This window comes from Bulleidia sp. zg-1006 (assembly GCF_016812035.1).
GTDB lineage: Bacteria > Bacillota_I > Bacilli_A > Erysipelotrichales > Erysipelotrichaceae > Bulleidia.
This window is the reverse complement of the sequence record NZ_CP069178.1, coordinates 1,209,198-1,266,868: the sequence shown is the minus strand read 5'-3', so window position 1 is coordinate 1,266,868 and position 57,671 is coordinate 1,209,198. Positions and strand designations below refer to the sequence as shown.

General features: G+C 37.1%; 52 protein-coding genes and 2 tRNA genes (2 of these 54 cut by a window edge). 43 read left to right on the top strand and 11 right to left on the bottom strand.

Going from position 1 to position 57,671, the window contains the following annotated elements:
- Positions 1–1,677, bottom strand: partial view of an ABC transporter ATP-binding protein gene (locus JOS54_RS06420; RefSeq protein WP_203244775.1) — the 5' portion only. It extends 33 nt beyond the left edge of the window; 1,677 of the gene's 1,710 nt are visible here — the first part of the coding sequence; the start codon lies at positions 1,675–1,677; its stop codon lies off the left edge, out of view.
- Positions 1,678–1,764: 87 nt separating this feature from the next.
- On the opposite strand from JOS54_RS06420, the gene JOS54_RS06415 reads away from it, so the two are divergent.
- From JOS54_RS06415 to JOS54_RS06400, 4 genes are all read left to right on the top strand, one after another.
- Positions 1,765–2,616: a LysR family transcriptional regulator gene (locus tag JOS54_RS06415; RefSeq protein ID WP_203244774.1), complete on the top strand. Its 852-nt coding sequence runs from the start codon at positions 1,765–1,767 to the stop codon at positions 2,614–2,616.
- Between the two features lie 29 nt (positions 2,617–2,645).
- The gene (locus tag JOS54_RS06410) at positions 2,646–3,836 is read left to right on the top strand and encodes a coenzyme F420-0:L-glutamate ligase (RefSeq protein WP_203244773.1); all 1,191 of its coding nucleotides are present in this window, start codon (positions 2,646–2,648) and stop codon (positions 3,834–3,836) included.
- Positions 3,829–5,022, top strand: a complete 1,194-nt coding sequence (locus JOS54_RS06405; protein ID WP_203244772.1) for an MFS transporter — start codon at positions 3,829–3,831, stop codon at positions 5,020–5,022. The genes JOS54_RS06410 and JOS54_RS06405 overlap by 8 nt, the downstream gene beginning before the upstream one ends.
- Before the next feature lie 246 nt (positions 5,023–5,268).
- Positions 5,269–5,502 carry a hypothetical protein gene (locus JOS54_RS06400; protein WP_203244771.1) on the top strand — a complete coding sequence of 78 codons (234 nt, stop codon included), beginning with the start codon at positions 5,269–5,271 and terminating at the stop codon, positions 5,500–5,502.
- Between the two features lie 30 nt (positions 5,503–5,532).
- On the opposite strand, the gene alr is transcribed toward JOS54_RS06400, so the two are convergent.
- A complete protein-coding gene (alr, locus tag JOS54_RS06395) occupies positions 5,533–6,621 on the bottom strand; it encodes an alanine racemase (protein ID WP_203244770.1) in 1,089 nt (362 codons plus the stop codon).
- 11 nt (positions 6,622–6,632) lie between these two features.
- Entirely contained in the window at positions 6,633–7,064 is a 432-nt protein-coding gene (locus JOS54_RS06390; RefSeq protein ID WP_203244769.1) for a hypothetical protein, read from the bottom strand.
- A 626-nt stretch (positions 7,065–7,690) separates the two neighbouring features.
- On the opposite strand from JOS54_RS06390, the gene JOS54_RS06385 reads away from it, so the two are divergent.
- A complete protein-coding gene (locus JOS54_RS06385; RefSeq protein ID WP_203244768.1) occupies positions 7,691–8,086 on the top strand; it encodes a hypothetical protein in 396 nt (131 codons plus the stop codon).
- A 208-nt stretch (positions 8,087–8,294) separates the two neighbouring features.
- Here JOS54_RS06385 and JOS54_RS06380 read toward each other — a convergent pair.
- Positions 8,295–8,368 (bottom strand) — tRNA-Arg (locus tag JOS54_RS06380).
- A 243-nt stretch (positions 8,369–8,611) separates the two neighbouring features.
- Between JOS54_RS06380 and JOS54_RS06375 the strand changes: the two genes are divergently transcribed.
- Positions 8,612–9,901 (top strand): carboxylesterase/lipase family protein, encoded by a 1,290-nt coding sequence (locus JOS54_RS06375; protein ID WP_203244767.1) that lies wholly within the window; start codon positions 8,612–8,614, stop codon positions 9,899–9,901.
- A 54-nt stretch (positions 9,902–9,955) separates the two neighbouring features.
- Here JOS54_RS06375 and JOS54_RS06370 read toward each other — a convergent pair whose 3' ends face one another.
- From JOS54_RS06370 to JOS54_RS06360, 3 genes are all read right to left on the bottom strand, one after another.
- Positions 9,956–10,894 carry a GTP-binding protein gene (locus tag JOS54_RS06370; RefSeq protein ID WP_203244766.1) on the bottom strand — a complete coding sequence of 313 codons (939 nt, stop codon included), beginning with the start codon at positions 10,892–10,894 and terminating at the stop codon, positions 9,956–9,958.
- Positions 10,894–11,988, bottom strand: a complete 1,095-nt coding sequence (locus JOS54_RS06365) for a GTP-binding protein (protein ID WP_203244765.1) — start codon at positions 11,986–11,988, stop codon at positions 10,894–10,896. Before JOS54_RS06365 ends, JOS54_RS06370 begins: the two co-directional genes overlap by 1 nt.
- A gap of 217 nt (positions 11,989–12,205) precedes the next feature.
- Positions 12,206–12,286: transfer RNA gene (locus JOS54_RS06360), tRNA-Leu, on the bottom strand.
- Positions 12,287–12,407: 121 nt separating this feature from the next.
- On the opposite strand from JOS54_RS06360, the gene typA reads away from it, so the two are divergent.
- The 8 genes from typA (at position 12,408) to JOS54_RS06320 (ending at position 20,714) form a co-directional block, all read left to right on the top strand.
- Positions 12,408–14,243 (top strand): translational GTPase TypA, encoded by a 1,836-nt coding sequence (typA, locus tag JOS54_RS06355; RefSeq protein WP_203244764.1) that lies wholly within the window; start codon positions 12,408–12,410, stop codon positions 14,241–14,243.
- A gap of 81 nt (positions 14,244–14,324) precedes the next feature.
- Positions 14,325–15,545: a peptidase T gene (gene pepT, locus JOS54_RS06350; protein ID WP_203244763.1), complete on the top strand. Its 1,221-nt coding sequence runs from the start codon at positions 14,325–14,327 to the stop codon at positions 15,543–15,545.
- Complete coding sequence (locus tag JOS54_RS06345) at positions 15,542–16,474, top strand: 1-phosphofructokinase family hexose kinase (RefSeq protein WP_203244762.1); 933 nt, start codon at positions 15,542–15,544, stop codon at positions 16,472–16,474. The genes pepT and JOS54_RS06345 overlap by 4 nt, the downstream gene beginning before the upstream one ends.
- Positions 16,461–17,054: a hypothetical protein gene (locus tag JOS54_RS06340; protein WP_203244761.1), complete on the top strand. Its 594-nt coding sequence runs from the start codon at positions 16,461–16,463 to the stop codon at positions 17,052–17,054. The genes JOS54_RS06345 and JOS54_RS06340 overlap by 14 nt, the downstream gene beginning before the upstream one ends.
- Positions 17,055–17,072: 18 nt before the next feature.
- Positions 17,073–17,660 (top strand): hypothetical protein, encoded by a 588-nt coding sequence (locus tag JOS54_RS06335; RefSeq protein WP_203244760.1) that lies wholly within the window; start codon positions 17,073–17,075, stop codon positions 17,658–17,660.
- Positions 17,661–17,875: 215 nt separating this feature from the next.
- Positions 17,876–18,316, top strand: a complete 441-nt coding sequence (locus tag JOS54_RS06330; protein WP_203244759.1) for a GNAT family N-acetyltransferase — start codon at positions 17,876–17,878, stop codon at positions 18,314–18,316.
- A 12-nt stretch (positions 18,317–18,328) separates the two neighbouring features.
- Complete coding sequence (gene cls / locus JOS54_RS06325) at positions 18,329–19,852, top strand: cardiolipin synthase (RefSeq protein ID WP_238928339.1); 1,524 nt, start codon at positions 18,329–18,331, stop codon at positions 19,850–19,852.
- Positions 19,853–19,862: 10 nt separating this feature from the next.
- Complete coding sequence (locus JOS54_RS06320; RefSeq protein WP_203244758.1) at positions 19,863–20,714, top strand: patatin family protein; 852 nt, start codon at positions 19,863–19,865, stop codon at positions 20,712–20,714.
- Positions 20,715–20,727: 13 nt separating this feature from the next.
- On the opposite strand, the gene JOS54_RS06315 is transcribed toward JOS54_RS06320, so the two are convergent.
- The 3 genes from JOS54_RS06315 to JOS54_RS06305 are packed head-to-tail and all read right to left on the bottom strand — an operon-like array spanning position 20,728 to position 23,356.
- Entirely contained in the window at positions 20,728–21,831 is a 1,104-nt protein-coding gene (locus JOS54_RS06315; RefSeq protein ID WP_203244757.1) for a M15 family metallopeptidase, read from the bottom strand.
- The gene (locus JOS54_RS06310; protein WP_203244756.1) at positions 21,828–22,505 is read right to left on the bottom strand and encodes an RluA family pseudouridine synthase; all 678 of its coding nucleotides are present in this window, start codon (positions 22,503–22,505) and stop codon (positions 21,828–21,830) included. Before JOS54_RS06310 ends, JOS54_RS06315 begins: the two co-directional genes overlap by 4 nt.
- Positions 22,490–23,356 (bottom strand): class I SAM-dependent methyltransferase, encoded by an 867-nt coding sequence (locus JOS54_RS06305; RefSeq protein WP_203244755.1) that lies wholly within the window; start codon positions 23,354–23,356, stop codon positions 22,490–22,492. The genes JOS54_RS06310 and JOS54_RS06305 overlap by 16 nt, the downstream gene beginning before the upstream one ends.
- Positions 23,357–23,461: 105 nt before the next feature.
- Here JOS54_RS06305 and JOS54_RS06300 point away from each other — a divergent pair, with 105 nt between their 5' ends.
- The 24 genes from JOS54_RS06300 to JOS54_RS06185 all read left to right on the top strand — a co-directional run bounded on the left by JOS54_RS06300 (position 23,462) and on the right by JOS54_RS06185 (position 46,990).
- Positions 23,462–25,603 (top strand): ATP-dependent helicase, encoded by a 2,142-nt coding sequence (locus JOS54_RS06300; RefSeq protein ID WP_238928338.1) that lies wholly within the window; start codon positions 23,462–23,464, stop codon positions 25,601–25,603.
- Between the two features lies 1 nt (position 25,604).
- Positions 25,605–27,575, top strand: coding sequence for an NAD-dependent DNA ligase LigA (gene ligA / locus JOS54_RS06295; protein WP_203244753.1), 1,971 nt, complete (start codon positions 25,605–25,607; stop codon positions 27,573–27,575).
- Between the two features lie 41 nt (positions 27,576–27,616).
- Entirely contained in the window at positions 27,617–27,913 is a 297-nt protein-coding gene (locus JOS54_RS06290) for an aspartyl/glutamyl-tRNA amidotransferase subunit C (RefSeq protein ID WP_203244752.1), read from the top strand.
- A complete protein-coding gene (locus JOS54_RS06285; RefSeq protein ID WP_203244751.1) occupies positions 27,913–29,304 on the top strand; it encodes an amidase family protein in 1,392 nt (463 codons plus the stop codon). The genes JOS54_RS06290 and JOS54_RS06285 overlap by 1 nt, the downstream gene beginning before the upstream one ends.
- Positions 29,304–30,734, top strand: coding sequence for an Asp-tRNA(Asn)/Glu-tRNA(Gln) amidotransferase subunit GatB (gene gatB / locus JOS54_RS06280; RefSeq protein ID WP_203244750.1), 1,431 nt, complete (start codon positions 29,304–29,306; stop codon positions 30,732–30,734). Before JOS54_RS06285 ends, gatB begins: the two co-directional genes overlap by 1 nt.
- Before the next feature lie 48 nt (positions 30,735–30,782).
- A complete protein-coding gene (locus JOS54_RS06275) occupies positions 30,783–31,457 on the top strand; it encodes a hypothetical protein (RefSeq protein ID WP_203244749.1) in 675 nt (224 codons plus the stop codon).
- Positions 31,458–31,492: 35 nt separating this feature from the next.
- Positions 31,493–32,512, top strand: coding sequence for a 23S rRNA (uracil(1939)-C(5))-methyltransferase RlmD (rlmD, locus tag JOS54_RS06270; protein ID WP_203244748.1), 1,020 nt, complete (start codon positions 31,493–31,495; stop codon positions 32,510–32,512).
- A gap of 65 nt (positions 32,513–32,577) precedes the next feature.
- Positions 32,578–32,859 carry a CD1845 family protein gene (locus JOS54_RS06265; RefSeq protein ID WP_203244747.1) on the top strand — a complete coding sequence of 94 codons (282 nt, stop codon included), beginning with the start codon at positions 32,578–32,580 and terminating at the stop codon, positions 32,857–32,859.
- A gap of 29 nt (positions 32,860–32,888) precedes the next feature.
- Positions 32,889–33,209 (top strand): TfoX/Sxy family protein, encoded by a 321-nt coding sequence (locus JOS54_RS06260; protein WP_009221403.1) that lies wholly within the window; start codon positions 32,889–32,891, stop codon positions 33,207–33,209.
- Between the two features lie 34 nt (positions 33,210–33,243).
- A complete protein-coding gene (locus JOS54_RS06255; RefSeq protein ID WP_203245796.1) occupies positions 33,244–33,783 on the top strand; it encodes a GNAT family N-acetyltransferase in 540 nt (179 codons plus the stop codon).
- 116 nt (positions 33,784–33,899) lie between these two features.
- On the top strand, positions 33,900–34,664 hold the full coding sequence (locus JOS54_RS06250; protein WP_203244746.1) for a replication initiator protein A: 765 nt from the start codon (positions 33,900–33,902) through the stop codon (positions 34,662–34,664).
- Complete coding sequence (locus JOS54_RS06245; protein WP_009530008.1) at positions 34,661–35,512, top strand: ATP-binding protein; 852 nt, start codon at positions 34,661–34,663, stop codon at positions 35,510–35,512. Before JOS54_RS06250 ends, JOS54_RS06245 begins: the two co-directional genes overlap by 4 nt.
- Positions 35,509–35,994: a PcfB family protein gene (locus JOS54_RS06240; RefSeq protein ID WP_009530007.1), complete on the top strand. Its 486-nt coding sequence runs from the start codon at positions 35,509–35,511 to the stop codon at positions 35,992–35,994. Before JOS54_RS06245 ends, JOS54_RS06240 begins: the two co-directional genes overlap by 4 nt.
- Positions 35,991–36,725, top strand: coding sequence for a phage antirepressor Ant (locus JOS54_RS06235; RefSeq protein ID WP_009530006.1), 735 nt, complete (start codon positions 35,991–35,993; stop codon positions 36,723–36,725). The genes JOS54_RS06240 and JOS54_RS06235 overlap by 4 nt, the downstream gene beginning before the upstream one ends.
- Positions 36,715–38,499, top strand: a complete 1,785-nt coding sequence (locus tag JOS54_RS06230) for a VirD4-like conjugal transfer protein, CD1115 family (RefSeq protein ID WP_203244745.1) — start codon at positions 36,715–36,717, stop codon at positions 38,497–38,499. Before JOS54_RS06235 ends, JOS54_RS06230 begins: the two co-directional genes overlap by 11 nt.
- Before the next feature lie 154 nt (positions 38,500–38,653).
- Positions 38,654–38,965 (top strand): single-stranded DNA-binding protein, encoded by a 312-nt coding sequence (locus JOS54_RS06225; RefSeq protein WP_203244744.1) that lies wholly within the window; start codon positions 38,654–38,656, stop codon positions 38,963–38,965.
- A gap of 3 nt (positions 38,966–38,968) precedes the next feature.
- Positions 38,969–39,184: a Maff2 family mobile element protein gene (locus tag JOS54_RS06220; protein ID WP_000394022.1), complete on the top strand. Its 216-nt coding sequence runs from the start codon at positions 38,969–38,971 to the stop codon at positions 39,182–39,184.
- An 11-nt stretch (positions 39,185–39,195) separates the two neighbouring features.
- Positions 39,196–40,059, top strand: coding sequence for a VirB6/TrbL-like conjugal transfer protein, CD1112 family (locus tag JOS54_RS06215; protein WP_203244743.1), 864 nt, complete (start codon positions 39,196–39,198; stop codon positions 40,057–40,059).
- A 14-nt stretch (positions 40,060–40,073) separates the two neighbouring features.
- Positions 40,074–40,334 (top strand): hypothetical protein, encoded by a 261-nt coding sequence (locus JOS54_RS06210; protein WP_203244742.1) that lies wholly within the window; start codon positions 40,074–40,076, stop codon positions 40,332–40,334.
- Between the two features lie 3 nt (positions 40,335–40,337).
- Positions 40,338–40,742, top strand: coding sequence for a PrgI family protein (locus JOS54_RS06205; RefSeq protein WP_203244741.1), 405 nt, complete (start codon positions 40,338–40,340; stop codon positions 40,740–40,742).
- Positions 40,639–43,071, top strand: a complete 2,433-nt coding sequence (locus JOS54_RS06200) for a VirB4-like conjugal transfer ATPase, CD1110 family (RefSeq protein ID WP_203244740.1) — start codon at positions 40,639–40,641, stop codon at positions 43,069–43,071. The genes JOS54_RS06205 and JOS54_RS06200 overlap by 104 nt, the downstream gene beginning before the upstream one ends.
- A 5-nt stretch (positions 43,072–43,076) precedes the next feature.
- On the top strand, positions 43,077–45,227 hold the full coding sequence (locus JOS54_RS06195; RefSeq protein ID WP_203244739.1) for a CHAP domain-containing protein: 2,151 nt from the start codon (positions 43,077–43,079) through the stop codon (positions 45,225–45,227).
- 16 nt (positions 45,228–45,243) lie between these two features.
- Positions 45,244–45,483, top strand: coding sequence for a hypothetical protein (locus tag JOS54_RS06190; RefSeq protein ID WP_009529529.1), 240 nt, complete (start codon positions 45,244–45,246; stop codon positions 45,481–45,483).
- Complete coding sequence (locus tag JOS54_RS06185) at positions 45,458–46,990, top strand: CD1107 family mobile element protein (RefSeq protein ID WP_203244738.1); 1,533 nt, start codon at positions 45,458–45,460, stop codon at positions 46,988–46,990. The genes JOS54_RS06190 and JOS54_RS06185 overlap by 26 nt, the downstream gene beginning before the upstream one ends.
- 117 nt (positions 46,991–47,107) lie before the next feature.
- On the opposite strand, the gene JOS54_RS06180 is transcribed toward JOS54_RS06185, so the two are convergent.
- Entirely contained in the window at positions 47,108–48,511 is a 1,404-nt protein-coding gene (locus JOS54_RS06180; RefSeq protein WP_203244737.1) for an ISNCY family transposase, read from the bottom strand.
- A 214-nt stretch (positions 48,512–48,725) separates the two neighbouring features.
- Between JOS54_RS06180 and JOS54_RS06175 the strand changes: the two genes are divergently transcribed.
- The 5 genes from JOS54_RS06175 to JOS54_RS06155 form a co-directional block, all read left to right on the top strand.
- Positions 48,726–49,325 (top strand): DUF6088 family protein, encoded by a 600-nt coding sequence (locus tag JOS54_RS06175; RefSeq protein ID WP_203244736.1) that lies wholly within the window; start codon positions 48,726–48,728, stop codon positions 49,323–49,325.
- Positions 49,326–49,327: 2 nt separating this feature from the next.
- Positions 49,328–50,329 carry a nucleotidyl transferase AbiEii/AbiGii toxin family protein gene (locus JOS54_RS06170; protein ID WP_203244735.1) on the top strand — a complete coding sequence of 334 codons (1,002 nt, stop codon included), beginning with the start codon at positions 49,328–49,330 and terminating at the stop codon, positions 50,327–50,329.
- Between the two features lie 92 nt (positions 50,330–50,421).
- On the top strand, positions 50,422–52,134 hold the full coding sequence (locus JOS54_RS06165; RefSeq protein WP_203244734.1) for a DNA topoisomerase 3: 1,713 nt from the start codon (positions 50,422–50,424) through the stop codon (positions 52,132–52,134).
- Positions 52,135–52,192: 58 nt separating this feature from the next.
- Positions 52,193–53,140 (top strand): DNA cytosine methyltransferase, encoded by a 948-nt coding sequence (locus tag JOS54_RS06160; protein WP_203245795.1) that lies wholly within the window; start codon positions 52,193–52,195, stop codon positions 53,138–53,140.
- Between the two features lie 2 nt (positions 53,141–53,142).
- On the top strand, positions 53,143–57,671 hold the 5' portion of the coding sequence (locus JOS54_RS06155) for a helicase-related protein (protein ID WP_238928336.1). It continues 3,793 nt past the right edge of the window; the window shows 4,529 of its 8,322 coding nt (coding positions 1–4,529); it begins with the start codon at positions 53,143–53,145; the stop codon falls past the right edge of the window.

Genomic DNA, 57,671 nt, shown 5'->3' with positions numbered 1-57,671 from the left:
GTAAACGGCACATTCTTTTAATAGATCAGCATGCTTGCCTTGTCCAACGAGTTGACCATTATCCAAAACAAGGATGGTATCGCAATGTTTCAGGGATGAAATTCTTTGGCTGACGATAAAAATGGTTGTATTTTGAATGGAATCTAAGGCTTTTCGTAAAGAAGCATCGGTTGCTAAATCCAAGGCACTGGCGGAATCATCTAAGATTAGTATCTCCGGTTTACGCACTAAAGCTCTAGCGATGGTTAACCGTTGTTTCTGTCCGCCGGAAAGATTTTTACCACCTTGTTCTAATTGGAAATTCAATTGATCTTCTTTTTGTTCAACCACTTCTTTGGCTTGAGCTATGGTTAAGGCTTGCCACAATTCTTCATCACCAGCCTGTTGGTTGCCATACAGGAGATTTTCACGAATGCTTCCTTTGAATAAAACGGTTTTTTGAGGAACAATACCTATTTTTTGAATGAGCTGTTCTTGCGGATAATCTTTTACGGGGTAATTGTCTACAAGAATTTCACCTTGTTGGGCATCATAAAAACGAGGAATGAGTTGAACAAGAGTGGATTTACCGGAACCGGTGCCACCAATAATACCGATGGTTTCTTTTGGATGAGCGATAAAACTAACATGGTTTAAAGAAGGTTTGGCACCTTCTTCATAATAAAAACTAACATCTTTAAATTCCACTTTACCATGCGTTTGGCTAGCCAAATTCTTTTGTGCATATTGAATGGTAGATGGGATGTCTAAAATATCAGCCACACGCTCAGAACAAGCTAAAGCACGATTGATGGTCATAATCAAGGAAGCGAGTTTGATGAGTTCAATAATCATTTGGGTTGTGTAATTGTATAAAGCCACTAAATCACCTTGAGCCATAGTTCCGGATTGAATTTGAAGATAACCTGTGTAGATTAAGAAAACCGTTGCTAGATGGATGAGTAGATAAGTGACAGGATTTAAGAGAGCAGAAATGCGACCAACTTTTTCGGATAATTTTGTTAAAAGATTATTTTTATTTTGGAAGTTTTGATTGAAGGCTTCTTCTTTACAAAAAGCACGGATGACACGAACACCAGTTAGATTTTCTCTTGTGGCTTTCATCACTTCATCCAATTGAGCTTGAACTTTTTTGAAAAGAGGAATGCTAACGAACATGATCGCAAAGACGACGAAGAATAGGATGGGGATGGCAACCACAAATATCAAAGCGGCTTGGATATGGATGGTAAAAGCCATTATCATGGAACCGAACACCACAAAAGGACTTCTTAGCATCAAACGTAAAGCTAGATTCAAACCATTCTGTATAGTATTGATGTCAGAGGTTAAACGGGTGATTAAAGTGCTTTTGCCAACGTGATCTAATTCTTTATACGATAAATCTTGAATATGATTAAAAAGGGCTTGGCGGATTTGACTACAAATGCCGGCAGAAGCTTTTGCGGCAAAGTACTGAGCTAAGGTGGAAAAACCAAAGCCAATTATCGCTAAAGCAATCATTAGGAAAAAGCGGGAATAAAGGTAAGTGGATAAACCATTTTGAATACCATGATTGATCATATCCGCCACAAGGATAGGAATGAATAAGTCCATCAAGGCTTCCAGCATTTTAAATAAGGGAGCTAAAAGGATTTCTTTTTTGTATCCATGGGTATAACTGAATAATCGTTTCATAATTTTTAATTCTTTTCGTATTTAGGATATACTGAAGATACTATCCTGTAAAATATTGTTTTTATTCGTTAAGTATAGGGAAAAAATATGGAAATTAAGCAATTAGAATACTTTCGTTCAGTTGTCGAAAGTGGAACTATTTCAGCGGCCGCTAGGAAGTTAAATCTTTCTCAACCGCCTTTATCCTTTCAAATGAAGAAATTAGAGGAAGAATTGGGTTTACTCTTATTTGAAAGGGGTAGAAAAGAGATTCATTTAACTGAAGCAGGTCGTCTTTTGTATCAGAAATCCGGGGATTTACTACGAAGATTAGAGGCTTTAGAGTTTGAAGTAAAAGCAACTGGTCAGCATCCGATTTTAAGAATTGGTGCTACACCAACCACCATTTCACTTTTAATCCCCATGTTAAAGAAATTTCAGAAGGAACATCCACATATTCATTATGAGTTGTGGGATGAAAATAGTTATCGTTTGAATAGTCTTTTGAAAGAAGAAATGATTGATGTGGCTTTATTGAGAAGTCCGGTTTTCTTAGAAACGTTAGAGAGTCGTTTGGTTCAAAAGGAAAATATGGTTGCTGTATTTCATAAGCAATCATATTTACTTGAAAAGGCTAGTTTAAAGGAGGTTAGTCAATATCCTTTAATAGTGTATCGTCGCTATCAAAATTTAATTGTGTCGGCTTTAGAAAAACGTCATTTGAAATATCAAATTATTTGCTTGTGTGATGATGGAAGAGATGCGATTGAATTTGCCAAACCGGGAAATGGAATAGCAATTGTACCGGCTTCTTTGCAGGTATCGGATAAAGAGTTACAGTTGTTACCACTGCAAGAAAAGGACTTAGAAACGGAAATATTATTAGCTTGGAACGCCAAAAATTTATCCTTAGAAACAAATTTATTTTTAAGCTATTGCGTTAGAAAAATATATGGATAAACTGGATATGTGTTACAGGAGGAAAAGGTATGGGAAGAAGAGTTGGAACGGTTTCGAGGGGTATTCGTTGTCCAATCATTCGTGAAGGGGATGACTTAGCGCAGATTGTGGTTAATTCAGTTTTAGAAGCGGCGAAAAGTGAGCCTTTCTTCGTTCGTGATTGTGATGTCATCGCAGTAACGGAATCAGTGGTCGCAAGAAGTCAGGGCAACTACGCAAGTGTTGAAGCCATTGGTCAAGATATTCGCAACAAATTGGGTTCAGAAACGATTGGGGTTATTTTCCCGATTTTGTCACGAAATCGTTTTGCGACTTGTTTGAAAGGTATCTCCTTAGCAGCGAAAAAGATTGTATTGATGTTGTCATTTCCAAGAGATGAGGTTGGTAATCAATTGTTAACCGAAGAACAATTGGATGAACATCATATTGACCCTTATCAAACGGTATTGACTTTGGAAGAATATCGTAGCTTATTTGGGGAAAATAGACATCCATTTACGGATATTGATTATGTGGCTTATTATACCGAGGTGGTTCGCTCATCTGGAGCGGAAGTGGAATTTGTGTTCGCTAATCATGCGATTGAAATTTTGAACTACACAGATAAGGTTATTAATTGTGATATTCATACTCGCAAGAGAACGAAGCGTATTTTACAAGAGGCAGGTGCAACGGTTTGTTCGCTGGATGATATTTTAACTTCTTCTGTGAATGGTAGTGGTTATAATGCAAAATATGGTTTATTAGGTTCAAATAAGAGTAGGGAAGATAGGGTGAAGTTATTTCCAAATAAATGCCAAGATTTAGTAGAAGATATTCAAAAGAGTATATTAGAAAAAACAGGTAAGCATGTGGAAGTTATGGTCTATGGTGATGGGGCTTTTAAAGATCCGGTTGGTCAAATTTGGGAATTAGCCGATCCGGTGGTTTCCCCTGCTTATACAGAAGGCTTAAAAGGAACTCCTAATGAATTGAAATTGAAGTACTTAGCGGATAATGATTTCAAGGAATTGAGTGGTGAAGCTTTACGAAATGCGATTTCCGCTCGCATCCAAGAAAAAGATGACAACTTAGTTGGTCGAATGGAAACAGAGGGAACAACGCCAAGAAGATTGACAGATTTGATTGGTTCTTTATGTGACTTGACATCCGGTTCAGGCGATAAGGGAACGCCAATCGTATATATCCAAGGTTATTTCGATAATTACACCAATGAGTAATCGGAAACATAAAATAACACTTGCGTATGCCGGCATTCAGGGAAGCTATTCTATGAGTTATGCAGGCATTGGTTCTTTTGTGTCGGTGTATTTGTTGGCACAAGGCTTTTCAAATTCGGAAATTGGCTTATGTGTTAGTTTGGCGAATTTGTTGGCGGTATTTGTGCAACCGGTTTTAGCGGATTGGGCAGATCAGTCTAAGAAAGTGGAATTAACCGATATTATTTCTGGCATTGGCTTCTTTATGTTAGCTATGATTAGTGCCTTGTTTTGGACAAAAGGGCATACGCTTTTGGTGTTTGGATTATTTGTGTTAGCTTTAGCTGCTCATGGTTTATTACAACCGTTTATTAACGCCTTAAATCAGCGTTTTTCAAAGAAGGGGTATGCAATCAATTTTGGCTTATGTCGTTCAGCTGGTTCTGTTGGCTTTGCGATGGTAACGGGTTTGTTAGGACCGATTGTAATAATTTATGGGAATACTTCTATTCTTATCGCTTCCTTTGTGTGTTTGGCTTTATTATTGGTATCAAACTTTATGTGTCATAAGCTCATACGACAAGATACGAATGTTTCTTCTAATGAGGAAGCAGTAGAAGAGATTTCTTTAGGCACTTTTATTAGAAAGAATGTGTCTTTCATAATATTGAATTTAGGTGTGATGCTCGTTTTTTATCATGTGAATGCTTTAGGAGCTTTCTTGTTCCAAATGATAGAACCAATTGGTGCTGCGAAAACGGATATGGGTTTCTTATTTGCATTGATGGCAATGGTTGAGGTACCATCCATGGTCTTTTATAGTCATCTTCAAAGACGCTTTGGCTCGAAAAGGATGTTGATGGTTTCAATGCTTGGTTTTGTGGTCAAGTTTGGAATTTTCTGCTATGCAAAGGAAGTATGGATGTTGTATGTGTCACAAGCAATGCAGATGGTTGGCTATGCGATTTTCTATCCGGCAATGGTGAATTATACAGCGGAAATCATGAGTGAGAAAGAAGCGGTTAAGGGACAGGCTTTGTTTACCATTATGATGCTGGTGGCTGGTGTGATTAGTAATATCACAGGTGGTTATTTCCTAGATTATTTTGGTGTTCCTTTCTTTAACGCTGTTTGTTTCATAACTTGTGTTGTAGGTGCTGTTTTAGTTTGTATGATGGTACAAAAAATTGAAATTCCAAGTGAATAGTTGCTTGGAATTTTTTCTATTATGGCTTTAGCTTGTTGAGGACGCAAAGCGTACGAAATGATTTGTTTGTTTGCTCTAGTGCTACCAAAGTTATTGGGAATGGATAGGGGGTTGACTATCCTTCTTATTTGCGGAACTAGAAACTTGCTTGATTAGTTATATTTGGATTCGTAAATCTTATCGGAGTAAACTATTTGACACAATCAATTAGTTAGAAGTAGGATAATCACCGGAAAAGAGGTAATTATGGACTTAAAAGATAAATTGATTGCTTTAATGCCGGAAGAAGAGATTAAGAAAATTCCTTTCTTTGTGCGTGAACATGCGACAGGAGCTACCGCAGATAAAATTATGGATGAACATCCTGACTTAATGGAGAAGTTCAATGTTGAAAATCCAAGTGAAGAAGTTATCGTTGAAATTAAGAAGATAATTTCTACTATCTTTGATAAGAAGATGAAGAAACATGGTTTCAAATGAAAGGTTCACTTCCCGAGAGGTGAACCTTTTTTAATGATGACGCCAATTGATTTCCCAGGACATATCTCCATCTTTGTATACACGCGTTACTCTTGGTGTGATTAGAGAAATAATTTCATAAGAAATGGTATGTGTTTCTAAAGCCATTTGATTTAAAGAAATATGAGGGCCAAAGATTTCAACCGTATCTTCCAACGAAATCTTTTTTTCTAGTTTTACCATACATTGATCCATACAAATACGCCCAACAAGAGTACCATATTGACCATCCACATATACCTTTCTTCCTTGATTGATACGCAATAGACCATCCGCATAACCGATTGGTAAAGTCGCAATAACCTCATCTTTTTCAGTGGTATAAGTAGCACCATAACCAATGGTCTCACCAGCTCGAACGATTTTAACCATAATAGGTTTGGTGTACAAGGAAAGAGCTTCTTGTAAGCCATTATGATAAGCACTGTACCCATAAAGACCAATACCAACTCGTACCATATTTGTTAAATCATCTTTAAAGTACAACGAAGCATCTGAATTATCAGCATGAATGTAGCTGAAAGGATGCTCTAACTTAGTCACAATTTCTTTGAAATCATGGAATTGACGAGCGGTATTTTCTTTATCGCTATCCGATAGGTAATAATGGGTAAAGATACCATCGATTTGAGCCTTCTTATTTTGTAAGCTTAGTAAGGCAGCTTTGGTTTCAAAAAAGCTGGAAAAACCGATGCGGTTCATACCGGTATTCAGTTTAAGATGGATCCTTAAACCGGTTAAATCATGTTGTGAGAATTCTTTGACCCATTCATTTGAATAGGCTGTGACAGTAATGTGATTTTGGATAAGAACCTCTAAGTCTTCAACGTTGCTTCCTCCAAGGACTAAGATTTTTCCTTGAAAACCATGCTTTCGTAGAACAAGGGCTTCATCCACGGAAGAAACACCGATGAAACGAATACCAATATCAGCTAGTGTTTCCGCTAATTGAACATCACCACATCCATAAGCATTGGCTTTTAAAATAGCCATAACTTCTTTTTGTTGAAAAGATTGAACTTGTTGAATGTTGTGTTTGATTTTTCCTAAATCAATTTCAAACCAGGTTTGACGGTGCATCTTTTTTCTCCTTAGAATAATACGGAATAGTAATAAGCTTCATAAATAGCACTAACGCGTATTAAAAGACCAATTAAAGCATTTAAATTGGCGGTTAGCGAGAAAACTTCTAAACGAATAAACCGGGAAAGAAGAGTTAAGCTTGTCAGGATATGAAGGGCGTAGTTTCCATATAGAAGAAGTGCGTCACCAACTAAGATTGTGATTAGCATTAAAACGGCTCCTAAAATGGAGAATTTTTTTGTAACTCCACGACCAACTTTCTTTAGCAATAAAGCAATTGTATACGCAATCACAACATAAAATATATCCAAGCGGAAAGCAAACCACTTAGACACAAGATAGAATAAGTATCCAAATAAAACGGATGCAGGCAAACCAACAAGGATAGAAAGAAAGAAACGCTTGTTTTCGTCTTGGGTATTTAAGTTATAGATACGCATACGTACCTCCTTATTTTTTATATATGCCTATATGGTATCACAATCCCTTTGTCTAAAAAATGAAATCATTTCAAGGAAATTGTAAAATCCTGTACCTTATTTATAAACTTAAGAAATATTTGAGTATTCTTCCAGATTTATTAACGAATGAATAGATTGATATTATTTTAGGTAAATTTCAATAATTAACCATAAAGCCCTTTGAAATACAAGATTTTCAGAGAGTGGTTTTGACAAAGTAAAGGGAATACAGCTTTTCTTTCAAGACATGGTAAATGATGGTGTAATTTTTATGAAACAGCTAAGAACACTCTTGATTTTAGTCATGAGATGAATCGACTTCAGTTGTTGCCTAACTTTTGTTAGGTAAACAACGTTACTATTGGATTATGCTAATGCACATGTCACATAGATAACGAGGTGTTATCCATGTCAGAAATTTATCACGGTAGAGGCTATGTTTATTCCATTCAGGATTCTATTGTCCGGTGTGTTTAAGTATAGGCATAAGCTTGTTGTACGCTCAGATAGGACCAAGACCTATAAAGGTTGCAAGAAAAATTGCTAGGTGATAGTATGTTGTTACAATACTAGATGTGAAGAAATTTTATCGGAGGACAATAAAAATGCTAAAAGAACAAGATATTCAACAATACCTCAATGAGAAAGAGAGTACATTTAAGGAGAATGCCTCTATTATTGGTATTATCCTTCCTAGTAAATTTACATATGCTCTCGGTCCGGTTGCAACTGCTCTTTCAGTGCAATATTACGCAATGAATTTTAACGATAGCGGTATTGCTATTATCGGTTTAAATAATGTAACGGGCAAATTGGAAAATGAAGCATTCCTTTTCGTACCAAAGGAAGAAGTAACGAGTGTTAAATTCAACAAAAAATTAATGTCTTATGAATTAGAAATTAGTACATCAAAAGGAACATTGGCTTTTAAAGTGAATAAAATAATGGTTGGTGCTTCATGGCATAAAGAAAATCTAGCAACAATTTTAAAGAGTTTATAAGTTTTTCAAAAAATCATATCTATGCGTACGAAGCTGTTAGTTTTAGAGTTGACTGCTTAATAAGACATTATTTAGTTGTGAATGATGTCTTTTTAATGTTATTTATAGTTACACCAAGGCTCATCAAGTACGACTTTCAAAGAAAAAGTATTCACTCACAGAGTATTCCAAAATCATAAAAAAACCGTTTCAAGAAACGGTAAAGTAGCGTCCTCGATGAGATTCGAACTCACGACCTACCGCTTAGGAGGCGATTGCTCTATCCAACTGAGCTACGAGGACATCCCTCAAGATTATACCATTATAAAAAAAGAAAGTTAGATAATATTTCACAATTCTTTCACAATATTACCATTGTATCTTCACATTGCTTGCGTATATTATAGCTGTCTTAGCAAGAAGACAAAAAGAAATAGAATGATTTCTTTTCCCTCCCAGAAATAGATAAAAGGAAAAGTGCTTGTTTCAGCAAGCTCTTTTTCTTTGTTCTTTTTTGGTATAATGAAATACGAGGAGGGGTGATGGATGAAAACAATTGATATAAAAGTTGAACAAGGTATTTTGCGTGGTGAACAAAAGGGAAGCCAAATGATTTTTAAGGGCATTCCTTATGCGAAACCGCCAATTCAAGATAACCGTTTCAAGTCACCTCAAGCGATGTCCCATTGGATTGGTGTGCGCGATGCATTGGAATTTGGACCGATTTGCCCGCAAATGGATTTAAAGAAATTGGAAATCTATGGGAAAGAATTTTATGCTGGCGAACAACCAAAACAATCAGAAGATTGTTTGTATTTAAATATCTGGGCACCAACGGATTATCAAGGTAAAAAATACCCGGTTGTTTTGTGGATTCATGGTGGTTCTTTTGACCACGGTTATGGTTTTGAGTTGCCGATGGATGGTAAAAATTATGCCATTCGAGAAGTTATTTTAGTAACCATGAACTATCGAGTCGGTGCTTTTGGTTTTATGGCTAGTCCTGAGCTAACAAGAGATGATCCATTGCATTCAATTTCCAACTTAGGCTTGTTGGATATGATTTCAGCATTGCGTTGGGTAAGAAGAAACATTGATGCCTTTGGTGGGGATTCAGATCGAATTACATTAATGGGACAAAGTGCTGGTGCAATTGCTTGTCAGATATTATTAGCTTCGCCTTTAACAAGAGGCATGGTTTCATCTGTGATTTTACAATCAGGAGCCGGCATTAATGATGGTATGAAACGTCTTCAAACCAAGCAGGAAGCTTATAAGACCGGCAAGAAAATGATGGATCTTTTAAAAGTTCATAATTTAAAGGAACTCCGTAAAGTATCAACACAAAAAATCTTAGCCACTTATGAAAAATTGTATGGGGAAGATAATGAACTTGTTTTTTTACCAACCTTGGATCATTTAGTGATTGAAAAAGAGTTGGATGAGGCATTCACAAAACAAGAAATTATGAATGTGCCAATTTTAATCGGTATGACCGATGATGATTTAGGGGTGAAAGAAGGAAAAGGAGCGAAATCTTCTTTCTTATACGAAGGTATTTTGAACCTTGTAGAAACAAGAAAAGATCAAGAACCTGTATATATGTATATCTTTAAGAAGAAGTTACCGGGAGATGAAGTTGGTGCTTTCCATTCGAGTGAATTATGGTTTACTTTTGGAACATTAGAAAAATGTTGGCGTCCTTTTGATCGAAGAGATTATCGTTTACGGGATGTGATTTTGGATCAATGGACCAACTTTATTAAGAAAGGTAATCCGGAAGGAGGTTGGAAGGCTTATCGACAGGATGAACCATTTATCCGCGTGATTGTTTAGGACCAAAGAGTCCTTTTTATGTTGGTGAACTAAAAGAAAAGCTAACCCATAGGATTAGCTAAAATACACAAATTCATCTCTAGGCGGATTGTAGAATTGAACGCGTTCTGCTTTTAAAATCAATGTCTTTTGACCTTGATCTAATTCTAAACCGGTTAGTTGCCCTTCAACTTCAATCCAATCGCCTAAATTCATTTCATCAATGCGAACACCAGTTACAGTTAAACCACATAAATTCGTATCATTTTCACAACAGACCATAGCTTGTCGACCAAAGATAAAGGATTGTTTATAACCAGGTAATTCTTGAGCAAACTTGCCACGAAGAATAATGGATTTTCCCTCATAGTCATCCGGATGTTCCGAAGCATCCATATACCATAAACCATAATCATCGTCTTTGATGTCTAATAAGGGTGCCTTCTTATCAAAAGGAAGAGTTCCTTCTTTTAAAGTGGCTGGTTGACCAAACTCAGCTTCATAATAAATAGTCGCTCTTGGATTGATAGCTTTGATATTACCTCGTAACACAGCGGCTTTCGTGTCTTCTCGACATCGATTGCAAATCACCACATCAGAGAAACGAAGTTGTTCAAATAAGACGGAACGCATTGCATTGATGTATAACTCAAAAGTTTGTGCATCCACAGTTGTCAATAATTGAACAATTAACCATTCATTTGGAAGATGAGCAATCAAAGGTTCTAGTGATTGCATGCCATTACACTCAATGAACACTTGGTTTGGTTGATAATCCTGTTGAAGAAAAGCGGCTAACTCGGCACTCATCTCATCATGTTTTTCTAAGGTAACCAAATCAATTCCGCGTTCTTTGAGGAAGTCTTCTTCATAGTCAACCTCACCTTGTTCAAAGCGAATGAGCAAAGTATGAGCCACCCCCTCCATAAAATTACTATCTTGAAACGTATCCTTGATTAAAGTAGTTTTCCCGGAATCTAGGAAACCGGAGAACAAATAAACCGGAACAGACATTAGTGAACCTTAAAGATTTCTTTCATCTTTTCCACGTCAACATTGGTACCAATCACTGTAACTAAACCAGTGTAAGCAGGCTTTCCTTCACGAATATCTGTAGAACCCGGTACATAATCAAAGAAGAACCAATTTCCTTTATGATCTTGTACAATACCTTTGGCTCTAAGGATTGTTTCCGGTAATCGAGCTAGGACTTCATCTAATTCAGACTTGGAATAACGCTGGATGGTTTCAATTCCAATGGTATCGAAAACTTCATCCGCATCTAAGCCATTATGGTGATGATGGTGTTGTTCTTCCTTAGCGCCAATATGAATACGATTGCCTTCACTTAGACCTTCATTAGCTTTTTCAATCGCTTCTTGTTTTTCATTGTGTTCATGATGGTGACAACATTCATGTTCGTGTTCGTGTTCATGATGACAACCGCATTCATGGTCATGGTTGTGCTTATGTTCATGATGATGTTCTTCTAGCCAAAATTGGTTAAAAGATACAGGCGTTTTTGAATGAATCATGGCATCGTATAAGTCCTCTCCGGAAATATCGGACCAGGGGGTTGTGACAACACGAACATCCTTATTCAATTCATGAATCATATTTAAGACGGCTTCTAATTTTTCTTGTTCAATTTCTTGTGTACGAGATAGGATTACACAATTTGCGTTTTGAATCTGATCATTAAAGAATTCACCAAAATTCTTGTGGTACATCAAAGCTCTATCAGCATCAACCACAGTGCTTTGAGTATGAACTTCTAAGTCCTCCACCGAAGCTACTAAACTAAGAATATCGGATAACTTGCCAACACCGGATGGTTCAATTAGAAGAACATCAGGATGGTATTCTTCAACAACTTTCATTAAAGCTAAACGGAAGTCTCCTTGTAAAGTACAACAGATACAACCACTATTAATCTCATTAACAACGATACCTGCTTCTTTTAAGAAGGAGCCGTCAATGCCAATTTCACCAAACTCATTTTCAATTAAAACGACTTTTTTATCTTTGTATACTTCCGCTAATAATTTTTGAATTAACGTGGTTTTTCCGGCGCCTAGAAAGCCGGAAATTAAATCTACTTTTATCATGCTAACCTCTTTTCTGGTTAGATTATAGAACAAAAAAAGAAAAATCATTCAAAATTAGCCCTAAAAACAAAACACTGGAAAGAATTTTAAATAGTAATTAGAAAAAGAAAGGACTACTAATCTAATAAATTCATGCATGCAGTCAAGTATTTATTCCAGACATTACATTTTAAGTATCAAGCCAATAAAAAACCTGCTCAATAGCAGGTTCATTGAATGCACCGAACAAGACTTGAACTTGCATGAGTTTCCTCATACGCCCCTCAAGCGTACGTGTCTACCATTCCACCACCGGTGCAGTATAATCATTATAACAAGCTCTTCTTAAATTGAAAATGAAAAGTAGTGCTACACTTGTATTTCAAGCTAAATACGACTAAAATTATAAGGCTTTTATTATAAGGAAGAGGGGTAAACGGATGGATTATAAAAAGATTATTAACATCGCAGTCATTGCACACGTTGATGCCGGTAAATCAACACTTGTGGATGCGTTCTTACACCAAAGTCATGTCTTCCGTGACAATGAAGAAGTTGCGGATTTAATCATGGACTCCAATGATTTGGAACGTGAAAGAGGAATTACCATTTATTCTAAGAACTGCTCCGTTACCTACAAAGACTACAAAATCAATATTGTTGATACACCGGGTCATGCTGATTTCTCTTCCGAAGTAGAACGTATCATTAAAACTGTTGATACTGTTATTTTATTGGTGGATTCAGCAGAAGGACCAATGCCACAAACCCGCTTTGTTTTGCAAAAGAGCTTAGAATGTGGTTTAAAGCCCATTTTATTAATCAATAAATTAGATAAAGCTGAGGCTAGAGTAGATGAAGTGATTGATGAAGTATATGATTTGTTCTTGGAGTTGGATGCTAGTGATGATCAATTGGATTTCCCAATTCTATACGGTATTGCTCGTGAAGGTATTGTTCGCTATGAAAAGCAAGATACCAATACAGACATCGTTCCTTTATTTGAAACCATCATTCACCACACGCAAGCCTATCCAAACTTAATGGAAGAACCTCTTCAAATGCAGGTATCAGCTTTAGCTTATGATGATTACATTGGTCGACTGGGTATTGGTCGTGTTTATAAAGGGACATTGAAGGCTTCATCACCGGTAACTATCGTTAATGCGAATGGAACAGTAAAGAATGGCAAAACCAATCAAATCTTTGTTTACAAAGGACTAAGTCGTGTTGTTCAGGACGAAATTCAATGTGGTGAAATTTGCATGATTTCCGGTATTCCGGACATCAATATTGGGGATACATTATGTCCAATTGGCGCACCGGATCCAATGCCGGAATTAAAGATTGAAGAACCCACCTTGTCGATGAATTTTATGGTCAATGACTCTCCATTTGCCGGGCAAGAAGGCAAGTTTGTGACATCACGTAACATCCGTGAACGCTTAGAAAAAGAATTGGAAGTCAATGTTGGTTTACGTGTGGAAGATACGGACTCAACGGATACCTTCAAGGTTTCAGGGCGTGGTGAATTACATTTAACCATTCTTCTTGAACAAATGCGTCGTGAAGGATATGAAATTGCGGTTTCTCGTCCGGAAGTTATTTTAAAGAAAGAAGATGGGCATACGCTAGAACCGATTGAAGAAGTCGTGATTGATGTGCCTACAGAATATTCGGGTTCTGTTATTTCGAGCTTGAACTTGCGAAAGGGACTTATGCAGAATATGGAAGATATTGGTACTTATACCCGCATCACCTATTCAGTACCAACGCGTGGTTTAATTGGTTTCCGTTCTGATTTTATTAATATGACCCATGGGGAAGGAACGTTGGTACAACGTCTTTCGGGATATGAAGCCTACAAGGGCGAAATTCCACAACGTGAAAATGGGGCTTTGATTTCCACCGACACAGGTGGAGCGATGACCTATGCTCTATGGAACATCCAAGAAAGAGGGCAGTTATTCATTGGTGCTCAAACACCGGTGTATGAAGGAATGATTATTGGTGTATCGGCCAAGAATATGGATATGGGTGTGAATCCATTGAAGAATAAGAAGATGACAGCTGTTCGTTCAACCGGTAATGATGAAGCGATGAAGCTTGTTCCACCACGTCAATTAACACTTGAAACAGCGATTGAATTTATCAATGATGATGAATTGGTTGAAATTACACCTGAAAATATTCGTATCCGTAAGAAATGGTTGACGGAGATTGACCGTCGCCGTCATGCGCGCGATATTGGTCGTATCGAAAGAGAAGAAAAATAACAATATTCTAAAAGCTCCGATGGGAGCTTTTTTCATAATCGTGATAAAATTAGATTGGTTCTATAAAAGGGAGATTGTTCAATGACAGCTTTAGAAAGATTTATTCGTTATATTACTATTCCCAGCACATCCAATCCTAAAAATGAAGGAGTAACACCTTCTTCGGATATTCAATGGGATATGGCACGTCAATTAGAAAAGGATTTAAAGGAAATTGGTTTAAGTCATATTCGTGTTGAAGAGCGTTGTTATGTTTATGCGGAATTAGAAGCAAATATAGACAAAAAAGTGCCAAGTGTGGGTTTTATTGCTCACATGGATACCGCCGCTGATTTTAATGGTCATAATATTCAACCAAGAGTGATTGAAAACTATGATGGTGGTGTCATTGTGTTAAATGAAAAACGTAGTTTGTTACCAAAGGATTATCCAGCTTTAACAAGAAAAGTTGGTAAGACATTAGTGGTAACGGATGGTCATTCTTTGCTGGGTGCTGATGATAAAGCAGGTGTAACTGCCATTATGGAAGCGATGAAATATCTGGTGGAACATCCGGAAATCAAGCATGGTAAGATTTGTGTTGGCTTTACACCAGATGAAGAAATTGGTAATGGACCAAAGTACTTTGATGTTAAAAACTTTGGTGCTGATTTTGCCTATACGATTGATGGTGGCGAAATTCAAGAATTAGAAGATGAAAACTTCAATGCGACTAGTGCCACGGTTAAGATTAGTGGTAATTCCATTCATCCCGGTAGTGCTAAAAATCGGATGATTAATGCCGCGAAACAAGCTTGTGTTTTTCAAACGATGATACCAGATGCTTTAAGTCCTGAACACACGGAATTAAGAGAAGGATTTATCCACTTAATTGAAGTGAAAGGAAACACTGTTGCAGCAAGTCTCGAATACATCTTACGAGATCATGATTTCGATAAATTGCAAGCACAAAAAGAACTATTAAAGTCGGCTTCCAACTTGCTTAATAAACAAGTTGGACAAGAAATTTGTTCAGTAGAATTTGTGGATACATATCGCAATATGAAAGCGGTACTGGATAAGCGGCCGGAAGTGGTTGATGTTGCTGAAAAAGCAATGAAAAAATTAGGTATCCCTGTTGTGCGTACAGCCGTTCGTGGCGGTACAGATGGAGCTCAATTGAGTTTCATGGGCTTACCTTGTCCAAATCTTGGAGCCGGGGGAGCGAATTTCCATGGACCTTATGAATACTTAGTTTTAGATGAAATGTTAGAAGCAATTGAAGTGATGATTCAAATTGTGAAAGAGGTGGTAGAACTATGATTGGTACCTGCACTTTAAAGCCATCTTTAGATTATTATTTAGAGTTTGAAAAGGAAATTGAACAGGGTAAAACAAACCGCTCCGGTTTGGAATATTACGAAGCTGGTGGAAAGGGGGTCAATGTGTCGATTGTTTTGAATAATCTACATATTCCCAGCCGTGCTTTTGGATTTTTAGGTGGTTTTACGAAAGATTTCTATATTTCTTTATTACAAAAATACGAACTCATTCGACCTTCTTTTGTTTATACAGAAGGGATGACTCGTATTAATGTGAAAGCTCATGCTCCAACGCATACCAATTACAATGCGGCAGGTCCTTATATTACACATGAGGATATGAAAAAACTGGCAGAAAAGGTTTTTTCTCTTTATGAGGGAGATTATTTTGTGCTGGCCGGTTCAACTCCTGATTATTTAGTAAAAGATGTGATTGGTATTTTACGCAATGGTGCTGAGGATGGAGTGGAGCTTGTCTTGGATGATTGTGATGTGACCGTTTTAAATGAAGCTTTAGTACTCAAGCCATTTCTAGTGAAATTCAATTTAGAAGATTACCGAGAAGAAGTGGGAAAACAAGTTAGTCGTCATGAATTATTGGCGTATGGTAAGTCTTTATTAGGCAAAGGGGCTCGTCATGTGATCATCTTAGAAAGTAAAACGAATGCGTTTTATATGAGCGAAGAGGGTTACTTTGAGGCACCCTTAAGTGATGGCGATCAACAGGTCAACACGGTTGGTGTGGGTGATTCTATTGTGGCCGGCTTTTTAATGAATTACCAGCGTTCTTATAATGGCATGGAAAGCTTTCGTTTTGCGGCAAGCTGCGGGTCAGCAACGGCTTATTCTAAAGGTTTAGCAACGATGGAACGTATCAATCAACAATTTGAAAGTATCGAAGTAAAGAGGTTAGAAGATGAAAAAGAGTAGTTTGGTTATTTTGTTAGCCGTCTGTTTAAGTGCTTGTTCAATGAATAAAGGCTATCAAGAGCCGAAGGTAGATACACCTTTGAAGATAGAATCCTCAGTTTCTTTAAAAGGAGATAATTTAGATGCAAAGGCTTATGCGAAATTACCGGGGAAATTAGGCTCTTTTCAAAAGGTAAGTTTTCAACAAGCTTTGAAATTCATACAAGATAAAGGAACAGGCATGTTTTATTTTGGTAAAGTGGATAGTCTTTATGAGCAAGCAATTCTTCCCGAGTTAAATGAAGCAATGAAAAGAAGTAATGTGAGTGTGTATTACATTAGTACCAATGAAGAAGTAAAGGAAAAGGATTATCAAGAAATGGTAAAGCTTTTGGCTTCTTCTCTAAAGAAAGATAAGAAAGGAAATCTTATTTTCTTAACACCTTTTGTGGTTTCTGTGAAACAGGGAAAAGTTGTGGATAGTCAAATTTCTTTGAAGAATAATCAAATAATTAAGGACGAAAAAGATACTTTGAGTAATGATGTGAAAAAGGAAATGCAAAATCGTTATTTAGAAATGTTTAAAAAGATTGCGTCTTAGTGGAAGGAGATAAAACACATGAAGAGAAGTATTGCGGTTTTATTGACGATGGTACTATTAGTAGGTTGTTCCAATCCATATCAAGAGCCAAAGATGGACCAAAAGATTGTGGTTGCTTATAAACTGGAATTGAAGTCTAATAAAGCGGATATGAGTGGCTATAAATGGATTCGTGGTAAGACAGCTGATTTTAGAGAGGTTAGTACACAAGAAGCCTTGCGTTTAATCAATGAGAAAGGAACGGGTATTTTGTACTTTGGTTATACAGATTGCCAATTCTGTGCTCGGGCTGTTCCGGAATTGAATGAAGCGATGAAGAGAACGGGAGTGTCGGTTTATTATGTAGATACCACAAAGGCTAATGAGCTGGATATCAATGCCTTATTAGCAAAATTCGCGGCAATTTTGAGTGAAACAGGGGATAACACAGATGGCTTTTATGTACCATTGGTGGTCGCAATACGGGATGGAATCCCTGTTGCGGAGCATACCACTTTGTTGAAAAATTATGAGATAAAAGATGAAAAAGCACAGATGAGTGAGGAACAAAAGAAAGAACTTCAAAATATTTATATTAATATTTTTCAAAAAATTGCGAAAAAATAGATAGTATAAATAATTGTTAAAAGGAAGAAGTCGATGAGTCTTCGTTAAATTAAGTCATTCATTTAAGAGTAACTTTTCCCTTTTACTGTAGTTATTTCTAATTTGATGATGAGGCTTTATCACTTTGAAATCATGGATGATGCTGATTGTTGTCGTAAAAGATTTAGTTGGGATAATCATTTTTTATGGGTGATTTTTAGTTATATAATGAAAATATGGAAAATATAGTGTACCGGAATGGTGATGGAGAAATTCAAATCCAACTAGAATCCATTGAAGATAGTGGCTGGTTTCGTCGGGAACGATGCTACTCTTTTTCCATTCTTCACCAAGGTATCTATGTAGGCTATGTGGATTATCGAAGCGGTCCTTATGAAATTATGTATTATGCGGGGAATATTGGCTATCGCATCAATTTTCAGCACCGCGGTCATCACTATGCCTTAAAGGCAACCCGTCTTTTACTTGAATTTTTAATGGAATATGAACTAGCGTGCTCTGTTTTCATTACCTGTAGTCCAGATAATATTCCTTCTCGTAAAACCATTGAAAAATTATCAGCTCGTTTCTTAGAAGAAGTGGATGTTCCTAGAAAGCACTGGCTATACAAACGTGGTGAAAAAAGAAAGCTAATTTATGAAATAAATTTGGTATAATAAGTTGCGTATATGCATCGTTTATTGAAGTTTCTTTCATCCAAGTTAATGTGGATTGGTCCTTTGATTCTAATCCAACTCTACCTATATCTTTCCTTCTTTGTGACGGGAAGTTTTCTCTATGGTTCTTTTGAAAGAATTTTCCGCATCAGCGCCTTAGCTTTTGCAATTTATATCATTAATCGACCAAGTGATGCTCATTATAAGATTGCTTGGTTATTAGTGCTGTTATCTTTTCCGGTAACTGGTGTAGCTATTTTCTTGTTGGCAGGGAATCGTCGTGTACCGCGTAAATTAGCTCGTGGGACGGTTAAAGCCAATCGAGCCATGAACGATTTACTTAAGCAAGATGAAAAAGTAGTTGAACAATTAAAAATTCATTATCCCGAAGAAGAACCTTTATTCCGTTTTGGACGTGATTATAGTGATTTTCCGGTTTATGAAAACACAAAAGCAACTTATTTTCCAAGTGGAGAAGTTTGGGTAAAATCCTTTTTAGAGGATTTAAAGTCGGCGAAACACTTTATCTTTTTAGAATATTACATTGTGATTGATGGTTATCTATGGGATCAGGTTGTTGCTATTTTACAAGAAAAAGTAAAAGCAGGTGTGGAAGTTAAAATTATCATGGATGACTTTGGTAGTGCTGTTTTACCGATGAGCTATGATAAGAAATTGCGTGACATCGGTATTGAAATTTATCGTTTTAATCCATTGCGACCAGCTTTATCCATTAAAATGAACAATCGTGATCATCGTAAGATTGCGGTTGTGGATAATCGTATTGCCTATACTGGCGGGGTAAACATTGCGGATGAGTACATTAATCACATTCGTCGCTTTGGCTATTGGAAAGATTCAGCCATTCGTTTAGAAGGTAAAGCGGTTTGGTCTTTTACCTGTATGTTCCTAGGCTTATGGACATACTTAAAGAAAGATAAAAATCATTTATGCTATGAAAAATATTGTTTAAAGTATGAGATAGAAAATGATGGTTTTTTCCAACCTTTTGCGGATAGTCCTACTGATGAGCAAAACCTAGGCTTGGATATACATATCAATCTCATTAACCGTGCGAAAAAGTATATTTACATTGATTCAGCTTATTTAGTGATTACAGATACCATTCGTGATTTATTGATACTAGCGGCGAAAAGGGGTGTGGATGTTCGCATTTTAACTCCCCATATTCCTGATAAAGCCTGGGTATTCCAGATCACACGAGGAAATTATGAAGCCTTAGTAAAAGCGGGGATTAAAATTTATGAATTCACACCAGGATTTAATCATGCGAAGAATATTGTTGTAGACGATTTGATAGGTTTAGTTGGAACCATCAATACCGATTATCGAAGCTATTTCTTGCACTTTGAAAATGGGGTGTTGTTTGTACATCGACCAACAGCGATAGAAATGCGAAAGAATTTTGAAGAAGCCATTGCGCAATCAGAACTCATGACAAAGGAAACATGTGAAGCAAAGGCGATTGTGCGTCTTTTCCGTGATATTTTGAATTTATTTGTACCAATGGTTTAGGAGATAGGGAATGAAAAAATTGGGATTAGTATTAGAAGGTGGGGGAATTCGGGGAGCCTATACAGCTGGAGCTTTGGCTTGGCTTCATGACCAACATATCCATTTTGACTATGGAGTTGGTATTTCCTCAGGAGCGATTTATTTAGTGCTTTATTGGGATGGTCAGGAAAAATTAGCGTATGATTTGGCGACGAAGTATTCTATTGCTCCAGAAATCGTTGGCTTAAAAGCTTTAGTAAAAGAAGGACATTATGTAGCGTATAAACGTTTATTTGAACATTATCTATGTGATGTTGGTCATTTTAATGGTAAAAATTTGGTGAAAAAAAATGTGCCTGTTGAAGTGGGTTGTTATGTCTTAGAACATGGTCAAACCGAATATTTTCCAGTGGATGAGAACTTACAGACAATACTAGGTTCCGCTTCATTACCAATTGCCGCAAAGGTTATTGAATACCAAGGCTTACATCTATTGGATGGTGGGGTTACGAAGATGATTCCAATTGAAAGAGCGATGGAACAAGGCTGTACACATACATTAGTGATTACAACTAAGGCAAGGGATTATGTACGTAAACCAGCTAGTCTACTTGTTAAAATGTTGATGAAGGTGGTGTATCGAAGCTATCCACAAATGGCGAAGGATTATGCGCTTCGTCATATTAATTATTACAAGCAACGTCAACTGATTGATGACTATGTTAAAAAAGGGCAGGCAGTCAATATTTATCCAACCGTTAATGTGCCGGTTTCTCGTTGGAAGGGTTCGGCTGAACAAGCGAAACAGTTGTATGAATTAGGATATTCCGATATGGAAAACCGCAAGGAAGAAATCATGGAATTAATAAAAGAAGAAGACTAAGTTGCCTTCTTCTTTATGGTTTGGCTTGATGAATAATGGTATCGGATGGTTTATTTGTTTTGTCAATCCAAGGTTGAAGATAGAGCTCACTATATTCATCAAAAGTTAAAGAAGAATCTTGAATTTGTTTGGCTAAATCTTTCCCAACATAACGGAAGATAAGGTTACTGGAAGAATGCCCCGTAATCATTTCCTTACCGGCCGGATAGCGTAAAATAAAACCATATTCATGAGCACTTTCTTTTAACCAAGGAAGTGCTTTTTCTTCGTGTTTAGCGTAGGTAATCACCGCTTTCATCTGTAAGCCACTTTGGCGCTCACTATAACCGGCTTTATCCACTCGTTCACCATTTTTAAGATAAAGTTTTTCTTGACTATGATAATCTAAATAAGCGTTTGTCACAAAGAAATTGGTATTATTTTCAATGGATTTCTGTACCCACTCCACTACCGCTTCCGCCGCTTCTTTGCTCATTTTCTGTTGATTAGCCGCATAGGAAGTAGGGATACCGGTCAAATCTTTTGGTATATAGTGAGAAGAATAATAATGATTTACGTTTACAAGTGTATCCACTTGTGGATTTTTAATTTCTTTACTAATCTTATATTTCTTTCGATAACTGTGGCTTAACTGAAATTTCCCATCTATGTTTTTAGAACGGTTCTTTTCCACATCTTTTAAGTAACTAGTTTCATCCCATTGGTAGTCAAAGACCAATAAAGGGCTTAATTCTTCAAAGGAAGCTCTTTTGAAAAGATTTTCTAATTGGTCTTCTTCATAGCCTTTATCTTTTAAACGTTGGTATAGAAGAATATCTTTAGCTTGAATGGCTTTATCTTGGTAATGGGCTTTGTAGAGAGAAAAGTAAGCTGGATAAAAGGTGTTTGTGTCAATGGCTTGTCTTAAGACCACGGAATTGATGGATTTTTGAATGACCTCATCCACTTTTTTCTCTTGGCTTAAAACTTGGATTTGTTTTTTTGTATAACCAAGCTTTTCTAAGCGCTGATTTTTCTCAAGGCTAGGATGAAGAATAAGATAAGAAATGCCGACTGCAAAAAGAGCACATAGGAATAGAAAACTCTTACGAATATGTCTTTTAGGCTTCTTTTTCATGATAGTACCTCCTTAAATAAAGACCAGGCTCCATCGGCTTTTGGATGCAACTCAAAACGCATTACCTCTTTCTTAGTTGGATGGGGAAAGCTTAATTTATACGCAAATAAACAAATAGGGGCTTTAGTTGGATGGGGGTGGTAACGTTGATCGTTCACTAAAGGCCAATTCCGACTTGAAAATTGAACACGAATTTGATGCGGACGACCAGTTTCTAAAGCAATACGAACGAAAGATTTACCTTGTTTCTGGGCTAAAACTTCATAGTGCAAACGGGCATATTTCCCTTTTTTCTTATCCACGACAAAAACACGGTTTTTTTGATTGTCCTTATATAAATAATCCTCTAAAGTGTCCTCTTTTGGTAAAGAAACGCTATCGACGATTGCCAGATAACCTTTTTGGAACGTATGACAACGCAGCGCATTACTCAAACGCGAAGCGGCTTTCGAGGTCTTCGAAAAAACCATTAAACCACCAACGGGACGATCCAAACGATGCACTAAACCAATGAACACATTGCCGGGTTTATGATCTCTTACTTTAATGAATTCTTTTAAACGATTGACCATATCCTCTTCTTGTGTGTTATCTGCTTGGGATAACACATTGATTGGTTTTTCAACGACAAGAAGGTGATTGTCTTCGTAAAGAATGTTTATTTTCTCTGCCATCTTGCGTAAATTCCTGCCGGTAAAACAATATCACGAGAAGAAACAGGTAAACCCAATTCACCGGTTTCAATGTTTCCTTTTGGTAAAGGACAGGTTTTAAAGAGGTTTTCAAAGACGGTGGAAGAAAAGCCTGTGGTATAAGAATTAACTAAGAAGAAGATAGCATCTTCATCCAAAAGCTCCAATGTTTTTTGGATGAAGATAACCACTTCCTTTTCAAATTTCCACATTTCTCCATTTGGACCACGACCATAGCTTGGTGGATCCATGAGAATACCATGGTAGGTTCGACCTCTTCTCTTTTCTCTTTCAACAAACTTCAAACAATCTTCAACAATAAAACGAATTTTATGGTTTTGAAGATGAGAAAAATTACGGTTTTCTTTTGCCCACTGAACCATCCCTTTAGACGCATCCACATGAACCACCTCACTAGCACCGGCTTCTGAGCAAACTAAGGTAGCTCCACCTGTGTACGCAAATAAATTGAGGATACGGGTTTCCTTTTGTTTACGACTTTGAATTAAATCGTGCATCCAATCCCAGTTGGCTGCTTGTTCAGGAAATAAACCGGTGTGTTTAAAACCGGTTGGTGCAACTTTAAAGCGTAGATTTTTATAATCCATTGTCCAATATTCCGGAAGCTTCTTTTTAAAATTCCAAGAGCCACCCCCCAATTTAGAACGATGATAAATCGCATCGTATCGTTGCCAATCTACCTTTGGATTTTTAGGCCAAATGGCTAATGGATCAGGTCTTCTTAAAATCACCTTTTTCCACCGCTCTAATTTTTCAAAATCTCCAGCATCTATACATTCATAATCCTGCCAATTTTCTGCTTTTTTAATCATAAAATACCTCGCCCTGATTATAACATGGACCAGTGTTTAAAATTTACAAGGTCTCTTTAAAACTTTATAATGATAGGACATAAGTTCATTAGAAAGAGGTCTTCTGTGCTAGATATACAATCCCTAAATTCGCAACAAAAAACAGCCGTGCTAGATGAACATCAGTATCTAAGAATTATTGCCGGAGCAGGTTCTGGAAAAACGCGTGTTTTAACCATGCGTATTGCGTATTTGATGGAAGAAAAGAAAGTTTGGCCGCATAAGATATTGGCGATTACCTTTACGAATAAGGCGGCTAGAGAAATGGAAAGTCGTGTTTTGAAGATGATGAAAGAAGAAGGTACAAAGCCAACCATTTGCACCATTCACTCTTTGTGTGTGCGTATTCTTCGTCAAGAAATTGAAGCAATGGGTTACCCTAAGAACTTCACCGTTTTAGATACGGAAGACCAAAAAGCCATCTTGAAGGAATATTATAAAGAACATTCTATTGATAAAAATGAGATTTCCTTTGCGCATGCTTTGAATTATATTTCCAACAATAAAGCAGAGAATGTTAGCGTGGAAGAAGCGAATAAAATAGCTGATTTTTCTTCATTAGAAAAGAAGAAGGTTCAAATTTATGAGTACTATCTTCGTCGCCAAAAGGAACTGTTCGCATTGGATTTTGATGATTTAATTCTCTGGACCGTTCGTATGTTTGATCAATACGATGTCATCTTACAAAAGTGGCAACGCTATTTCCATTATATTTTAGTGGATGAGTTTCAAGACATTGACCGTATTCAATATAAACTCATTAAACAATTGGCTGGAAAAGACAATTCTTTACTTGTGGTGGGTGATCCTGATCAAACCATTTACACATGGCGTGGAGCTGATGTGCGGATTATTGTAAATTTTGAAAAAGATTTCCCGGATGCACAAACGATTTTATTAACACAAAATTACCGTAGCACGAATGCGATTTTAAATGGGGCTAACTCGGTGATTAAAAATAATAAACAACGCGTGGATAAAGAATTATTTACCGATAATCAATCCAAAGAAAAAATCTACCATTTTTCAGCTGTGAGTGATGAATACCAGGCGACTTGGATTGCTCAAAAAATGAAGTCAATTCGTTTGCAAACAGGGACGTATTCAGAAATTGCGGTTTTATATCGAGCAAATTATTTATCCCGTTCTTTGGAAAAAGCTTTAATGGATGAAAGAATTCCATACATCATCTATGGGGGCTTACGTTTCTTTGAACGCCAGGTTGTTAAGGATGCTTTATCATATTTACGATTGATTGTTAGCGGAGATGATTTATCTTTAAATCGCATTTTAAATCGACCAAAGCGTGGCTTAGGATCAAAAACCTTAGAAACCATTGCTACGCGAGCAAGAGAGTTAAATTGTAGTCAATTAGAAATTTTACAAAAAGAAAAATTATTCAAAGGAAAAACCCAAATTACCATCGACCAATTCGTACAAAAGGTAGAAAGATGGCATACACTACAGGAAAAGAAAGAAGTAAAGCTCTTGACACTTTTTGAGAGGGTGATGGATGAATCGGGCTACCGTGCTTTCTTAGAAGCTGAAAAAGATATGGATAATTTAGGTCACTTGAAATCCTTAATGGAAGATATTCAAGATTTTGAACGGTATCATCCGGAAACTAATTTAGAGGAATACCTACAATCTGTGGCTTTATATGGGGATCGTGAAGAAACCTTAGAAAATGATTTTGTGCAACTTATGACGGTGCATGCTTCAAAGGGATTGGAATTTGATACAGTGTTTGTTTCGGATTTAAATGAAGGTGTTTTCCCATCTGAACGTTCACTTCAAGAGGGTCATCGCGGTGTGGAAGAGGAAAGGCGCTTGGCGTATGTGGCTTTCACAAGAGCGCGTAAACATTTATACCTAACGGATGCGGGGGGTTATTCGTTTATGTTACAAAGAGTGAAAACACCATCCCGTTTTATTGATGAAATTGAGGAAGACTATATTGAGCATAAAGGAACGCCAAAGCTACAAACCAATCAAGAATCTTCTTTCTATGCCCGGTTCAATGAAAACCCAACTGAAAAGAGGAAAAAGTGGAAAAAAGGAGACATCATTGAACACGCTAAGTTTGGAGAGGGTGTTGTCATTCAACAAGAAGGGGAATTCGTCACCATTGCCTTTGCCTATCCTTTTGGTACCAAGCGTTTGCAAGCTTCACATCCATCTTTAAAAGTGAAGAATTTAAGGAGTTAATATGCTTGAAAGAGAAAAAATGCAATCATTAGTTCAACAACTAAATAAAGCCTCCGATGCTTATTACAATGGCAGGCAAGAAATTCTTAGTGATCAAGAATGGGATTGTTTATTTGATGAATTAAAAAAATTGGAAGAAAAGACAGGCATTATTTTAGAAGATTCTCCAACTCAAAAAGTGTCTGCGGATGAAATTGTTGGTCAAAAAGAAGCACATGAATTTCCGGCTTTGTCATTAGCGAAAACGAAAAGTATAGGTGAATTAGTTAAATGGGCGAATCATCTTCCTATTTGGATGTCTTGGAAGTTAGATGGTTTAACTTTAGTGGTGACTTATGAAAAAGGCAAGCTTTTGAAGGTTGTTACGCGTGGAGATGGGCATATTGGAACGAATATCACACATTTAGTGGATGGTTTATACGGCATTGCTAAGGAAATACGTTATAAAGGTCGCTTGATTGTTCGTGGAGAAGCTTTAATCTCTTATGCGGATTTTGAAGAGTATATTAGAGAAACCGGTGAAAATTACGCCAATCCACGAAACTTAGCTTCGGGTTCTTTAAGTTTAAAGAAAGCCTCAGAGGTCTTGGAAAGAAAAATTCATTTCCGCCCCTTCACCTTGGTTTATTGTGAAAAAGAAATGAATTCTTGGGGTGAAAGAATGGCTTTTTTAGAAGCACTTGGCTTTGATGTGGTGGAACATATTTTGATTGAAAAACCAAATGAAGAAAGTGTGCAGATGGTTTTAAATCAGTTTAGTGAAGAGGTTAAAAATCATAAAAATCCTTATCCTGTTGATGGCTTGGTGATTGCTTATGATGATATTGTCTATGCAAGCAGTGGCAGTGTGACAGGTCACCATGCGACAAGGGCTGGACTGGCTTTTAAGTGGGCAGACCAATCCAAAATTTCAAAATTAGTTCGCATAGAATGGTCAAACGCAATTTCAACCATTACACCCGTAGCTATCTTTGAACCAGTAGAACTCGAAGGAACAACTGTTCAAAGAGCTTCATTAGTGAATATTTCAGAATGTGAACGATTAGGTATTGGCTCTAGTGGAACAGAAGTGGAAGTCATCAAAGCCAATATGATTATTCCAAAGGTGATTTCAGTTGTGAAAAAAGTGGGTGAATTTGACATTCCTAAACTTTGCCCGGTTTGTCAACAGGCAACGAAGATTCATATTTCCGAAGTATCTGAAACGAAAAGCCTTAAATGTACCAATTCATCTTGCCCAGCAAAAGCTTTGAAGAAATACGTTCGTTTCGTCTCGAAACAAGGTATGGATATAGATGGAATTTCAGAAGCGACTTTATCAACTTTCATTGCCCAAGGCTGGATTAAAAATTATGGAGATATTTATCGCTTAAAAGATAGAAAAGAAGAAATTGCTCAGTTAGAGGGCTTTGGTGAAAAATCAGCCGAGAATATTCTAGCCTCTTTAGAAAAAGCGAAAACCGTTCGTGCGGATAAGTTTTTGTTTGCCTTATCAATTTCTTTGGTAGGAATTGATGTAGCGAGTCGTTTACTACATGTTTATCCATTGAAAGAACTGATTTCTTTAGCTAGAGAAAAAGAAGGGGATTTTTTCTCTCACATTGATGGCATTGGTCCACAAAAATCAGAAGCCTTTGTGCGTTGGATGAAAGAAGAAGATAAGCAAAAGGAATTAGAGGATTTGTTTTCTTTTTTACAAGTGGAAGACTTACCGGCTATCCATCATGATAGTGATTTAAATGGGTTAACCTTTGTGGTGACGGGAGATGTGCAACAGTTTAAAAATCGTAATGAATTAAAAGAATGGATTAGTGCAAGAGGCGGAAGGGTAGCTTCAGCCGTCAGCGGTTCAACGGACTTTTTAATTAACAACGATGTTGAGAGTTCTTCTTCTAAGAATATGAAGGCGAAAGCCCTTGGAATTCCAATTTTAAGTGAAATGGACTTTATAACTAGATTCATTGATAAATAGACCTTAAAAGGCTAGAATAATACGGTAGAAAGTAGGTATTTATGAGCGAAAATAGAAATCGTCAATACTTTAAATCTTTAGCAGAACAATTGATGTTTCAATTAAGTGATGAAGAAGCGGACGGTTTATCTGAGGACTTTAAAATCTTAGATAAACAATTAGCTTTATTAGATAAAATTGACACGAGTCATACAGAAGAAATGATTTATCCTTTGGATGTCGAAACAAGCTTCTTAAGAAAAGATGAAGTAACGCATGTGATTAGTCAAGAAGAAGCAGTAGCGAATGTTACCAAGAAGGTGGAAGGGCATTTTGTGCTTCCTAAGGTGGTGAAATAATGGCATATTCAAAAGAACAGGTTTTAGAAGCCTATGAAAAAGCGAAGGCTTCACAAGAAAAATTGAATGCAGTTATTACCTTTGTGAATCCGACTGAACAATTAGGAAATTTGGGGAATGAAGGTAAGCTATTATCAATGCCGATTGCAGTGAAGGATAATGTGAATACAAAAGGAGTTCGTACTACAGCAGGTTCGCGCATTTTAGAAAACTATGTACCAATTTATGATGCGACCATTATGAAAAAGCTAAATCAAGCCGGTGCAATTACGATTGCGAAAACATCCATGGATGAATTAGCGATGGGTGGTACCAACTTAAGTTCTTTTATTGGTCCGGCTCATAATCCTTGGGATGAAAGTCGTATTACAGGTGGTTCATCAGGTGGTTCAGCCGCTTTAGTGGCGGCAGGTGTTGTGCCGATGGCGATTGGTTCTGATACAGGTGATTCGGTTCGCAAACCGGCTTCGTATTGTGGTGTGGTTGGTGTAAAGCCAACGTATGGTCGTATTAGCCGTTATGGTGTTATTCCTTACGCCTCTTCATTAGACCATGTTGGTTATTTTACAGGGAATATTGCAGATGCGGCTTTAACCCTTGAAGTATTAAGTGGTCGTGATGAAAAAGATATGACTTCTGGTTTTGAAGCTGTGGAAGAATATTCTTCTTATGTGGGTAAGGATATTCAAGCTAAAAAAATAGGGATTTTAGGCAATGTTTATCATCATATTCAAGATAAACGTATCAATGAATTGTTTGATAAAGTTGTATCCGGTTTAAAGGAAAAAGGTGCGATTGTTGAAATGATTGAATTGGATGAAAAACTTATGGCGGCGATTTATCCAAGTTATATGATTATTGCAAACTGTGAAGCAACCTCCAATCACTCCAACTTAGATGGTATCCGTTTTGGTAATCGTAAAGAAGGTGAACACATGGAAGAAATCATGGTGAACACAAGAACAGAGGGCTTTGGTGAAAAAATTCGTAAGCGTTTTGTGGTGGGTTCGTATGGGCTTCAGGCGGATAACCAAGAACGTGTTTTCCGTAAGGCACAAAAGGTTCGTCGTCAAATTGTGGATATGTGGCGAAAGGCATTCCAAGAATACGATGCGATTATTGCCCCGGCAGCGGGAACGATCGCTCCTAAGATTGATGAAGTGGATGCGATTGATCCCTTATCCGATACTTACTTAATTTCAGAAAACTACATGGCTATTGCTAATTTTGCAGGTACACCATCCATAACACAACCAATGGGCTTTGTGGATGGAATGCCGGCGGGTATTAACTTAAATACAGATATTTGGCAAGAAGGAACAATGTTCCAGATTGGTGAAGTGATTGAGGAAATCACAGGTCTAAAAGACAATCATGCGGAGGTGAAATAATGGTATACGATGTTACAATCGGTATTGAAATTCACGTCCAATTAAAGACAAACACAAAGATGTTTTCAGGTGCACCGACTTCTTTTGGTCGCAAAGCCAATACTTGTGTTAATGAAATTGATTTAGGGCATCCAGGAACTTTGCCAGAAGTCAATCAAGAAGCGGTTCATAAAGCGATTCAAGCTTGTACAGCCTTTCATTTAACGATTGATCCATTAGTGAAGTTTGATCGTAAGAATTATTATTATTCGGATTTACCAAAGGGGTATCAGATTACCCAACAGTTTCATCCGATTGGTCGAGATGGTTATGTAGAAATTGAAAGTGATGGTCAAACGAAGAAAATCCGTATTGAACGCATTCATATGGAAGAGGATACAGCTAAGCAGTTCCACTTAACGAAGTCCTCTTTAATTGATTTCAACCGTGCGGGGACACCTTTGATTGAAATTGTATCGAGACCAGATATGAAGAATGGTCAAGAAGCTGAAGCTTATGTTGAGGCACTTCGGCAAACGCTTTATTACTTAGGTGTTTCCGATGTGAAGATGGAAGAAGGTTCCATGCGTTGTGATGTGAATATTTCTTTAGCCCCAAAAGGTTCTAAAGCTCTTGGTATGAAGAATGAAATTAAGAATATTAACTCAATTTCACATATTGGCAAGGCAGTGGAATATGAAATTCAAAGACAATCCGCCTTGCTAGATGCCGGTGAAGCGGTTCATCAAGAAACACGTCGCTTTGATGATAAGACCAATACAACCATCTCGATGCGTGTAAAAGAAGGGGCAGTGGATTATAAATATTTCCCTGAACCTAATATTTTCCCAATTCGTTTGGATCCCAAGTGGATTGAAGAAATTCAATCTAACCTACCAGAATTACCGGAAAGTCGCAAGAAGCGTTACAAGCATGATTATGATTTAAATGCACATGATATTCATGTGTTGATTGCGAATAAAGAAATGTCGGATTATTTTGAAACAGTCTTGCCATACAGTGATGATCCTAAAGCGGTGTGTAACTGGTTGTTAGGGGAGATTTCAGCTTGGTTGAATAAGCATGAAACGAGCATTCAAGAAGTGCATTTACAACAACAATTATTGGCTAAATTAGTGAAGATGATTGATAAGGGAACCGTATCGAATGCCCAAGCGAAGAAACTAGTGGATGATTTGATGGCTGGTAAAGATCCGGAAGTTGTTGCCAAGGAAAAGGGGCTTGTACAGGTATCGGATACAAGTGCTATTCAAGCTATGGTAGATGCGGTTTTAGAAACAAATCCACAAGCAATTGAAGATTTCTGCAATGGAAAAGATAAGGCGGTTGGTTTCTTGGTTGGTCAAGTGATGAAACAATCTCGTGGTCAAGCTAATCCACAAATGGTAAACGGTTTGGTAAAGGAAGCTTTAGAGAAAAAGCGAAACTAGTGAAACTTTTAAAAATAAGTTAAACTAAGAACGGAGAAATATAAGCATATGGCAAATCAAAAAAATAAACAAAAGAATATTCAAAAGAAAAAGGGACACACCACAGGAATTTTATTTGTGGTCTTATTGGTACTGATTCTTCTACCATTTGCGTATTTTGGTTGGACTTTTTTATCGAGTTATATGGAATCAAAATCTCCAGTCTTGGGAAATCGCTTTAAGGGGGATTTAAATCCAGCCATTCAGAAGGAACAATTATCAAAAATTGATGAAACTATTGCTAAAATTGATGGTGTTCAAGGGCGTGAGGTTCATTTAAAAACAGCAACCTTGAGAGTGTATTTGGATATGAAGGATGACACATCTGCCGATACCTTAAAGAAGAAAACAACGGAGGCTTATCAAGCTATTACAAAAGTTTTACCGGTGGAAACGTATTTTACACAAAAAGATGGTAAGAAGATGTATGATGTGGAAATTCATGCTTATAATACGAGCGATAGTACGAAAAAAGGTTTTGCGTATGTTTTAACAACGAAGAATTCTTTGATGAAGGCTCCTTCTCAACAGTTGGTTTCTAAACCGGTCAATGAAGAGGTCGCAAAGTCTTTGCGTGATGCAGTGGAAGCACGTAAAAAAGCGAAAGAGAAGAGAGAGGCTGAAAAGAAAGCAACGAACAATAAAAATGTGACAGCGGATAGTAAAGAAAAGCCTGCTCAATAGAAAAGGAAGGGGAATAATCCCCTTTTATTATCGATATGAAAAAGAATGAAGAGTATGTGGTTGAAATTAGTGGTTATACAACAGAAGGTTTTGCGGTAGCGAAACTGGATTCTTTTGTGTTGTTTATTCCCGGACTTTTAAAGGGTGAAAAGGCTAGAGTGACCTTGACCAAGGTCGAGAAAACTTATGCGTTTGCTCGGATTTCAGAAATCTTGGAAAAATCGAAGGAAAGAGTGGAGCCAAGTTGTTCCATTGCTCGTTTGTGTGGTGGTTGTCAACTGCAATTTATGTCTTATAAGGAACAGCTTTCTTTGAAACAAGAGATGGTACAAAGTCATTTTTTAAAGCACCATTTGGACTTAGGAATTATTCAAGAAATTTTACCCTCACCAAAGCAAGAGAGATACCGCAATAAAGTTCAGGTTCCTATTCAGGAAAAAGATAATCTAGCACAATTTGGTTTTTATCGGAAACATTCACATGACGTGGTTGTGTATGAAGATTGCAAGGTAGAAACAGAAGAGTCAAATCAAATTACACATTTTGTAAGAGATTTTTTAAATCAACATCATTTGGCAGATAATTTTCGGTATTTGTTTATCCGTCATGTGCATCGTAGAGATGAATTGATGGTGATGCCGATTGTACGCAAGTATCCTTTTGTTGAGGCAAGGGAACTAGGTGAAGCGTTGGTGAAAAAATTTTCAAACATTACTTCTTTTTCGTATTTATTAAATCCTAAGGAAACAAATGTCATTTTGGACGGACCTATTTTTGAAGTGATTGGTCCTTTATTCTTACAGGAATCTTTATTGGGAATGGAGTTTCAATTATCAGCTAAGGCTTTCTTTCAGGTAAATCCTTATGCGACGGAAATTTTATATACGAAGGCTTTGGAGTTGGCGGATATTTTAAGTGAAGATACGGTTGTGGATTTGTATTGTGGGTTTCGTGTCATAATAATGATACAGGCAAATAGTTCAGTAAAATCAAAGGTTTTGAAGCTTCTACCAAAGTTAAAAACTGAAGAAACTGATAGTTTATGTGTTGCTTAGAGCCGTTATCTACTAAAATAATGGTTGTAAGCAGCACATAAGCCGAAGAGAAAAAGAGGTAGTGTATGCGATGGATATTAAAAATTATATTATTTCCGATTAGTCTTGTTTTATCAATTCTGACTGCTTTTCTGACATTCTTACTTGGTATAGGAACAGCATTAATGTATATCGTTATGGTGTTCTGCATATTTGGGGCGTTAGCTTCTTTTATTCAAGGAGAAGTTGGGATAGGTATATCGGGCTTGGTTATCGGCTTTCTATTTAGTCCTTATGGACTTCCGATGATAGGAGCAACTGTGATAGCATTTATTGAATTGATAAATGATAAGATTAAAGCAGTGTAAGCAAATGCAAATGTTTGGAGGTGCGGGGCATGGCTTCAAGTAAAGAATATTTAGATTTCATTTTAGAACAACTATCCGAGTTGGAAGAAATAACATATAGATCAATGATGGGCGAATATATTGTTTATTATCGTGGGAAAATTGTTGGTGGAATTTATGATGATAGGTTTTTAGTGAAGCCTGTTAAATCTGCAATAGCATATATGCCAAATGCAAAGTATGAGTTGCCATATGATGGAGCAAAGGAAATGCTATTGGTAGATGATGTTGACAACAAAGAATTTTTAACCGGCTTATTCAATTCAATGTATGATGAGTTACCTGCACCAAAACCAAAGAAAAAGAAATAAGTCAAATCTTGAATTTATGGAGAAGAATACGATGATACTTGAAACGAGTAGATTGACCCTCAGACCGTGGAAAGAGAGCGATGCTGAGAGCTTATATAAATATGCAAGCCATCCTGATGTGGGACCAATTGCGGGATGGGCGGTTCATACAAGTGTAGAGAATAGCCGTGAAATAATCCAGAGTGTTCTATCGGCACCAGAAACCTTTGCTGTAGTATTAAAAAAATCCGGCGAACCTGTTGGCAGCATCGGGCTTATGCTTGGCAAAGCAAGTAATATTGGTCTTCCCGATTCAGAAGGTGAAATCGGCTACTGGATCGGAGTTCCGTATTGGGGACAAGGGTTGATACCGGAAGCGGTCAAGGAGTTAATGCGGTATAGTTTTGAAAACCTGAAACTTAATAGAATATGGTGTGGTTACTTTGATGGAAATGAAAAGTCAAAGCGTGTTCAGGAAAAGTGTGGTTTTCATTACCATCATACCGCTTATAATGTACCCTGTGCCATTGAGGGGGTAATGCGAACAGAACACATTACCTGCCTTTCTAAAGAAGAATGGCAATCAGTCGGATAAATTCCAGTTTGTCGAGCTAAATAAAACTGAATATTGAAGATACAAGGCGATTAAGAAATAGAAATCTTAGTCGCTTTTTCTTATGCCAAAAATTAAATAGAGAGGAGGCGATAGAAGTGGAATTTGATTATTTTTATAACCGTGACGGAGACAGTTTCAGCTACTATATGCTACCGAAAATTATAGTAACTGATGAAAGGTTTAAGAATTTATCCTCGGACGCAAAGATTTTGTATTCTTGCCTTTTGGAGCGAACAAGTCTGTCATTTAGGAATAAATGGCTCGATGAAGAAAACAGAGTATATATCATCTTCACTGTGGAAGAGATTATGGAGATTTTAGGAAGATCCAATAAGACCGCAGTCAAAATCCTTAATGAGCTTGACAGCACCTCGGGAGGTATAGGGCTTATCGAAAGAAAGAAGCGAGGTCTTGGAAAGCCCAATATCATCTATGTTAAAGACTTTATGAGCGTATTTCGCTGTGAGTGTAAAAATTATACTTCAGAAGTGAAGAATTTACACTTAAGAAGTGTAGAAACTACACCTCAAGAAATGAAGAATGTACACGGAAGTAATCCTAATAGAAATAATACTGAATATAGTAATCCTGATATGAGTTTAGGAAAAGCTGCCTATGGGACATTTCAAAATGTCTTTTTAACAGAGGATGAAGTAATAGACCTAAAAGAGATACTGCAAAGTCTTTTTGATAATTACATTGAAAGGCTTTCAAACTACATTCAAAGCACAGGAAAGATTTACAAAGACCACAAAGCAACTATTCTTTCATGGTTCTATAAAGACTGGGGAAGTGTTAAGCAAACAAATAAAGCTAAGTCATACAGCTTAGAAGATTATGAGATGGGAGATTATTTATGATGAAAGAATTGGGTGATATTTTAATCGAGGGTGTTAGATATAGCTTCGATCCTGAAACAGAGTATATGAAAGACGGACACGCCTATTGTAAAAATTGCCACGAAAGAAAAGACGGCGAAGTGAGAAACCTTATGGATATGAAATTTATCTTTAAGAATAACTGCAAATGTGACAGGGAAAGACTTGAAAAACAGAAGCAAAGAGAAAAGGAACAAGAGATTGAGCGACTTAAAAGAAGCTGCTTTATTTCAATGAGCCAATGGGCTTATACCTTTGATAACTATAAGGGTGAGAAAGACAAAAGCTATATCATAGCGAAAAATTATGTAAAAGAATACGAACAGATGAAAAAAGAAAATATCGGATTACTCTTTTGCGGAACAGTTGGGAGCGGAAAGACTTATCTTGCGTGCTGTATTGCAAATGCTCTTATTGAAGAATATATGATAAGGGTCAAAATCAGAAACTTTGCCCAGATAATAAACGACTTACAAAAAAGCGGATTTGATTTAGATAAGAACGAATATATCGAAGCTCTAACCAATGTTTCCGTACTTATTTTAGATGACCTTGGAATTGAGCGTGATACAAGCTATGCCAAAGAACAGGTATATAACATCGTCAACAGTCGCTATTTGAAGCAAAAGCCGACAATCTTTACTACAAACTTACCCTACGAAAAAATACAAAATTCAGATGACGGCGTGGAATATGAAAGGATTTACTCAAGGATTATCGAGATGTGTATTCCCGTTAAAGTAATGGGAGAAGATTTCAGAAAGAGGCTGCAAAAAGAAAAGTTAAAGCAAAATAAGGAAAGACTGCTAAGGGGAGGTGAAAGAACTTGATTAACGAAGAAGTTTCAAGCAAAGCCATAAACTTGGAAGTAAGGCTTGCCAAAGCTACGGCAAAAGAATTATTAAAGATACTGAAAAAATTACTTCAGCAAGCAGAAAAGCTCGGCGGATTTGATAAGCTAATCAAGGTAGAGGGAAGTCAAGTAAAACTTAAAGATATGGTCAAGAAAGGACAACTTGAAGAGCTGAATGTCAAAGACGAAGAACTAAAGGAGCTAAAGAAAGAACTGAATAAACACGGCGTTAAATTTTCGGTTATGAAAGATAAGGAGACCGGAACACATTCGGTATTCTTTCAGGCAAAGGACACCAAGGTTATGAATAAGGCATTTCAAAATGTGCTTTCCAGTATTGAGAAAAAGGAGAAAACCAAAGAGTCCATTCATAAAAATATTGAGAAGTTTAAGGAGATGGCAAAAGACACTATCACTAAAGATAAAGTTAAGAATAAGCAAAAGGAGCAGAGCTTATGAGTAAGTTAATAACATTTGAAAATATGAAATTCGGGAAACTTACTGTAATCGAAAAAGACGGTGAGTTTTTCTTTATTGGGAAAGAAGTTGCTGAAAATTTAGGATATATCAATCCTCACAAAGCTATCAGAGATCATATAGATAGCGAAGATAAAAGGACTGAACGATTCGTTCACCCCTTAGGTGGAGTTCAAGCAACCATAATTATCAATGAATCTGGTTTGTATTCACTTATTTTATCCTCTAAATTACAACAGGCAAAAGAATTTAAGCGTTGGGTTACAAAAGATGTTCTTCCGAGCATTCGTAAAAACGGCGGATATATCAAAAATCAAGAGAATTTATCAAAAGAAGAGATACTCGCCAATGCGGTGCTTCTTGCTAATAATCTCATTGCTGAAAAAGAAAAAGTGATTGAGGATTTAGAACCGAAAGCCAAGTATTTTGATGAGTTGGTGGATAATAACTTGCTTACCAATTTCAGGAATACGGCAAAGGAGCTTCATATACCGCAAAAGGTGTTCATTCAATTTCTGATAGATAAGGAGCTTATTTATAGGGATAAGAAAAACAGACTTCTTCCTTATGCAAAAAACAACAAAGGATATTTTGAAATTAAGGAATGGTGTAGAAACGATAATGATGCGGTAGGCATTCAAACCTTTGTAACACCTAAAGGAAGGCACTTTTTATTGCTCTTGATTGGAGGTGATGATACTTGTGATAGATAAGATACTAAAAGATATAAAATGCTTGTTCAAAGTGCAGGATAAGGCGAAGTTTCTAAAGCAGAACATTCCCTATCTTGCATTTTTCTATGTAGGCAACATCTTCTCTCATCATGTAAGAGCCTATACAGGTGGTGATATAATAGATAAAATCTTTCAGGGAATATTAGAGCTTAACACCATGAGCTTTTTTCCAAGCATTCATCCTACGGATATTTTAATGGGCGTAGGAGTAGCTGCTTTAATCAAATTCATCGTATATACCAAAGGGAAAAATGCGAAAAAGTTTAGACAGGGGAAAGAGTATGGCTCAGCCCGATGGGGAACGAAGAAGGATATTGAGCCGTATATGGATGAAAAGTTTCAAAACAATATCCTGCTTACGCAAACCGAACGACTGACAATGAATGGCAGACCGGCTAATCCTAAATATGCAAGAAATAAGAATGTGCTTGTCATAGGTGGATCAGGAAGTGGAAAAACGAGATTTTATGTAAAACCGAACCTTATGCAAATGCACTCATCATATTGCGTAACAGATCCAAAAGGCACGATAGTCCTTGAGTGTGGTAAGATGCTTGAAGATAACGGATATGAGATAAAAATCTTAAATACCATCAACTTCAAAAAAAGTATGAAGTACAATCCCTTTGCTTATCTTCGTTCTGAAAAAGACATTTTGAAATTGGTTCAGACAATCATTGCAAACACTAAGGGAGAGGGCGAAAAATCAGGTGAGGATTTTTGGGTCAAAGCCGAAAAACTCTACTATACAGCTCTTATCGGATATATCTTCTATGAAGCTCCAAGAGAAGAAAAGAACTTTGCAACACTACTCGATATGATAGACGCTTCCGAAGTCAGAGAAGATGATGAAACATATATGAATCCGATTGATAGACTCTTTGAAGCACTTGAAAAGAAAGAACCTACGCACTTTGCGGTTAAGCAATATAAAAAATATAAGCTTGCAGCCGGAAAAACGGCGAAGTCTATTCTTATATCATGTGGTGCAAGGCTTGCTCCATTTGATATTCAGGAACTTAGGGACTTGATGAGTGAAGATGAACTTGAGCTTGATACACTTGGAGATAGGAAAACAGCACTCTTTGTTATTATCTCCGATACCGATGATACCTTTAACTTTGTAGTGTCTATTATGTATTCACAGCTATTTAATCTTTTATGTGATAAGGCAGATGATGAGTACGGAGGTAGACTTCCTGTTCATGTGAGATGCCTACTTGATGAGTTTGCAAACATCGGCTTAATTCCAAAGTTTGAGAAGCTCATAGCCACAATCAGAAGTAGAGAGATTTCAGCAAGTATTATCTTACAGGCACAATCTCAGCTAAAGGCAATCTATAAGGATAATGCCGATACTATTGTAGGTAACTGTGATAGTACCTTGTTTCTCGGTGGAAAAGAGAAAACTACACTTAAAGAGCTTTCCGAAACGCTTGGTAAAGAAACGATAGACCTTTACAATACATCAGAAACAAGGAGCAATCAAAAGAGCTTTGGACTTAACTATCAAAAGACAGGTAAGGAGCTGATGAGTCAAGATGAGATAACCGTAATGGACGGAAGCAAATGTATCTTTCAGCTTCGAGGTGTAAGACCTTTTCTTTCAGATAAATTTGATATTACAAAGCATAAGAACTATAAGCTCCTTGAGGACTATGACAAGAAGAATTTGTTTGACATAGAAAATTACATCAAGCGAAGAGGAAAAGTAAAAATGAACGGCGAAACCGTTATTACCAGAATGCAGTAAGTCTAAAAAAGATTTGCTGCTTTTTTCATATCAGAAATCAGGAGGATAAGATGATAAGGATAAGAAGTCCCACTTTTAAGAGAAAATTTTATAGAATAAACACTTTGCGATTGAGAAGAATTTTTCAGTCGCTTTTTTAATTTTGGAGGAAAAAATGAATAAAGAAATGATTAATATTAACGCCAATCTCATCAAGGAGCCGACTTTTGGAAGCTTCATGAAAGATGACAAAGAGGTACAGGTTGTAAACTTTACTCTTGCTAAAGGATATGGCAAAGGAAAAGAGTATATCAACTGTGCCGCTTATGGCGATAAGGCAGAGACAGTCAAAGAGTTTAAGGAGAATGACTTCATTCACATCTATGGCTACTTCAGTAAAAGAGTTAAAAACGGCAAGACTTATAAAAATTTCATTGTAATGTCTTGCAACAAAATCGAAAAGAAAGAAGAGAACGAGGAGGAATAAATCATGGAATTTTTCGCACAGGCAGTAAATGTATTAAAGATTTTAGTTATGGCAGTAGGAGCAGGACTTGGAGCATGGGGTGTTATCAACCTGATGGAAGGTTATGGTAACGACAATCCTGGAGCGAAGTCTCAGGGTATCAAGCAATTGATGGCGGGCGGAGGTATTGTCCTTATCGGACTTAAGCTTATCCCACTTCTTGCAAATGTCTTAAAGTAAGGAGATAGCCTATGTTTGGGATTTTCGACAAGATAGAAGAGTTTTTCAAAGATCTTCTGCTCGGCGGAATCCAGGCAAACTTGGAAGATATGTTCCTTGACATCAACAATCAAGTCGGAAAGATGGCAACGGATGTGGGACAAACGCCTATGGGCTGGAACTCGGAAGTATTTAGCTTTATCAAAAGCATAAACGACTCTGTGATTATCCCGATTGCAGGGTTGATTATTACGGCAGTGCTTTGCATTGAACTCATCAATATGGTTATGCAAAAGAACAATATGCACGACACGGATACTTTCGAGTTCTTTAAATACATCATCAAGATGTGGATTGCCGTATGGCTTGTATCTCACGCCTTTGATTTTTCGATGGCGGTATTTGATGTCGCACAAAATCTGGTAAACAAGGCAGCAGGAGTGATTAACACTTCTGCTGTTGTTACCGGAGATGAAATTGTGGCGATGGTAGATGGCTTAAAAGAAAAAGGCTTAGGAGAGCTGCTCGGCATACTTCTTGAAACATCAATGGTAAAACTGGCAATACAGGCGGTTTCAATCGTCATTATGCTTGTGGTTTACGGAAGAATGTTTGAGATATATATCTACGCATCAGTTTCCGCAATACCCTTTGCCACAATGGGAAATAAAGAGTGGGGGCAAATCGGAAATAACTATATAAGAGGTTTGTTCGCACTTGGATTACAGGGACTGTTTTTAATGGTTTGCTTCGGCATATACGCTGTTCTAATAAAAACGATAGAAATTACAGATATTCACGCAAGCATCTTTGCCGTACTTGGCTATTCGGTGCTGCTCGGCTTAATGCTTCTAAAGAGCGGAACACTTGCTAAAAGCGTGATGAATGCACATTAAGGAGGAAAAAATATATGAAAAAAAATATTTGTATGTACGGTATTGCGGCAGTTTCACTTATTGGAATTGTAACGGCTGCTGTTTCCGAAAAGAGGTTCAGAAAGAAGATTAAAAGAGAAATTTCCGACATCAAAATGTTTCAAAGTGTGGAAAATGACTTTCTAAATCGCCACAGCAAAATAGTGGCAGAGGAGCTTGAAGAGATAAGAGATGAAATCGGCACTGTCTATGAGCATTTTGAGGAAATAGAAAACATCAGAAACTATGGGAGGTAGAATATGGCGTATGTACCAATCCCCAAAGACTTAAAGAAAGTTAAGACAAAGGTGGCTTTCAATCTGACAAGAAGACAGCTTATCGGATTTTCGGCAGCGGCACTTATAGGAATTCCAACTTATCTATTTATGAGAAAGTTTGTGCCGAACGATATAGCGGTTATTTTCCTGATTGTAGCGACCTTGCCAATCTTTTTTATAACGCTGTTTGAAAAGGACGGACTGACATTTGAAAAATACTTTAAGTACATCTATTTGCATAAATTTTATCAGCCAGGTAAGAGAGTGAGAAAGGAGGTTTATCTTGAACAAGAAAAGAAAAATACAGCAGATAAGCTTAGAAAAAAATCAAAAAATCTTGGCACAAAACAAGAAAAATCTAAGAAGCGACAAGATGGGAAAGGTTAAGAAAAATAAATCTCTTCTTGAACTTATCCTAAAAAAAGAAGCAAAAAGATTTACGGTTGAAGACACCATTCCATATCTTAGAATGCTAAAAAGCGGTATTTGTCAGCTTGATGAAAAGCATTTTAATAAGTGCATTGCCTTTCAAGATATTAACTATCAGCTTGCCTTAGAGGAAGATAAAGACCTTATCTTTAACCAGTTTGCTAATGTCTTAAATTCATTTGATCCAAGTGTGGCTATTGAGTTTTCATATATCAATCAGCTTGGCAGAAATAATGAACTGAAGGCTGCCATTCAAATTCCTGATAAAAATGACGGATATGACGATATTCGCCTTGAGTTTCGTGAAATGCTTAAAAGTCAGCTTGCAAAGGGTAATAACGGACTTAAAAAATCAAAGTATATCACCTTTGGCGTAGAAGCGGATAATTTAGAACAGGCTACTGTCAAACTTGAAAGACTGGAACTTGATATTTTGTCAAATCTAAAAAATATGGGAGTTAGAGCCGAGGGCTTAACGGGAGAAGAAAGACTGAAAGTCTTACACGATATATTAAATCCCGATAAGCTCTTTTCTTTTTCCTACAAAGACTTAAAGCCAAGGGAAAGCACAAAGACGGTAATAACACCGGATAGCTTTAACTTTATCCCAAGCAAATACTTTAAGTTCGGGAAATTTATCGGAGCTGTCAGTCATCTTCAAATCCTTGCAAGCGAGCTTTCAGACAGAATGCTTGCAGAGTTTTTAGACATAGATGACAACATCAATATCTCGTTTCATATCAAGGCAGTTGAGCAGACAGAAGCAATCAAGATGGTCAAAAGAAAGAACACCGACATCGACAAGATGAAGATTGAGGAGAATAAAAAGGCGGTTCGCTCCGGCTACGATATGGATATACTTCCAAGCGACCTTATCACTTACGGCGATAATATCAAGCTGCTTCTAAAGGACTTGCAAACAAGAGATGAGCGTATGTTTATCGTTACGATTGTCTTTATGAATTTTGCAAGAACGCTGCAAAAGCTTGACTCAACACTTTCCCAGATTTCATCAATCGCAAGCAGACACAACTGCAAGCTGAAACGCTTAGACCATAGTCAAGAGCAGGGATTTGTGAGTGTACTTCCGCTTGGAGTAAACAAGGTTGAAATAGATAGGGGACTTACTTCCTCATCTACTGCCGTATTCTTACCGTTTACAACTGAAGAGCTTTTTATTAACTCAAGTAACAGCCTTTATTATGGGCTGAATGCTCTAAGTCATAACCTAATTATGGCGGATAGAAAAAAGCTCAAAAATCCGAATGGCTTGATACTGGGAACACCGGGCTCAGGTAAATCTTTTGCAGCAAAAAGAGAAATGGCAAATGCCATTTTAACAACAGACGATGATGTCATTATCTGTGATCCCGAGGGAGAGTACGGAAACCTCGTCAAGCAGTTTAACGGTGAGGTCATTAAGGTCAGTGCCAAGAGTAAAGACTTTCTTAATCCCCTTGATATAAATATGAACTATGGAGATGGAGATGCACCGCTAAAAGATAAGGCTAACTTCATTATGAGTATGCTTGAGCTTGTAGTTGGTGGAAGCGGTCTTACGGCGGAAGAAAAGTCTGTTATTGACAGGTGCTTACCGAAAATTTATGAAAAATATTTTAATGAACCTGAACCGAAAAACATGCCTATCTTACAAGATCTATATGATATGCTCAAAAATCAGGAAGAAAAGGTCGGGAAGAAACTGGCAACAGAGATGGAAATCTATGTATCAGGCTCTCTTAATGTCTTTAATCATCAGTCCAATGTGGACTTAGATAAACAGCTTATCTGTTTTGACATTAAGGAGCTTGGAACACAGCTTAAAAAGATAGGAATGCTTGTCATTCAGGATCAGGTCTGGAACAAGGTTTCAAGAAACAGAAATACCGGTAAAAGCACAAGATATTACATTGACGAGTTTCACTTGCTTTTAAAAGATGAGCAGACTTCGCAGTATTCTGTGGAAATCTGGAAGAGGTTTCGTAAATGGGGCGGTATTCCGACAGGAATTACACAAAATGTAAAGGATCTTCTTGCCAGTAAAGAGATTGAAAATATCTTTGACAATACGGATTTTATCCTGATGTTAAATCAGGCAACCGGCGATAGAGATTGGCTTGTAGTAAAGCTTAAAATTTCAAAAGATCAGGAGAAATTCGTTACCAACTCAAGAGCAGGCGAGGGACTTATTTTCTTTGGAAACACCATTGTTCCATTTGTAGATAACTTCCCGAAAGACACAATCCTCTATCAGAAGATGACAACAAAGCCTGAAGAGATGAGGTAGTATCTATGAGCAAAAAAAGAAAGCGAGACTTAAATGAAAGGATAAAAGCAAAGGAAGAAGCGAGCGTTTCAGGTAATGATGGTTTATTTGATAGTTCAAACAGCAAACGAAAGGTTGGGGATGATTATAGGAATAAGATAATCAAAGATGAGAATAGATTTGATGAGAAGCTTCACGATAAGGAAAGTAAGAGAATTACTGAAGCCTCTGACACAAGGCTAAGTAATAAAAGTAAAAACGCCATTAAGCGAAATCTTAAAAGTGATGAAACAAGGTCTAAATCTGGTAATGAAGAGATTCAAACAACATCGGATTATCAAACGGAAGTCAAAGAAAACCGTATTTATGATCCGCTTGCTAAAGACCAGGACGGAGATGGTGTAGCCGACAGATATGATACCGACTTTAGAGACAGTGAAATATCCTATGAGCCTTTATCGAATAAGAAGTCTAAGCTTCACGAAAAGCAGAAGAAAGCGATTAAACGCAAAAATTATTCTGATGAGATTTTTACAAGAAAAGGAGCGGAAGACAAAACTATAAAGGAGACTGAAAAAAGGCTAATAAAGGATACCATTTCAAAGACGGAAGAAAGCACCAAGGCTTCAGGTAGCAAAAAAGTAGTAGAAGACAGAGCAAAGAAAAATAGACTCTATAACCGCCATAATAAAGAAACTTTGCTTGGAGCAAGTGCTGTATCCGTTGCAAGGGCAAGTGATGTGGCAAGCCGCTATTTATCTACAGGAAGTGATGAAAATAAAGGTGTAGAAGCTGCCGAAAAAGGTCTTGATACATCATCTAAGCTTATTCACGGAATTAAGAATTATTCGGATAAAAGGCGAACGAAAAAGTCCTACGACTTATCCGAAAACAGCCTTCGTGTACGAAAGAAAAAGTCAAAGCTTGAATTTCGGGAAGCCAAAGAGGAACTCAAAAAGAATGATGAATATAAAAAGGCTTCGGCATATAAGAAATTCCAAAAGAGAAAGCAGATGAAAGCTGCCATAAACGGCAATAATCAGACAAGAATCAGAGACAGAATTAAAAAAGGTGTGCTTGATACACTGAAAGGTTCTAAGGAGCTGATTGTTAAAAAGGCGAAGGGTGTCTTGCTTATTCTGACTGGGATTATTTTTCTTGGAACATTCGTCATTCAGTTTTCAGGCGGAGCAATGTCGGGAGTTGTGAACTCTACAAGTAGCGTTTTAACGACTTCTTATTTGTCAAGTGAGGAACAGCTAAAAGGGATAAATCAGTATTTCTCAGGTCTTGAAAATGATTTGTACGACAAAATCGAAAATGTCGAAAGTGATTATCCCGGATATGACGAATACATCGTCAATCAGAACGGCTTTATCGGACACAATGTCCATGAGCTTTTATCGTATATCACAGCAAGGTTTGGGGAAGTTAAAAATCTCTCGGAAGTTCGAGGAATTTTGGATGGGCTTTTTAATGATATGTATAAGCTTTCCTTTGATGAAGAGATTGAAATCAGATATAAGACAGTTACGGAAACTTATACCGATGAAGATGGAAATGAGTATACCGAAAGTCATGAAGAGCCTTATGAGTATAAAAAGCTCATTGTAACCATCGATAAAAAAGAAATGGACAGCATTATAAGGGAAGTCTTTGCTGATTATCCCGATAATCTGAAACACTATGAAGCCTTATTCCTTGCTCAAGGAAATATGGCGGAAATATTCGGCAACACCGACCTGATAAATTCTCTTGGAGGTGTAGGTAATGGTGCTGAATACGAAGCTTCAAGCGAGGTGCAAAAGAAAATTGTAGATGCCGCTTTTATTACTCCATCACCTGGTCCCGGCTGGTGTGCTATGTGGGTATCTCAGGTTTATCAAAATGCAGGACTTGGATATATCGGAGGAAACGCCAATGATATGTATCGAAACTATACCTTTACATCAGACAGGTCAAAGCTGAAAGTGGGAATGCTTGTTGCAGTGGAAAGCAGTAGTAGCGGAAGCACGGCAGGACTTACCTATGGTCATGTAGGTATTTATATCGGAGACGGAAAGGTAATTGATAATATCGGTCATATAAGAGTAACCACTTTAGACGATTGGATTGCGACTTTTTGTAAACATCATCCTGTCGGATATGGTTTTCCGCCGAATGTAAAAGGACATTAGAAAGGAAGGTAAAAATGTGGGAAAAGAACTATACATCGTAAAAAACAAAATACAAAAGTTGCAAGCAAAGAAGGCTCTGATTGATGAACAATTGGAGCCTTTATTCATTCGTGAAGAAGAACTCGAAAATGAGGAAATCATAGCGATTTGCAGAAAGAACAACATCACAATCGGTGATTTGATGGCAAAGGTAAATAAACAAAAAGCTGAAATGAAAAAGGAGAAGACAAATGAAAACCAGTTTGAAAAAGAATAAGAAGTTTTGGACGGCAGCACTTGCAGTAATTGTAAGTATTAGCTGCATTTTAGGTCTTTGGACAGTTGTGTATGCTCAGGAGCAAAAGACAGAAGCTTCGACAAAAAACGAGGCTGTCCAAACGGAAGTGGAAGTTAATGTAAAGTATATCTTTGAAGATGAAAAGGTCTTTAAGGAAGAAAAGATTAAGGCTGAAAAAGGACAGCTTCTTGATAGCGGGGATCTTCCGATGCTCCCCGATGATATGAAATTCATTGATGAGTTTCTATTTTATGAAGTAAAGGGCGATGGAAAGGATGAGATTATCCGTAAGGTAGAAAAGATAGAAGTTAAGGATAATGAGATACAGTCAGAAGAAAAGCCGAAGCAGGATGAAAGTACGCAAACAGAAACTCCAAAGGCTGAAGATAAAGGCACACAGACGGAGCTTTCTAAAGAGGATATTTCCAAGATGGAAAAAGAGGCTAAAGAGCTTCAGAATAAACTTGATAAACTAAATGGCGAAATCAAGGATAAAGATAAGTTAAGCGATAAGCAGAAAGAAAAAATCAAAGACCTTGAAGATGAGATTGACAGCCTGAAAGAGAAAGCAAAAAAGGATAAGGGAAATAAGGACTTATCGGAAGATATGAAAAAGGAAATGGATAAGCTGACTGAAAAGGTGAAAGAGCTTGAGAAAAAGGCTTCTGAAACAAATAAAGCTCCTGTAACATCACAGTCAGTTACACCGATTAGTCCGATTTCAGGAATTAAGACAAGCTCTGGTATTTCTCCTCAAATGCCACAAACTTCTGTAAGTAGTACCGGTAAAGGTTCCTCTGATGCATTAAGCTCAGGGAATACTACAAAAGATACAGGCAAAACGGAAGCAAAGGAGAAAGAAAAGGAAGTTCGCTATCCTAATAAGCTGACTCCAAAGGCTCCTGCTAATAATAACAGTCAGGACTCATCTATGGATAGTACAAACAAGACTGTAAATACTAATAAGGGAGTAGCTTCAGCACCTTCAATGGCAAGAGGAACTGTTACAGAAAATAAGGATAATGCAAATAAGGACTATCCGATTCATCATGGAGATGAAAAGGAAGTTGATATGTATTCAGCCGATGCAAGGCAGTTCATTACATTTCAAACGAAAAATGGTAAGACCTTTCATTTAATCATCAACCACGATGAGGATAGTGAGAATGTAATGCTTTTAACGGAAGTATCTGAAGATGATCTTCTAAATATGGTTGAAAAGAAAGAAACACCGAAACAGGAGATTACCAAAGAGGAGCCGACTAAGGAAGAAGTAAAGCCTGAGAAAAAAGAAGAAAAGAGTGATTTAGGCACATATATCCTTTTGGCTCTTGTAGTAGCAGGTGCTTTAGGTGGCGGATATTATTTCAAGGTTGTAAAGAAGAAAGAGAAAGAGGAACTTGAAAGTCTTGAAGAAGATGACGATTTTTTCTCAGAAGCTGAAGAGTATGAGGAAAGTGAAGCTTCTGAAACAGAAGAAATTTAATGTATAAAGTGTTGTGAGATTTGCTGCCTGTCAATGTTCAGTGAAAATGTCCCAAAAAATTTGTAATATAAGCGGGGAATCTTGATTAGAGATTTCTCGCTATTTTAAAGCTTACTATCATCGTGTAAATTGCTTGTGTTGATGTGCTCTTTGTTGCTGACGAATAAATGAATCTCTTTTCCAAGGATGACTCATTGGCGGTATATGTACCTGTTTCGGCTTTTTTTCTTTTGTGTCATTAGTGTCAAAATTTGCAGAGACTTTCTTGTTCTTTTCTAATTCAAATAGAGCATACACACAATCATCTACCGTTACGTATAGGGTATTGTTTAGGGTTTTAATGACTAAGGCTTTTGTCTTAGGCTTAAAGGCGATTAATTGATTATTTTGATTATAGGCTTGGTAATATTTGTTTTTATAGCTTATACAGGAGCCATTATCGAATTTTCTTTCGCATATAACTGATAATGTTAGATTGATTGTCTCTTCGCCGGGACTACTTTCTATTACCGAAGGGTATTTCGTATAATCTTGAGCAAAACGCCTATTAAAATTAGGTACGAAGGTTTCAATAAGATATTGGTTGGCTTTTTCTATGGTTGTTATATTCTCCATTTTTAACTCACTAACTAAGCGGTCTTGAAAGGTTCTATTCGCTCTTTCTATTTGCCCCTTGTATTGGCTAACACTGGAAGTTTCAATGGTAACGCCAAGAGTGTTACAGGCATAACCGAATTGCGTTAAGACATCATTTTCAGCCGATTTATTCGTGCGTCTTTCATACTCAAAAACAGTTCGTCTATCGGTAAGAAATTGATAGGGTACGCCATAGTTAGAAAGGATTTGGTGAAAACAGTGATAATAGCCGTGAAGTGTTTCTTGCTTGTCAAAATAAGCACCTACAATCACGCCTGTGGCATTATCAATCGCTAGATGTAGTGTTGCCTTATTTTCACCAAACCAATTATGAATAGAGCCATCCATTTGTATTTCTTCCCCAAAATTCTTACATCGAGCTTTTCTTGGATGAGCTAGTTGTAAACTTAATTCATGATTGACAGCCACATTTAGTTCCGTATCCGTGAGAGTCGGTTTCGTTTGTTTTAAAGACATGATACTTCTTTTCTTTTTTGAACAGCGGTGTTCATTAGGGGAGAAGATACCTACTTCATTTAAAATTCTTCTAACCGAAGAAAGACTGACATGGATATCATGTTTTTCACTTAAGAATTGGGTAAAATGAGAAAAATTAAAGCCCGCATCTTGATAAATCGATTGATAAAGATGTATGATGTGAGAGCTTAATTCTTGTGTGAGGCAATGAGCAGATGGTCGGTTTCTGTTTCCGTGAACGAAACCGGCTTTTCCTTTATTCCGATAGACAATAATTAAACGATTGATTGTACGAATAGAAACACCGAGTTTTAAAGCTGCTCGTTTCTTATTGCCGTGATGGTCAATTAAATCTTTGATTGTCAAATATTTTTCTTGTTCTTTCATAGATAATCGTATCCTCTTCATTTGTTCCTCCAATGACTGGAAAATAATAAAATGGAGAAAGAGATGTAAAACAATGCCTCACTATCTTTAATCAATAATTGGGACATTTTCACTGAACATCTATTAAGACATTATCACTGAACATTCATAGTATAAAGTGTTGTGAGATTTGCTGCCATTGACTATTTGCACCAAATATTATATAATATTTGGTGCAAAGGAGGTGGCATATCAGGTGAACTATAAGCAGGAAATACTAAACAGGATAGAAAATTTTGAGTTCAATCAGGTTTTCATTGCCAACGATTTTTTTGATATTGCAGGATATGAAACGGTTCGCAGTACATTAAATCGTCTTGTAGAAGATAAAGAGATTATTCGTATTATGAAAGGCATCTACTATAAGCCGAAATATATAGAACTGATCGGAGAGTATGAAGCACCGTCCGTGAATGAAGTTGCTAATGCCATTGCCAGAAAATATAACTGGACGATTGCTCCATCGGGCAATACAGCTCTTAATTTATTAGGTTTATCTACGCAAGTACCGGCAAAGTGGACATACATATCAGACGGAAGATATGCCAGTTTCAGTTTCGGTAATGCAACAATCGAATTTAAGCGTAGAAATAATGGAGACATTTCCAAAATGTCAACCTTGACTTCAATGGTGATACAGTCAATTAAGGCAATCGGAAAAGATAAAATCACTTCAAAGCAGATTGATTATCTACGGGAAAAATTATCCGAAAAAGAAAAGTCGGAACTACTGGCGGATAGTAAAACCACAAGTGCCTGGGTATATGGCGTTATTAAGAAAATTTCAGAGGTGTAGAAATGTTTGAATACAAAAAGATGTCAAAAAATGAATTGGAGCAAGTTATAAAAAATGCTTCCTTGAAAATCGGTGTAAATGAGGTAATTCTTGAAAAAGATTATTGGGTATGCTTTGTTTTAAATTATCTTTTCACTAAGTGTAAGTGGAAAGAAGCTTTTACCTTTAAGGGAGGCACAAGCCTTTCAAAATGCTTCAATTTAATTCAAAGATTTTCCGAAGATATTGATTTAATCCTTGATTGGAGAGTGATCGGATATAGCTTTGATGAACCTTGGCAAAAACGCTCCAATACAAAGCAAGATAAATTTAATAAAGAGTCCAATCAAAAGACGGAAGACTTTCTAAAAAATGAATTTGTTCCTCAGTTAGAAAGTGATTTTAGAGATATGCTTGATGAGGAGTTTCATATAAGAATAGATGAAAGTGATCCGCAGACAGTTCTGTTTGAATATCCGAAAGCATTCAAGTCTTCGTATGTGGTGCAGGCAGTAAGACTTGAAATTGGAACACTGGCAGCATGGACACCATCGGAAGCAGTTCATATTGTGCCTGATATACAAAAAATATATCCTATGCTCTTTGATGGGGATTTTATAGAAGTAAGAACCGTTCTTCCTGAAAGAACATTCTGGGAGAAAGCAACTATCCTTCATCATGAAGCAAACAGACCTGAAGAGCTTGCAATACCTAAAAGATATGCAAGACACTATTATGATTTAGTGTGCATAGCAAATTCGCCATATAAAGCCAGAGCATTTAAGAGCTTTGAGCTTCTTGAAAAAGTTGTTCAGTTTAAGCAGAAATTCTATCCAAGGAAATGGGCAAAATATGAAGAAGCTACAACTGAAACAATCAGACTTATGCCTGATGAGTATCGCCTAAAGGAAATTAAAGAAGACTATAAAAATATGACTGAGATGTTCTTTGGCGAGTATCCGAGTTTTGAAGAGCTGATGAATTCAGTGCTTGAACTGGAAAAAGAAATTCACAAAATTAAATAATGCACCAAAAATAATATAATATTTGGTGCAAAGTGCAGAGCGATGGAGTAAAATCTTTCGCTCTTTTTTATTGAAACAGGAGGAAAATATACATGGAATATAAACTTGTGATAGCAGAAAAACCGAGCGTTGCCATATCTATTGCCAAGGTTATCGGAGCGAAAAATAAAAAGGACGGATATTATGAGGGAAACGGCTATAAAGTATCATGGTGTGTCGGACACTTAATTCAGATGGCAAATCCAGACCGCTATGATGAAAAGTATGCGAAGTGGAATACGGCTGATTTACCGATTATTCCAAGCGAATACAAGTATGAGGCGGCAAAGGCAACTAAGAAGCAATTTGCTATCCTTAAAAAGCTGATGAACGACAAAGAGGTTGATACGGTTATCAATGCTTGCGATGCAGGTCGTGAAGGAGAAAGCATATTTAGACTTGTATATAACGAAGCTAAATGCAAAAAGAAAATGCAGCGTCTTTGGATTTCATCTATGGAAGATAGTGCCATTAAAGAGGGCTTTGATAACCTAAAAGATGGAAAGGACTATGATAATCTCTTTGAATCGGCACAGGCAAGAGCCATTGCGGATTGGCTTATTGGAATGAATATAAGCAGGCTCTATTCTTGCCTATACAAGCAAAATTATAGTGTTGGCAGAGTGCAGACACCGACTCTTGCTATGATTGTAAAAAGAGATGATGAGATAGCTAATTTCAAGAAAGAGAAATACTATACAGTGGAGCTATCTATGGATGGTTTTACACTATCAACAGATAGAATTGATGATGAAATCGCAGCAGAGCAGCTCTTAAATTTAGTGGGCGATAAGATTGAAATAACTGATGTCATACAGAAAGAGAAAATAACAAAGCCTGATTTACCTTTTGACCTGACAACACTTCAAAGGGAATGCAATAAGTATTTTGGATACTCAGCCAAGCAGACACTTGATTATGCACAGAGCCTTTACGAGAAAAAACTGATTACTTATCCCAGAACAGACAGCAGATGCCTTACCGAAGATATGATTACAAGTACCGTCAATAACATTTTGGGCAAAAACGACTTTGATACAGGGCGTATCAAGACGGTATTTAATTCAAAAAAGGTTACGGATCATCATGCGATTATTCCTACAGTAAGCTCAATGACTGAAGATTTATCGAGCATTCCTGAGAGTGAAGCAAGGGTATATAGGCTTATTTCTAATAAGCTTCACGCAAGTGTGGGCTATCCGTTAATCGAGAATACAACGAAGATTGTAGCTGAATTTGACGGCTTTGAATTTACAAGTACCGGCAAGGTTATTAAAGATGAGGGGTTTAGCAAGTATTTGAAAGAATATATGACTAAAAAAAGTGGAGATATAGTTTTGCCGGATGTAAGTGTAGGGGATGTACTTGCTATTGAAAGTAAGGAAGTTAAAGAAAGATATACCCAACCTCCGAAACACTTTACTGAAGATACGCTATTAAAGTCTATGGAGATTGCAGGAAATGATGCCTTAAAAAAAGGTGTAGAAGTGGAAAGAAAAGGACTTGGCACTCCGGCAACAAGAGCAGGGATTATTGAAAACTTAATCTTTAAGGGATTTATAGAAAGAGATAAGAAAAATCTTGTTGCCACACATAAAGGAATTAGCCTTGTAACTATTGTTGAGGATGCCTTTAAGTCCGCTAAGACAACGGCTGAATGGGAAATGAAGCTATCGGATATTGCACAGGGAAAGGCAAGTAAGGACGAGTTCCTAAGAGAAATTGAAACTGAGATTAAAAAGACAATAGAAAAATACAGAAAGTAACTTTTAAGGGAATGGGAGATTATCTTGTTCCCTTATTTTATTTTGGGAGGTGATTACGATAGAAGAGATAAAAGTGTTGGAGCTTTTCGGAGGCATCGGTGCTATAAGAAAGGCATTCATAAGGCAAAAAATCCCACATAGGATAATTGATTATGTGGAAGTTGATAAGAACTGTGTAAAAAGTTATAACGCACTTTATGGAGCAGATTTTAAGCCGCAGGATATAGTGAAGTATTATCCACTGGATGAAAGAATAGACTTTGTAATGCACGGAAGTCCTTGCCAGGATTTCAGCCGTAGCGGTCTTAAAAAAGGCGGAGAAAAAGGAAGCGGAACAAGGAGCAGCCTGTTATTTGAAACGATACGGATAATTGAAGAAATGAAAGAAAAGCCCAAGGTTATCCTTTGGGAAAATGTAAAGGGAGTTCTCGATAAGAATATGAGAGCTTCCTTTTTTCATTACCTAAAAGAAATGGAAATGCTCGGATATGAGAGCAAATACAAGATATTAAACGCTATGGATTTCGGTATTCCGCAAAATAGAAAGCGTATCTTTGTTGTGAGCATACTCGGACAGAATGATTTTGATTTTGAAACTCTTAAAAAAGCAGAAACAAGAAGCATTGATGATTTCCTCGAAAAAGGTGTTTCAGACCTTTATGAAGTAAGGCAGAAGTCAATGCTCAGATACTTGTCGGGCAATCCTAAAAATAAGAACTTCAAGGGCCGCTTAAAAGTCATAGATAAATACGCCTATACTATTTCCACAAAGCAAGTCAGAGTACCAAACTCAGGACTTGTAGATATAGGAAACGGCAAGTACAGGTATCTTACGGAAAGGGAGTGTTTAAGACTTATGGGCTTTGATGATGAAGATTTTGATAAGATAAGAGCCATTTATCCGAAAAGACCGGGCAAAACATCATCTATTCTTTATAAGCAAGCCGGCAACAGCATCGTGGTAAATGTGCTTGAAGCGATTTTGAATGAAATATATAGGAGGTAAGAATGAGAACGAACGATTTTTACAATATTATGGAGCTTGTAAAAAGAGATGTTTTAGATAGCGAAAGCGAATATCTGAAACTCTTAAAGGTTGTCGGGAACAATCAGAAATACGACTTTTTAAGTCAGCTAAGTATCTATGATAAAAATCCGAATGCCACAGCTTGCACAAGCTTTGATTTATGGCGAGAACGATTTAACCGTACTGTTATGAGAGGGCAAAAGGGCATACCAATTCTAAATGACAGTAACGCATTTCAAAAGGTCGGATATATCTTCGATGTCAGCCAGACAACTTCAATGGACAGGAATGTCAATGAAGTTAAGCTATGGTCTTTTGATAAAGAAAATAATGGCAAAGCTTTAAAAGACATGATTGATTTGCAAGGATATGAGGCAAGCGAAAGCTTAGCTGAAAATCTTTATACTTTGAGCCGAATATATGCCGATGAGAGCATTTATGAGCTTGCAAACAATTTAAGAATTGCAGATGAAGACAGAAACTCATTTGCAAACTTTATGAGAAATTCGGTAGCTTATGCCGTTTCAAACAGATTTCATATTGATTATCCGTTTCCGATGGACACTTTAAGAGAAAATTTTAAGTCTATCGACAGCATATCTTTAATGAGTGTCGGCACTTGTATTTCAAATGCTTGTAGCCAAATCATCGAGGAAACGAGAAGCAGAACAAGAAATTTTTCTAAAAATAGAGACCTGACAAAGAACCTTAGTGCCGATTATAATGAAAATAAAGTAAATGAATTAGGAGGAAATGATAATGTTATTCGATCAGATGACGAAAGAAATGATGAGCAAAGAAACCGAATTTTCGGGAGTGGAGAACACGGACGAGATAGTAACAATCATCAAGGAGAAGACCCTAAGCAGCCTGGAAGAAGAGAAGAGCTTTATGGAGGAATTTCCGAATCCGGCTTACGCAGTGATGAGACTGGAGTATCTTTCAGAGAGCAAGGACGAGGAGAACTATCAGATGCTAATCGACCTTTACAAAGAGAAGAAGCTGGTATCTCACTTAATGGAAACTCAAAAGAGAGCAATCAACTTTATGAGGAACGAGAAGCCGAAACTCTTGAAAGCCCAGAATATAGTAAGCGAGGAAGATCCGAAGTATCAGGCGATGATTTCAGCCTTGAAAGAAATAACAATCAAAGAAGTAGTCGAAGCGTAGAAGAAAACGGCATAAGAAAGATACAAGAGGGAGCTGAAAATGCTTCCTTTTTCTATTCTAAGGATAATCCCGATGTGCTGATGACTGATGAAATGCTTGAAAGAGTGCCGAAGCTCTATGAGCAGGAAAGTATTTCCCTTGCCGATAAGGAAGTACACGCTGCATATATCATTCCCTTTAGAAGTAATTGGACCTGGTATATGACAGAATACGATAGAGAAAGCGGCGATGCCTTTGGACTTGTACTTGGGATTGAACCTGAATGGGGCTATTTCAATCTTGAGGAGTTAAGGGAGTTAAATGCACAAAGACTTATCTTAGAAGATTTCCCGAAAACATTTAGGGAACTTAAAGACACAGAGCTTAAAAAGCAGATGAGCGAAGAAGAGCTTCAAATGGTCTTTAACGGCGAGTTGAGTTTTGAATATGAAAGAGTTTATAAAGCAGCAGATAATGAAATATCTGATGAATACGCGGAAGAATTAAGTCCTAACTTTGCCGAAGAAGTCAGCTCTATTATGGAAGAATATGAGGTTTCAAGAGAAGAAGCCGTAAGCAGACTTGCAACAAGTAAGTTAGAAGAAGCTCTTGAAGGCACTAATATTTCCATTAACGATTTTAGTGATAAGCAGTTAGATGAGATTTTAAGTGCTATTAAAGAATATGATTTTTATGGTAATGAAATCACTGAAATTGCCGAGCCCAATCTTCCTGTTTGGAAAATGGAGCAGTTAAAATGGCTGATTGATGATTGGAACAAAGGAGAGACAAAGGTTACATCAGAAAAGATACAGTATCTCAAAAATCTTGACATTGATATTGCGAAATTCAATGTGCTTAAAGGCTACCTTGTAAATGATGAGGTGAGTATAGAACAGATTGAAAGCTTCAAGGAAAATATCGACTTTGTAACGATGAGCGAATTTGTGGACAGCCTAAAAGAAATAGCTTCAGATAACGAATTTGAGAAAGTGGCAATCAAAGTCGGAAATGAATTTATCCTTGCAAGTAAAAAAGACGGATTTGCTATTAGTCTTGAAGACACGGGAAGAAAAGTTGTTGTTGAGGGAAAAGAATACTCTCTTAATCGTGGAAGTAGTTTCGATGAAAGCCATAAGGTAGATAAGCTGATAGATAGGGGCAAATATGAAGCCTTTAAGATAAATGATTACGCAGTAGAAAGCGAGACTCAATTAGAAAATCAAGAAGCCGTTCAAGGAAATATTTTTGACTATCTAAGCGAGGAAAAGGAAGAAGTCGCCATTGAGTCTGAATTGGATTTATCTCCTGGAAGAACAGTCTATATGAAGCATGAAGCCTATACCATTCATGAGGTAAGTAAGAACGAAATTATAGGCAAAAATGATTTATGGCTTGATCCTGTAAGACAAGGCAATCGTCAAATACCAATCGTAAGCTTTGCAGATGAAAAAGAGCTTTTGGAAAAAATAAGCTTTGATAGACCGAAGCTCATTGTAGGAGATGAAGTCCATTACAAAGATAAAGACTTTACCATAACAAGATTTGACGATATGGGCGGTGGATTAAAGACTATCACCATAAAGGATAATGCTGAATACTTAGGTGGTATGATAACCGGCTCAGAGGTTATCCCATATAGGCTTGAAAGCGATTTGGAAAGACTATTCGGACTCGAAGATAAGCCAAAAGAAAAAGCTTCCAATTATAAGATTACAGAGGAGATTTTACCTGAAAAACTTACACCGAGCGAAAGGTTAAACCAAAACCTCGAAGCCATCTCAATGCTAAATAGAGTTGAAAAGGGCGAAAGAGAGCTTGACAGTACGGCACAGGAAGTTTTAGCAAAATATGTCGGTTGGGGCGGACTTTCCGAAGTCTTCGATGAAGGAAAGGGCGGTCAATGGGAGAATGCAAGAAAATTCCTAAAAGAAAATCTATCACCTTTAGAATACGAAGCAGCTAAGGAGTCAACCTTAACTGCTTTTTTTACGCCTAAAACAGTTATTGACGGCGTATATAAGACACTTTCGGATATGGGCTTTAAGAACGGCAACATTTTAGAGCCGAGTATGGGAATTGGAAACTTTATCGGCAATCTTCCCGATGAAATGAGTAAGTCGAAGTTTTACGGAGTGGAGCTTGACTCTGTCAGCGGTCGCATCGGAAAGCTTCTCTACCCAAATAGCGACATACAGGTAAAAGGATTTGAAGAAACAAGCTTTTCCAATAACTTCTTTGATGTAGCAATCGGAAATGTACCTTTCGGAGAATTTAAGGTAAATGACAGAGAGTACAACCGAAATAACTTCTTAATCCATGACTACTTCTTTGCAAAATCCATCGACAAGGTTAGAAATGGCGGTGTCATTGCCTTTATCACATCAAGCGGAACAATGGATAAGAAAGATGAAAGCATCAGAAAATATATAAATGCAAGGGTTGAGTTTTTAGGAGCAATCAGGCTTCCAAACGACACTTTTAAGGGAGTAGCAGGAACGGAAGTAACAAGCGATATTATCTTCTTAAAGAAAAGAGACAGCGTTCTTGAGCGTGATGAGACCTGGGTGCATTTAGCAGAAGATGAAAAAGGGCTAACCTACAACAAATACTTTGTAGAGCATCCTGAAATGGTGCTTGGATCTATGGAAGAAGTATCAGGACGATTTGGAAATACTATTTCTTGTCTATCGAAAGAAAATGCGGACTTAAAGGAATTACTTACAAAAGCAAGTGAAGAAATTTCTAAAGTTGCAAAGTATGAAGAGATAGAGCTTCTTGATGATGAGATTACTTCCATTCCGGCAACGGACGATGTCAAAAACTTTTCCTATACCGTTATTGATAACGATGTGTATTACAGGGAAAACTCGCTTTTTATTAAAAAAGAGGTATCGGATAAGAACAAAGAAAAGATTAAGGACTATCTCAAGCTGAATGAAGCCTTAAAAGATGTTATCAAAAGTCAAAAGGAAGATTTCAGCGATGAAGAGATAAAGGCTTCTCAGGAAAAATTAAATGAGGTCTATGATAACTTTTCTAAAAAGCACGGCTTTGTAAATAACCTTTCAAACACAAGAGCTTTAAGAGAAGATAGCAATTTCCCTCTTATATCGTCCATTGAAATACTCGATGAGGAAGATAACTTTAAGGCAAAGGGAGATATTTTCTTCAAGCGTACTATCACAAAGGCAAGAGTAATTGACCATGTGGATACCTCACTTGAAGCCTTGGTGCTTTCCATTTCCCAAAAGGGATATGTGGACTTTGAATATATGCAAGGTCTGACAGATAAAGACAGAAGCACTATCATTTCGGAGCTTAGAGGAGAAATTTTCCTAAATATCCGTGAGGAGAATAC

What these genes read in the sequence shown, in the direction of transcription:
- JOS54_RS06320 (WP_203244758.1), top strand. Translation starts at nt 19,863, where the DNA reads ATGAAAAAATTGGGATTAGTATTAGAAGGTGGGGGAATTCGGGGAGCC.
- JOS54_RS06345 (WP_203244762.1), top strand. Translation starts at nt 15,542, where the DNA reads ATGATTGGTACCTGCACTTTAAAGCCATCTTTAGATTATTATTTAGAG.
- JOS54_RS06185 (WP_203244738.1), top strand. Translation starts at nt 45,458, where the DNA reads ATGAAAACCAGTTTGAAAAAGAATAAGAAGTTTTGGACGGCAGCACTT.
- JOS54_RS06220 (WP_000394022.1), top strand. Translation starts at nt 38,969, where the DNA reads ATGGAATTTTTCGCACAGGCAGTAAATGTATTAAAGATTTTAGTTATG.
- gatB (WP_203244750.1), top strand. Translation starts at nt 29,304, where the DNA reads ATGGTATACGATGTTACAATCGGTATTGAAATTCACGTCCAATTAAAG.
- JOS54_RS06285 (WP_203244751.1), top strand. Translation starts at nt 27,913, where the DNA reads ATGGCATATTCAAAAGAACAGGTTTTAGAAGCCTATGAAAAAGCGAAG.
- pepT (WP_203244763.1), top strand. Translation starts at nt 14,325, where the DNA reads ATGACAGCTTTAGAAAGATTTATTCGTTATATTACTATTCCCAGCACA.
- JOS54_RS06335 (WP_203244760.1), top strand. Translation starts at nt 17,073, where the DNA reads ATGAAGAGAAGTATTGCGGTTTTATTGACGATGGTACTATTAGTAGGT.
- JOS54_RS06215 (WP_203244743.1), top strand. Translation starts at nt 39,196, where the DNA reads ATGTTTGGGATTTTCGACAAGATAGAAGAGTTTTTCAAAGATCTTCTG.
- JOS54_RS06310 (WP_203244756.1), bottom strand. Translation starts at nt 22,505, where the DNA reads ATGGCAGAGAAAATAAACATTCTTTACGAAGACAATCACCTTCTTGTC.
- JOS54_RS06370 (WP_203244766.1), bottom strand. Translation starts at nt 10,894, where the DNA reads ATGTCTGTTCCGGTTTATTTGTTCTCCGGTTTCCTAGATTCCGGGAAA.
- JOS54_RS06210 (WP_203244742.1), top strand. Translation starts at nt 40,074, where the DNA reads ATGAAAAAAAATATTTGTATGTACGGTATTGCGGCAGTTTCACTTATT.
- JOS54_RS06305 (WP_203244755.1), bottom strand. Translation starts at nt 23,356, where the DNA reads ATGATTAAAAAAGCAGAAAATTGGCAGGATTATGAATGTATAGATGCT.
- rlmD (WP_203244748.1), top strand. Translation starts at nt 31,493, where the DNA reads ATGAAAAAGAATGAAGAGTATGTGGTTGAAATTAGTGGTTATACAACA.
- ligA (WP_203244753.1), top strand. Translation starts at nt 25,605, where the DNA reads ATGCTTGAAAGAGAAAAAATGCAATCATTAGTTCAACAACTAAATAAA.
- JOS54_RS06315 (WP_203244757.1), bottom strand. Translation starts at nt 21,831, where the DNA reads ATGAAAAAGAAGCCTAAAAGACATATTCGTAAGAGTTTTCTATTCCTA.
- JOS54_RS06245 (WP_009530008.1), top strand. Translation starts at nt 34,661, where the DNA reads ATGATGAAAGAATTGGGTGATATTTTAATCGAGGGTGTTAGATATAGC.
- typA (WP_203244764.1), top strand. Translation starts at nt 12,408, where the DNA reads ATGGATTATAAAAAGATTATTAACATCGCAGTCATTGCACACGTTGAT.
- JOS54_RS06330 (WP_203244759.1), top strand. Translation starts at nt 17,876, where the DNA reads ATGGAAAATATAGTGTACCGGAATGGTGATGGAGAAATTCAAATCCAA.
- JOS54_RS06275 (WP_203244749.1), top strand. Translation starts at nt 30,783, where the DNA reads ATGGCAAATCAAAAAAATAAACAAAAGAATATTCAAAAGAAAAAGGGA.
- alr (WP_203244770.1), bottom strand. Translation starts at nt 6,621, where the DNA reads ATGCACCGTCAAACCTGGTTTGAAATTGATTTAGGAAAAATCAAACAC.
- cls (WP_238928339.1), top strand. Translation starts at nt 18,329, where the DNA reads ATGCATCGTTTATTGAAGTTTCTTTCATCCAAGTTAATGTGGATTGGT.
- JOS54_RS06390 (WP_203244769.1), bottom strand. Translation starts at nt 7,064, where the DNA reads ATGCGTATCTATAACTTAAATACCCAAGACGAAAACAAGCGTTTCTTT.
- JOS54_RS06260 (WP_009221403.1), top strand. Translation starts at nt 32,889, where the DNA reads ATGGCTTCAAGTAAAGAATATTTAGATTTCATTTTAGAACAACTATCC.
- JOS54_RS06170 (WP_203244735.1), top strand. Translation starts at nt 49,328, where the DNA reads ATGTTTGAATACAAAAAGATGTCAAAAAATGAATTGGAGCAAGTTATA.
- JOS54_RS06400 (WP_203244771.1), top strand. Translation starts at nt 5,269, where the DNA reads ATGGACTTAAAAGATAAATTGATTGCTTTAATGCCGGAAGAAGAGATT.
- JOS54_RS06265 (WP_203244747.1), top strand. Translation starts at nt 32,578, where the DNA reads ATGCGATGGATATTAAAAATTATATTATTTCCGATTAGTCTTGTTTTA.
- JOS54_RS06365 (WP_203244765.1), bottom strand. Translation starts at nt 11,988, where the DNA reads ATGATAAAAGTAGATTTAATTTCCGGCTTTCTAGGCGCCGGAAAAACC.
- JOS54_RS06375 (WP_203244767.1), top strand. Translation starts at nt 8,612, where the DNA reads ATGAAAACAATTGATATAAAAGTTGAACAAGGTATTTTGCGTGGTGAA.
- JOS54_RS06405 (WP_203244772.1), top strand. Translation starts at nt 3,829, where the DNA reads ATGAGTAATCGGAAACATAAAATAACACTTGCGTATGCCGGCATTCAG.
- JOS54_RS06385 (WP_203244768.1), top strand. Translation starts at nt 7,691, where the DNA reads ATGCTAAAAGAACAAGATATTCAACAATACCTCAATGAGAAAGAGAGT.
- JOS54_RS06165 (WP_203244734.1), top strand. Translation starts at nt 50,422, where the DNA reads ATGGAATATAAACTTGTGATAGCAGAAAAACCGAGCGTTGCCATATCT.
- JOS54_RS06340 (WP_203244761.1), top strand. Translation starts at nt 16,461, where the DNA reads ATGAAAAAGAGTAGTTTGGTTATTTTGTTAGCCGTCTGTTTAAGTGCT.
- JOS54_RS06290 (WP_203244752.1), top strand. Translation starts at nt 27,617, where the DNA reads ATGAGCGAAAATAGAAATCGTCAATACTTTAAATCTTTAGCAGAACAA.
- JOS54_RS06410 (WP_203244773.1), top strand. Translation starts at nt 2,646, where the DNA reads ATGGGAAGAAGAGTTGGAACGGTTTCGAGGGGTATTCGTTGTCCAATC.
- JOS54_RS06235 (WP_009530006.1), top strand. Translation starts at nt 35,991, where the DNA reads ATGAGTAAGTTAATAACATTTGAAAATATGAAATTCGGGAAACTTACT.
- JOS54_RS06195 (WP_203244739.1), top strand. Translation starts at nt 43,077, where the DNA reads ATGAGCAAAAAAAGAAAGCGAGACTTAAATGAAAGGATAAAAGCAAAG.
- JOS54_RS06205 (WP_203244741.1), top strand. Translation starts at nt 40,338, where the DNA reads ATGGCGTATGTACCAATCCCCAAAGACTTAAAGAAAGTTAAGACAAAG.
- JOS54_RS06225 (WP_203244744.1), top strand. Translation starts at nt 38,654, where the DNA reads ATGAATAAAGAAATGATTAATATTAACGCCAATCTCATCAAGGAGCCG.
- JOS54_RS06180 (WP_203244737.1), bottom strand. Translation starts at nt 48,511, where the DNA reads ATGAAGAGGATACGATTATCTATGAAAGAACAAGAAAAATATTTGACA.
- JOS54_RS06415 (WP_203244774.1), top strand. Translation starts at nt 1,765, where the DNA reads ATGGAAATTAAGCAATTAGAATACTTTCGTTCAGTTGTCGAAAGTGGA.